Genomic DNA, 57,671 nt, shown 5'->3' with positions numbered 1-57,671 from the left:
CGGGAGCCCTGTTCCGAAGAAAAAGCTGAGATGAGCTTTAAAATCAGGATTATTGGGCAAGTGATCCTGGATAAACATGGAGAAATTTAATCTCTGATCCGATGGACGGGGAATATAACCGGGTTCACCGGGAGTGGCAGGATCAATCCATCTGTCGTTGAGTAAATCTTCTTCAGTTTTCATGAGTGAAAGAGTCGCCCAGGATTCTTCACCCGGCACCAACTCACCATTTATTTTGAAGTCGATTCCAACGGCATACCCTTTGGCTTCATTTTCTCCACTATAGATAATCCTTACATTGTCAACCTGGTAAGGAATCAGGTTTTTCATATGTTTGTAGTATAGTTCTGTGGTGAATTTAAATGGTCTTTCCATTTTATGGAAATAGTAATCAAAGCCCGAGACGACATGAATTGATTTTTGAGCTTTGATGTCTTTATTTAGTGTTCCGTCAGGCCGTCGCATCTCCTTAAAAAACGGCGGCTGGTAATAGTATCCACCGGACAAACGGTATCGGTGATTCGAGTTTCGGCTTGGAAGGTAATTAAGTAAAATTCGGGGGCTGATAATGTACTCATCATTAAACGAGTAGTAACTTGCTCTTATTCCTGCATCTATCATGAGAAATCCGGATCCAATTGCCAGGGAAGATTGATTTTTCAGGAATCCGGAAACTCTGTTTGCCACTATGTCGTGGTGTGCATTTTTTGTATAGGCCAGTTCCAGCAAATCACCACGATAAGGGATGGAATACCCGGCAGAATCAATCATCTCCCATTCGTTTACTCTGTCGCGAAAGGATTCCTGTCGCACTTGAATACCCCAACTTGTAATTCCTCCCGACGAATTGTGTTTACCCTCAAGGTTTGCCGATATAACATTGGCATAAAGGTCATTTCTGGCATGCTGAAGATATTGGCCAACTCCGATTTGCGTTCCTTCATCATCTGCATCAAATGGGTTATCAATTTCCTGAAGCCAATATGCCCCGGCAATATCGTAGGTTTCTTCTTCAAAAGTTCTGAAACCTGTAAATGTGAGTTTGTATTGTTGTCTGTCTGATACATTAAATATGGTGCTTAATGCACCATATCCTGTTTCAAAACGGTTTTCTTCCTTCCCTGCAAAGTAAATTCTTAAGCGTTTTACATCAGAAATGGTTCCAAATGTGGTTTCCCTGGTTTGAGGTATAAATTCATACGTGTTGAGCGAATAGTAACCCAAAATTTCAAAAGATAGCCTGGGAGTTGCTTCATAGGTTAGAAAGGCCTGTGCATCGGTAAAATTTGGCCTGTAATCGCCTTTTTCATCCAGTGTGCCTAAAAGATAGCGGTTGGTTTTGTATCTCACACCGGTTATCCATGATACTTTTTGATTAAAAGCGGCACCCTCCAGATGCGCGTTTGCTCCAAGCATTCCGGCTGACACACTTCCGGCTGTTTCTGTTGGCCTTTTATACCTGATGTCGAGTACCGAACTCATTTTATCGCCATAAGATGCGCTAAAGCCACCTGCCGAAAATTCAACCGATTCAACCAAATCCGGATTCACAAAACTCAACCCTTCCTGCTGACCGCTGTGAATTAAGAAAGGTCGGTGAACTTCCTGCCCATTAACGTAAACCAAATTCTCATCAAAGTTTCCACCACGGACGCGGTATTGACTGCTTAACTCGTTGTTGGAAGCGACACCCATTTGAGAACGAACCAAACCTTCGATAGATGCACCGGCAGCTGATGGGAGCATCCTGACATGAATGGGCTCGATGCGCTGACTGTGAAAACCTGAAAGCCTGTTGGCAGTCACCTCAATCTGTTGAAGCATTTGGCGATCCTCTTCCAGAATTATTCTGAGAGGTTCAGGCGGGAGCGACGCTATATTGATGGTTTTACTTTGAAAACCAATGGCCGAAACGGATAATTCTAACGGAAAAGAAGGAGCAGTAGAAATAGTAAAATTGCCATTGACATCGGTAACAGCTCCGACATTGGTTGATACAATGCGTAAGTGTGCATTGATAACAGGTTCTCTGGTCTGATCGGTTATAAAGCCCGATATTTCAACCGGTGAAGCCGTTTGTGCAGAAATTTGGTTTGCCAGGGTTATCAACAAACAGATAATTGAAGTAACAAAAAGGCCGTATACTTTGCGTCTCATTCTTGGCATTAGCATTTATAGTATCCACAAATTTAAACGAAAAAAGTGGTTTTTTGTTATTCACGACAAGGTATAAGATTATTTGTGGAAATTTGTATATTTGATGATTAACTGTTAATTCCAAGCCTAAAGTTATGAAACACATTGTTTTGATGCCCATTAAGTTGCCGTTAAACGGATTTAATGACCTACCATCTGATTTTGAACTTCTTGTGCCCGACTCCTCCAACTCGTTTAGTGACGAACTGGACAGTTACCTTCCCATCGCTGATGCGATGGTATCTGTGTTTGGAAATAAAGTCACTGAGGAGATGATAAGTAAAGCTTCTAAGTTAAAATTGATAGCCAATTATGGTGTGGGCTATGACAATGTAGATGTTGAATATGCAACCTCCCAAGGCATTGTAGTTACCAATACTCCAAGTCCTGTAACTGAACCAACCGCTGAACTGACCATGACGCTGATGTTAGCTCTGGCAAGAAATATTGTAAAACTCCATAACGGAATATTGGAAAATTCTTTGCCGGAATGGAACGTTAGAAACAATTTGAGCACCACATTGCATAAAAAGACGCTGGGAATCATTGGGATGGGAGCCATTGGTCAGGCTTTAGCCCGTAGGGCTAAAGCTTTCGGAATGAGAGTGATTTACCATAACCGAACCCAATTGGAGAGCCATGTCGAAGCAAAATATGAAGCGACCTATGTCACTAAAGAAGAACTTTTACGAAAATCAGACTATGTATCCATTCATGTTCCATTTTCGCAGGAAACATATCATCTTATTGGAAAGGAGGAGTTTAAGCTGATGAAAAATTCTGCATATATCATAAATACTTCCAGAGGTAAAGTGATTCATGAAAAGGTGTTGATTAAAGCTTTGAAAAACAAAGAAATTGCCGGTGCCGGTTTGGATGTGTTCAGTAATGAGCCGGTTATTCCTGATGAACTGAAAAACTCGCCTTATGTCGTTCTCACGCCACATGTTGGAAGCGGAACCCATGAAGCTCGCGCTGAAATGAGTCAGTATGTAGCTGATGTGATTTCTAATTTTTTCAATGGCCATCAAAACGACCTGCCAATTGTAAATCCCAAAGTTTTAAAAAGCGATGCTTTTTTAAAACGGATGAAGGAATAAGTTTGCTATTATACCAGAAAGAGCTGCCCGAATAGGCAGCTCTTTCTGGTATCATCTGTTTGATTTATATTTATGATAAAATCAACCTTTCCATGTCTTCTTCCACAGTTGTAATTGCTCCAATACCAAATTGCTCAACCAAAACATTGGTCACATTTGGCGACAAGAAAGCAGGTAGAGTGGGTCCAAGGTTGATGTTTTTCACACCAAGTGAGAGAAGTGCCAATAATACAATCACCGCCTTTTGCTCATACCAGGCAATGTTATAAACAATTGGTAGCTCGTTGATATCATCTAACCCGAAAGCTTCTTTTAGTTTCAAAGCGGTCACTGCCAGAGAGTAGGAGTCGTTGCATTGTCCGGCATCCAATACCCGTGGAATTCCGCCGATATCGCCTAAGGGCAATTTGTTGTAACGATATTTAGCACATCCTGCGGTTAAAATGACCGAATCCTGTGGCAAAGCCTCTGCAAAATCGCTGTAATAGTTACGGGAATTCATCCGACCATCGCAACCGGCCATGACCACAAACTTTTTAATGGCGCCTGATTTTACAGCATCCACTACTTTATCAGCCAATTCGGCCACCTGGTTATGGGCAAAACCACCTGTTAAAGTTCCGGTTTCGATTTCGGTGGGAGCAGGGCATTTTTTTGCATGCTCAATGATGTCTGAGAAATCTTTTGGCTTGCCGTTTTCTCTTTCCGCAATGTGTGGGCATTCGTCAAATCCCGCTGCTCCGGTTGTATATACGCGGTTTTTGTAGCTTTCTTTAGGCGGAACAAGGCAGTTGGTGGTTAATAACACCGGTCCGTTGAAACTCTCAAATTCAGAAGTCTGTTCCCACCATGCATTGCCATAGTTACCTACAAAGTGCTTATATTTCTTGAAAGCAGGATAATAGTTGGCCGGAAGCATTTCGCTGTGGGTGTAAATATCCACTCCGGTTCCTTCTGTTTGTTTGAGCAACTCTTCAAAATCTTTCAGGTCGTGACCGCTGACCAAAATTCCCGGGTTCTTGCCAACGCCAAGGTTTACGGTCGATATTTCGGGATGACCATAGCTTTCGGTATTGGCTTTATCCAACAGAGCCATTACGTCCACACCATTTTTTCCGGTTTCCAAAACAATAGGCAGTAGCTCGTTAACGCCATGTGAATTGTCGAGGGTGGCCAATAAACCTTTTTTCATAAAAAGGTTTACTTCTTGATTGCTGTAACCAAGATTGGCTGCATGTTCAGCATAAGCAGCGACTCCTTTCAATCCATAAATAATCAGTTCTTTTAATGAACGGATATCTTCGTTTGTTTCGTTGAGAATGCTGACAGTTTCGCTCTTAGCATTAATCTCGTCACGATTGGTGGTTTGCCATGTGGCACATTCCGGCAGTTCGGCTTCGGGAGTTCCTGTTTTTGCTTTTAAGTTATTTTGTATGGCAAATCCTTTTTCTATTTGTTCGGTGATTTTATTGGCATCAAAGTTCGCATTGGTAATGGTTATAAACATGGAATCGATGATGTACTTTTCGGCTTCAGGATTACTGATTGCTTTTAGATCGGCCTGATGGCTCCAAAAGGCCACGCCTTTTGTAACAAAGAGCAACAAATCCTGCAGGTTCGATACTTCTGGTGATTTTCCACACACACCTTTAATGGCACATCCAACTCCTTTGGAGGCTTCCTGACATTGAAAACAAAACATTGACATAGTTTCTATTTTTTTTAAAATTGTTAATATTGTTTTTGGAGACCGGAGACTGGAATCTCGCTTAATTGATTTTTCTAATTTGAGATTTCCATAACTAAATTCCAATCATTACATTCACTCCCTATTACGTTCTCCGATTTCCCTTCTCCTGTCTCCCTTCTTATACCCATTCTTCCATTAATACTTCCCCTGCAATTGAAATTTTCATCATTTTGAGGGGAATTTTTCGTGAAGCTTGCGAAACAGCCATTTTGGCCATTTGAAGGAGTCCCGAGCAGCATGGCACTTCCATAATGACCACCGATAAGGTGTTTATCTTGGCTTCGTCAATCAGGCGAATCAGTTTTTGCATGTAGGATTCTGTTCCCTGGTCGAGTTTAGGACAAGCGATGCCTACGGTTTTACCCTTCAACACCCTGTTGTGAAAATCTCCCATGGCAAAGGCAGCGCAATCGGCAGCCAACACCATGTCGCTTCCGGCAAACATAGGCGATGCCGGGTTGATGAGGTGCATCTGCACCGGCCATTGACGCAGTTCTGAAGCTCCGGAAATGGCGGCTGAAGGAGCATCTGGTGTCGGCTTTTGAATGGCCCTCTCAGCAGAGCCTGGACAACCGCCCCCCTGGTGTCCGTGCATCACGCCAACTTTGGGCTTGTGCATTTCTCGAACAATTTCATCCAGATTAAATGGTAAAGAGTTACGATTGGCCTGCATGTATTGCATGGCTTGCTTCATAAAATCGAACTCCTGATGGTCTCTTAAATGCTTGAGATGAGCCAGTACGGTGTTTTTTCCTTTCGGGATGATGAGTTGTATCACTTTCACTTCATCGTAAGGTTCTGCCTCGCGTTTTTCAATTGTGATGGCTTCCTGGGGGCAATGTCCGAGGCAAGCACCTAGACCATCGCATAAAAGGTCGCTGATTAAGCGGGCTTTTCCATCTATAATTTGCAATGCTCCTTCATGACAGGCGGGAACGCAATCGCCACATCCGTCGCACAGCTCTTCGTTTATATTTACAACTTCTCTCAGCATGGTGATATGTTTTATTGTACATGTTTAAATTTACAATACAAAAATAGGGTACTTCAATGCCTGAAATTTGTAACATAGGTTACAAAAGGAGATTTTTTTTCGAAAAATCGGCTTTTATGGTTTTTGCCTGTCAGCTTAATGGTTGTTACCTTTGCTTATTAATATTTATCGCATAGACACATAGAACTTAAGCACATGATATATATATCCGCATTAATGCAATCTCCCTTGTTTTCGGGAATCGAAAGTGAGGAGGAATTAAAGAATCTGTTGGGTACTGTTCATTATCAGGTTAAGAAATATGATGAAGGAGAGGTGATTGCCTTTAGTGGTGATGAATGTAAATCGCTGCAAGTTTTAATTGAAGGCAGTGTACGTGGAGAAATGATGGATTTGAACGGGAAAGTCCTTAAAATAGAGGATATTGTTCCTCCACGGCCTCTTGCCATTGCATTTCTTTTTGGAAACAATAACCGTTACCCGGTGACTGTAACTGCCAACGAACCTACGGTTAATTTGTTGTTTCCCAAGCAGTCGGTGATTGATTTAATGCAGAAGAATGCGAGTTTTCTTACCAGTTTTATGAATGCTGTTTCAAACAGGGCTCAATTTATATCAGGAAAGCTTAAATTCTTGTCATTTCAAAGTTTACGAGGTAAAATAGCGCATTTTCTCCTGGAGCTCGACCGCCATGAGAAAGGGGTTGTAACACTTACTAAAACGCAGGAAGAGTTGGCGGAGTTGTTTGGAGTGGCAAGGCCTTCATTGAGTCGCGCATTACGCGAACTGCATAATGAAGGAACCATTAAAGCAGAAGGGAAAAGTATTCAAATAATTAAGAGAGTAGTATTGAAGGAGTATTTAGGAAAGTAACAAAAGAACTTATCATGACAAAGAAAGTTTTTCTGATTACCGGAGGAAGTTCAGGAATTGGGCTTGCGGCGGGAGAGGTGCTTGCCAACGAGGGAAACCATGTTATTTCAATGAGTCGGAGTATGGACAAAGTTGAACGAGCCATTAACGAACAACCCAATTTAAAAGGCAAACTTGATTTTATTACGGCCGATGTTGCCAATAGGGAGGATGTTGAAAAAGTTTATCACTACATAAATGAGAAATTTGGTTTATTACATGGCATAGTCAACAGTGCGGGAGTGATTGCTGTTGGTTCACTGGAGACTGTGAGCATTGAGGATTGGCAAAAAATGATGGATGTAAATCTTACAGGGCCTTTTATGCTTGTAAAAACCATGCTTCCTTTGTTGCGAAAGGCAAACGGAGCATCTGTTGTCAACATTTCATCCATTGCCGGGTTAAGACCCGGAACCAGCATTGCCTACTCGGTTTCAAAGGCAGGTTTGGATATGCTTACTCGGTTTTTAGCCGGAGATTTGGGTCCTTATAACATCAGAGTTAATTCAGTGAACCCGGGGCTGGTCAAAACCAATATTCACTTTGATAACAATATTGTTCAAACAAAAGAGCAGTACGAAGAGATGGTGGAAAAAGCCAGATTACGACATCCCCTGCGGCGGGTTGGCCGTAAAGATGATATCGCGTCCATCATTCGTTTTTTGATGTCGGATGAATCCTCATGGATTTCAGGTGCCATTATTCCGGTGGATGGAGGCGTAACACAGGAGAATAATTTTATTCCAAGAAAGGATTAATTTTTATTGCCTGAGCATTTTTGCAGATAATTCCTTTGCATTGCAAAGAAATTTTGGAAACAGCTCTTCACTATTTGCCCTAACGGGGCAAATATCAATTCCGCCACGGCGAGTGTAAATACATGCCACCATTAACTCTTCGGGTGAGAATTTGTCCCATAAGCGCTTGTAAATCATTTCACATATCTCTTCGTGAAAATGATTTTCGTTTCTAATTGAAACCAGGTATTGAAGCAGTCCTTTTAGTTCCGGTAGTTGTTCAGCTTTCAATAAAATGAATGCAGAACCCCAGTCGGGCTGATTGGTGATTTTGCAATTACTGCGTAACAAATGAGTGGCGACAGTTATTTTACCAGTGAGTTTATCGGTTGGTATTAAAAGTTCCGGAGTTTCGTTGAATGTGTTAAAATCAACGTTTTTTATTTCATCCAGCGTTTCAAGTAGCTGGTAGCCATGAAAATCAAAATGAGTGATTACCTCATCTGAATCACTAAAGAAGGTCACTTCAACTGCTGTTTTTAATATATCGGAAAGGTCTTTTTTTATGATTTCCACGACCTCTTTCACCCCGGTTTCAGCATCACTACCAAACCGCTCCATGTTAAAGCTGTTGAGATATAGCTTCAGCGATTTACTCTCCACAAGAAAAGTGCTGTCGGAAGAATATCTCAGTTTTAGCATGCCTGCCACCGGTAATCCTCTCAAAGTAAGGAAGCTTAATTCATACGTGTGCCAAATGTCACATCCTATAAAGGGAAGCTGTTTGTCGTCGATTTTGTAAATCTCCCTGTTGAGAGAACGAGGAACAGCCACCAGAATTTCCGGTGTATATTTCTGAGGATAAGCTATCTGTTGACCCAGTAGTTTGGCTTCAATTGGCTGCATGTAATTACAAAATTATTAAAAGTTAAACACCCGGTTTACATCCAAATATATCAATATGAACACGAGGAGTGAATCGCCATCCGTTTCGGATAGCCATTTCAAGCGTTAGCGGAGTGGTTTGTTTGAGTTCCTCTTCGTTGGCACCCAAAGGCATCAGCATGATGTCAGATGGTTTCCAACCGTTAAGTTGGTTCAGAAAATCATTGATGATTTCCTGTTCATCCTCTGGTTTACCTACCACAAATTTCAGCTGCATCTCTTTATCGCTCTCATTGCAAAGATTGATGTACGATTGTAAAGCTTTACTGTTATACCGGCGCTGTGCATGGTAGGAGAGAGGCCCCGATGGATTCAACCCCAATGCTTTCAGTTTTTCAGGATTGGGTTCTGAATTAGCCAGTTTAGGCGAAATGCTGAACAAATCGATGTTTTCAGCTACATCTTTATTGAACATGCTGCCATTGGTTTCTATGGTTAAATGAACGTTCAATTCATTTTTTAATCCACAGGCCAGTTCAGCTAAAGCATCTTTTTGCATGAGGGGTTCACCACCGGTAATCACCACGTGGCGAATCGAACCCAGGTTTTTCTTAACCAATTGGATGACCTCTTTTACGGTTGTATGAACCACTTGTTGTGTATCAAAAGAGGCGTATGGTGTATCGCACCGGCTGTAGCTGCCATCAGGTAACTGCCAGATGCATCGCAGATTGCACGACGAAAATCTGATAAACAGAGAGGGTACACCCGCCAGTTTTCCTTCACCCTGAATGGTTCCGGCAACAGGTATGGCGGTAGCAGGCAGCTGCGATAAAGCAGCGCCGTTAATATCTTTTGTGATGGGAAATACCCCCTCGTTGGCTAATACTATTTTTGTTGACATTGCTTTTAACTTTTCGGAAACCGGAGTCCGAAGACCGGAAACCGAAAATTTATGTTTTATAACTGTTTGTTGAATCATAATTTGCCCCTCTTTTCTCCTTTTTCAAACGGTCTCCAGTTTCCGTTCTCCTATTTCCGGTTTCCGTTCTCCGGTTTCCTATTTCCGGTTTCCTATTTCCGTTCCTCCTTCATCCACTACTCCTGCTTCCTGAAAAGCTTTTGCCCGTAGAAGGCAACTGTCGCATGTACCGCATGGTTTTTCTCCTCCACGATAACAACTCCAGGTTAACCCGAAAGGAACGCCAAGTTTTGCTCCAATTTGAATCTCTTCGGTTTTGGTTTTATAAATGAACGGAGCATGTATGGTAATTGGTCGGTTCTTTTCTGCAGCCATAACAGTTCCTTGGTTAATGGCATTCTCCATGGCTTTAATAAACGATTCCCTACAATCAACATATCCCGAGTAGTCCACCTGACTTACGCCAATAAAAATGTTTTGCGCATCAATGGCTTCTGCGTACGATGCTGCAATGGATAAAAAGACCATATTTCTTGCAGGAACATAAGTCACCGGAATATCTGTTCGGTTTACATCTCCATCTTCAACTTCCATGTTTTTATCGGTAAGCGATGAGCCTCCCCATTGATCCATATTAATGGTAACCAGCCGATGTTCTTTAACTCCGGCCACTTCGGCAATTTTGGCTGCTGCTTCTAACTCCCTTTTATGCCTTTGTCCATAATCAAAACTTAAGGTGTGCAATTCATACCCCTCGCTTTTGGCAAGCCATAGAGTAACTGCGGAATCTAGTCCCCCTGATAATAGTATTACTGCTCGTTTCATCAAATAGAAAAAATATAGTTTATGCAAATGATGTTTAAAACATCATGGAAGCAACAAAAACCATGTCTGTAACAATCCTGAAATGAAAAACTATAGGAAGACGAAGGAAAGATAATCATCGGTGATGCCAAACATCACCGGCACAATTGGAAAGTAATTTACAATGCACCACATGCATTGTAAAACACATTTTTGCGCATGTATCTTATTCATGGCCCATAGTTTTGTTTATAGACAGGATGGTTTCGAACTGTCTTATTGCTGCTGCAAAGATAGAAATATATTTTTGGTTCAACATCTAAATGATGGCGTTTTCGTTGATTTATATAATGGCAGTTGTTTTGCATGTAATGAAAGGACATCGCACTATATATACGTAAGTTTTAGCCTGCGGAAGGATACATATAAATACCTCAACTCCGATTCGGAGTTGAACTTTTACATTTTTAAGTAATTACTCAAGTTTTGCATTTATAGCTAATTTGCTATAATTTAAACAAATTTAATCCTTTCAGGATTCTCAGAGCGTTGACTATCTGTTAACCGCAAATTCTATTAGCGGTTACTCAGATTAAACCACCTTCGTGGTTATAAAGCCTGAAAGGCTTTATAGCCCCAACGGGGCGCCATCAGTAACATAGGGCAACGCCATATTAATATGGAATAATATTATACCAAAAGTTGCCCTGTAAGGGCAAAAGTATCAACTTTATAATTTGAATTCAAAACAAATTTGAACCAAATATTCACATCTTTGTTTATCTTAGTAATAATAAAAATTAAACAAAAATCATAAAACTGATAGTTATGGATATTCTAAAGCAACTAAATTGGCGTTATGCCATCAAAAAATTCGACAAGAGTAAGAAACTCAGTAAAGAGCAATTGGATTTACTCATCGAGGCCGTTCGCATGGCACCTACATCCTATGGTGTGCAGCCATTTGAACTTTACGTGATTGAAGATTCCTCGGTTCGCGAAAAACTTAGTAAATCTGCTTACGGCCAGCCACAAGTTACAGAGGCTTCACAGGTTTTTGTGTTTGCGGTTAAAAAAGACGTAACCGTTGCCGATATTGAAGAGTACGTGGCTCGCACTGCGAAAGTTCAGGGGGTTTCTGTGGGAGATTTAAAAGGATTTCGTGACATGATGGTGGGTTCTCTAGATGGAAAATCACCTGAAGAAAGATTTAACTGGGCAGCCCGTCAGGCATATATCACCTTGGGATTCCTGCTCACCACTGCTGCCATTGAAGGCATTGATGCCTGTCCCATGGAGGGTTTTGATAACAGTGGGTTTGATGAAATTTTAGGACTGAAAGATAAGGGACTGCATGCTGTGGTAATGGCAACTGTAGGTTTCCGTTCCGATGAAGATGATTACAGCAAAAGACCAAAAGTAAGGAAAGAATTAAAGGATTTTGTAACAAAAGTTTGAAATTAAAAAAACTCAAAGTTGAGGTTTTTATCTTATTTCATGGATCTATAATTTGATTTTAAGTAACAATAAAACGAGTCCCGAAACCTCGGGACTCGTTTTATGTGTCTATAATTTGTATCTTAAGGTCACATGGAACTCGCCAATCCAGTCATTCCCCTGTGTGAGAAAAGCTTTCTCATGGCTCGTTTCATATGGTTATAATTTGTTTTTTAGTTGTTCCCAAAGCCTTGGGAGAGCATAATTCCGAGAATCGGAAACTCGCCAATCCAGTCATTCCTAATTCGGTCAGACTCAGTACATCCCCTGTATTATAAAATCTATGACTTCGTCGAACTGACCATTTTTATGGCCGCTTTCATCCACACAATTTATTCGTTTACAAATGTTTTCTCATCGTGCAGTTTAATCTCCACGGTGATATCAGAAGCTGAATAGTCAGTGCTTACATAATGGGCGCTTGACGTGGACAACACATCTCCATCAGAATTATAGTCTGTTTTTGTAAAGGAGTGATATACATTGTTTAAAGCTTCTAAAGTTTCAGTTGTATTGCTGGTTTTGAATTCCAAAACATTTCCATAGTACCCCGGATATTGTCCTTCAGTAAACGAGTTTACATTTTTAACTTTAAGTCGCTTAACCTCATTTACAATCGAATGATCATATGGAGGTACATATATATCACTATTGGGTTGAGGCAAATAGTATCCTCCCCATCTGTATGTGGTAATGATGGATTGTTCAATTTCAATAGTTCCTTTAACAAAATTATATGTAATTTCCTGTTCCTTGTTCCATGTGGTTATGGATGCTGGGTTGTTTGCCCCGTTGTCTACTTCAATCCTCTCGATAAAAGATGCATAAACCACATAGGCAGAATCACTCTTCATCTCCTTTCTGGAATCGTAATTGGTTGTAGTATGCTTTATTTTTGGGGTGTTGGGGATATTTATGTTACCATCGATTATAAATGATCGGCTTTGTCCATCGCTGTATAGGTGTATTGATCTGTCAGATATGCGCGCATCGGCAAGATTATAAATATTTATTACCGGCATGGCTTCCAATTCAAAAGAGGTGTTGAAATTATTCATTATTCCAATAACACTCGGACATCTACGATTAACAAAAAGCAGAAAACCTATGTTTTGGTAACGATCTGCCGATAACCCTGAATTTGGCTCTAGCAGCATGGAATACTTTGTGGAATCTGAAATTTCTTTTAAAATCATTTGTTCGCTCTCAAAATCATATCTTCCATAATAGACAAAACCATCGGGGTTTAGATCGTGTTTTCTGGTATAGTTGACCACCACCGCACGTTTTTTACTGTTGTTATTCATCATCACCATTTTCGATGCCAGATAAGGTACGGCAAACGAAATGTCATCGACTTGCGGATCGTTTTCATCGTTTTGAAAATCATAGACCATGTTGCGGGCAAAAGTTCCCATATCGCCCTCTTTGGCATTGTTGATGACATGGCTTAGTGGATTGCCTTTGGATTTATTTAGGATGGTTAACTTTGGATTGCTGCCTTCAAGCATATATCGTACATAGTCATCGTATTCCTGTCCAATTGTCGATTGCATTTGAGCTACAATCTGGTCGTTCAGGTAATTCCGCCAGGTGATGGATGCCCTGCCTCCTAAAGTATGCAAATCGGTCATCATTTTAACCGGATCAAGTTTTGTCCCATCACGTAATTGATGCATGTAGTGCAGGAATGTGCTGGATAGATTGGCATCGGCCGTGTTGGCGGTAAATTTTTCCAATACTGGTAAAAAGGTTGCCGCATCCCATGACTCGCCTAGCAAATCAAAAATACTTTTGTCACCTTCCACCGGGCGGTAAGATTGTAGCAGATTCACTTCCGGTTCAGCACTACTCATCTCAGCCTCATTCCACACCAAACGGCCGGCCAATGGAGCATTGGCTTCGGCCCAAAATGTGTTGGCAGTCATTACAAACATATAAAACTGCTGCATGTAATGCATGTACTCGTGGGCAATGGTTCTTCGCAAATCGTCTGTTTCTATTAACAGTTGTGAGTTAAGAACAAAGTACCCCCTTGCGTATCCGGCGGCTGATATGTGTCCGTATGCACCGCCACCGGTGTTTGAAACATAAACCAGAAATCTTGATCTAGTCAGATTTAAGCCTTTCTCATCAAAAGCATCAATTACTTGGTTCAGATATTCTGCAACGTCCTGAATCATGTAAGGTGTACCGCCATTATCCGGGTCAGTATTTGTGTTGTGCCATGGTTTTGGATCATAATTTCTGAGATAATATTCATACCCTAAATAACTATTGTCTTCGCCTGTTCCTGTTCCCCATTTATAGATTACTTCAGCCCTGTTTTTTGTGAATCTATGGGTGTAGGATCCATGTTGCACTTCATACCAGCCAAGCTTGGTCAGGTGTGGTGTGTAGAATACAATTGCATCGTCTTCCAAGCTGATTCCTCCTTCCCGGTATTCAACCCATCGTTGTGTTTGGTCATCGTAGAATACGGGACGAAAGTTGGGTATGTCCATGGCATCAATTTCTGACAAATCGATGTTTTTTAGCTTGATTTCCAGCGGAATATCAAACACTGTTCCAAAACTCACGGTGACATCATATACTGAACTGAGGCGATAAATTTCATCTGCAGGTGGAGGATTCTCTAACTTGGTAATGGTAAGTCTAAAATCCTCAGAAGTTAATCCTATCGGCAGGGTGACTGAAATGCTGTCAACGCTTACTGTAAATGACTCTTCGGCAACATTCACCATGTCGTCAAAAAGAATTTCGCCAAGTGGTTTTATTCTGATGGAATCAGAGTAGATCGGGTCGCAACTCTTTTCGGTGATGACACTGCGAAACCATGCCGGAGATTGTGCTGAAAGAATCAGTTCTTTCTCATTAAAATCAACCACGTTGATTTTAACATTTTGTTGCTCCATGTCATTAGTCACCTTATGCCAGGTATATCCATCCAATGATCCTTCCCATGAAACATTTCCACGCATACCCATAGGAGCGACCAGAGTTACATGATTATCGTAAACAACGTAGTTGTGCAGACTTGTTGACTCGGTAACATAGCTCTCGGGGTATGCCTTCTCAACCAATTCCTGTTCGGTATAGAGAACTATGCTGATGGTATCGGTATTGACCAACCGAAGAGCTGGTATGGTATTAACGGTTCCCATGTGTGTCACATCGTGAACAGGTACGTTGTCGTTGAGAATTTTACAGTAAAACTGTTTCGATAGGGTTTCTTCATTTACAATGAGCTTTAATATTGGGTCGGACTCAGGGTTGCCCATTTCGCTCAAGAATCTTGATCTGATTTGATCGGGGTATGTGAACCAGTAGTATTGGTTATCGGGATGATGAAAATTGCCCAAATCCCTGATGTCGATAAAAATTGTATCACCGTATACGGCTTTAACTTGGTTGGTTGAAAGCAAGGCTGTTTTCTGGTCGCCAATTCCGTGCCTTAATTTTTCAGGAGCCGGAAGATCTTCAAATGTGAACCTGTTTTGACTTATAACAATATAGCTAGCGGGTGCATTTAAAAATGATTTTGGCAGTTGACCCGATAATTCATTGTGCTCCAATCTCAACAACCCTTTAGGAGCAAACATGGCAATGGCCGGCGGTAATTGTTTAATCTGATTATAACTCAGGTTTATGGTGTTCAGATTGGGTAAAAAACAGATCTCATCGGGAAAAATCGTGAGTTGATTGTGTGACAAATCCAGTTCGGTTAAACCGGGCCATGCGCCAAAATTGTAAGGAATAGTACTAATTTGATTATTAGCTGCGATAAAACGAGTTATACCCGGTATGTTTAAGATTGTTTCAGGAATAGTTGTTAATTTGTTTTTGCTCAGATCTATTTGAGTAATGGCATTGAGTGCTCCTATCTCTTTGGGGAGTTCTGTAAATTGATTGGAATTTAGAAATAGTCCCTGAAGTTTTTTTGCACTGCTTATAGAAGATGGTATATTTCCTTCAATATGGTTTTCTGACAATTGTAGGCTAATAAGTTCAGGCCAGTTCAACTGCTCAGGTAAAGAGCCTGATAATTGGTTGTTTGCTAATCTGATGGTTCTAAGTTTTGACAACTGACCTAAACCAACAGGAATTGAACCTGTGAGTTGATTGTTAGACAAGTTTAATTCTCTGAGATTGGAAAGTTCTTCTATTGATGATGGAATTGTTCCGGTAATTTGATGACCATCTAAGTTTAGAATCTCTAAATTTTCTAACTCTCCAATGGAAGAAGGCAAGGAGCCTGTAATCTTTCCATTGTGTAAATTGAGTGATTTTAATTGCCTTAATTGACCCAATGATTGTGGCAGCTCTCCTTCGACGATATTTGTCAGGTTAACTTCTTGGAGGTTTTTCATCTTGTGTATATCATTGGGAATGTGCCAGGATAGATCGCCAACTCCCTTATGGATTGCGATATACTCAAGGTTGCTTAAATTGGTTATAGAATTGGGAATAATGCCGTTGATGTTTCCATTGAGACGAAGAAAAACTAGGTTCGTTAAGTTTCCAAACTCTACGGGTATTTCTTCAATGTCAGCGTTGAGAATAAATCTTTTCAGCTTGGTAAGTTCACCAATCTCTGGCGGAATGGACCCTGAAATATTTGATGAAAAGCTTCCCAGTTGTATTTGAACAACTCTCTCGTTGATAACAAACACCCCGGGCCATTTAACCACAGGTGTGGTTATGTCCCATCCTGTTTGACCGTTTAGGCTGTTGTGCAGAGCTATTAGAGCCAATGAATCTTGTTTGTTGGTGGTATAGGGGGTAGGGGATACAAAAGCATTGACAAGAAATCCTGAATTGTACCTATTTCCTCCTGCCTCAATTTTGTGGACACCATTTATTTGATAAAATCCATTTCCCAAACCACCCCATCCAAAATGGATATGCAAAAAGCCATTACTGTCGTATCCGTCAACTACCACAGCATGGTTAGCCCATTCCCCCATTATTGTGGCGTAAAATGGACGACCATGGTTAAGTTCATTAAGTAAATACTCCCTTCCTAGCCCTTGGGTATGAACATAAAATCCAAAATAATCCTCGGGAACATTATAAAAATCGGTTCGCATGGGAAAACTGCCAAAGGCACTGCCACAAAAGTTCATCTCCATGCCAATACCAACGTAATGTTGAAGATTGGTCAGGTTTATATTGTCCCAATCAAAAGGAAACTCAGTAAAGTCGGCACATTTTTCGCCTTGGGTTGGGTGTTGGTAACAATGAGAACCAGTTCCCTGTTGAGGGTGACGATGATAAGCTATGATTTGAGTCATGGCTGTGGCGGCACATCCAGACGGACACCCACCGGCATCGGTATGGTAGGTTTGGTTTAGGTTAACTCCGCGTGAAGCGAGTAAGGGAGCTACGCCAGTAGTTCCGCCTTTTAATGAATAGTCAGGTTTTGCAATGGGTTCATCCATATTTTCAAAAAGATGGAGCAGCGCTATAAAGCCATCAGGTAAGTTCTCTGAATCTAGATTTCCCGATTCTGAATATCCGACTATCACGAACTCATCTCCTGATTTTACCACTACAGCATGTCCTTTGGAAGCTCGTTGGAATGCATAAACAGGGGTGGTAACACCTGTGGGGGAGTTGTATACAAGTTGAAGGTTTTCTTGGTGTGTTGACTTTAAATGACCTGAAAAAAAAGCCGCAGCTTCTTTTCTTGCTTTCTGTATTTCAGTTATTTCTGCGTTGGAGTGAGAAACACACAAGAGGCCTGTAAGAAGGCAAACTAATAATTGTTTTATTTCAAATGATTTCATGTTTAGGTCTTTTTGCTTTTGGTCTTAATTGTGAGGTTTAGAAAATGATCTATTGTTGCATTTTAATTTCTATTCTACAATAGCCTTTTCTACCCTATTTACATCTCCCAGTTTTGAGTATATAAGATATACTCCAGGGGAGAGATTTACCGGGATGGTGGTTTCTGCATGTATCAATTGATGATGAATTAACCGTCCATTGATATCGTATAACCTGATGTTAACAGATTGTTCTGTTGACAGATTGCCATTTAGATAAAGATAATTTCTGGTCAACTTCCAATTATAAGTTTCAGAATGAGCCATGCTGCTTTTTTCTCCCGGCATTGAAGGAGAGATGCTGATGGGAATGAGTACTTCACAGCTGTTACTGTCTCGAATTCTTAAGTAATAAGAATGATTAATTGAAGGAACGATTAAGGCAAGCTCTCCCTCCGCTATTACTGTTTCATTTTCCAGCCATTGGTAGGAGTATGGGAAACTACCCCCATTAATATAGTAGCCCATTGTTCCTATGGCATTTGGTATATCTGCCGGCAAGGATTCGTCAAAGAGAGTATATGCCTCTATAGGCTCCGTGGCTTGTTGTGGTTTAGCAAGTCGAACAACTGTTTGGCCTAACATTGATGACCATGCCATCAATAGAATCAATGAAATAAAAACGAGTCTGGTCATGTTGATGTTTTTTATCAGAAAGACATTACGAATCTAAATCCTACACGGTGACATCTGAAACAGATGGGTTCATCAGGATGTCCGGTATCGCCCCAGCATTTACTGAAGCACCCGGGAGTTGCATACCACCTTGCTTTAACATAAAAAGCACCATGGCCAAACATAACCATATCAGAGTAGTCACCGCCTCGGATTACCTTTTCGGTACCGGTTTCGGGACCAGTAGGATTGTTATTATCACTGCTGTTATACCCAGATTTATACCAGTCGCTGCACCACTCACTTACATTTCCACTCATATCATACAATCCCAACTCGTTGGGTAAAAGCTGAGCTACTGGTTGCTTGCTGTTTGCGCTGTTGTAAGTGTTCCAGGCTACATCATTTAACGTATTGCTGCCAGCATAGGCATAGCCTTTGCTTAAATTGCCCCCCATGGCCGCAAACTCCCATTCAGCTTCGGTTGGTAGGCGCATTTCAAATCCCGTGAGGTCACTAATGGCAGGCAAGAAGTGGTCATTAATCTCGTTCCAGGATACAGCACTGACCGGATGATTTGGTCTGTTATATTCATTATGATCATCATATCCTTCAAGGTCATCATAGGGCAGAGAACCCATAATTTGGCTCCACAGCCCATTGGTGACTTCTGTTTCGCACATGTAAAAACTGTTCACAGATACACTATGAGCCCACCGGCTTTCAGGAATATCAGAATCCCCCATCATAAAACTGCCTCCTTCCACAAGAACCATTCTAAACTCGATGTCTCCTGCTGAAAATCTAATAACCGGAGCTCCTTGTTGGTTTACATGAATGGTGTGTTGATTACTTCCTGCCTGAATGGAGATTTGAGAGTTCCTGGGAATAGATTCATTTTTTGATACTCCAACAACAATGCCTTTTGCCCCAGCCTCACCTGAATAGTCAGCCAGTGATAGCCATTCACTATTATTGGTTATGGTATATGGTACGTCTGATTTAATTATAATAAGACATGCGTCTTTTTTATATGTCATTTGAATTTCTGAAGCATCAATATTATCACTTCCATAGATGTTTACAACTATTGATGAGGTGTGATCCGGGTCTCCAGTATCATCCCCATCCTTGTCTTTATCTTTGGAGTCTTCTTTTTCGTCAGGAATCATCTCTTTTTCCGACTTGCTACAGGAATAGTAACTTAATGATACAGTAATTAACCATATCAAAAAGTAAAATGCTTTTGGTTTCATTTAACTTCGTATTATTAATGAATAGGCGCTTAGGTTAATTTATTTAATGTGTGTTTAATGAATTTGAATCACTATCCTAAATATACGCTTTTATAATCTTTGTTATTCAAAAATTACAGGCTTTAGTGTTTTTTTAAATTAATGATTTTTACTGTTATTGATATATGTATGGCTAGTCATTTTCTAACCCGTTACCCTCTGGGATTGCTTCAATAGTTTCATTGTCTATGAGTTCGTTAACATTAATATCATTCTCTACGGAACTCCCATCTCCTTCATCATCTTCTTCAAAGGTTCTCAAGTGCCTTCGCATCCTGCTTTCCGGAGCTAGAATGAAAGAATACCCCGCATCACCTAGTCGTCCACGAATTCTTCTTGCATCTGCATCAAGCGTTTGAACGTTGGTGTTGTATGCAGCCATGGATGAGCGTGTCTGCATTTGATTATTTCTATAGCTGAAGAAGAAATATGTGGTATCACAAGCCTGAATGTGCATATCAAGAGAGTTTCCTCCGCGGCTAAATGCTATTACTGCCTTGACATGAACCTTCTTGTTAACCGGTTGGTTTTTAATATACTTAAGGAGCACTTCAGAGTCGGCAATGTAGCTTCTTGAAGGAGGATCCCACCGCCATTGAAGGCTGTCCATCACCAACAAGTGCTGGTGTTCTTCCGGTAATGATTCAAGTTCCTCTTTTTTTGATATCTCTTCGCTTACTTTTACAGCTGTTTCAGATCCCATCCACTCTGCAAGTCGGTTAATTGAAATCGAACTTGCAGGATTTGGATCGTTGCCGGCTGTATTGTTAAACTCTGAAGTCATCAGCTCAATGGACTCTTTGTCCAGCATAAAATCAAGGCCAAACAAGGTGTTCAGTGTGGCGAGACTATCACTTCGGGTGTGAGAAATATCTCCCGAGGTAAAGGTTCTTACCCTCCCTAAATCAAGTCCCATATTGATGTTTCCTCGTCCCGTTACCAAACAGCCATCGTTATGAAACCTCATGATGTTGCCTGTTGTGTCAGGGTTTTGTATCAACTGGCTCTGTGCAATGGTAAAGCTGTTGTGTGCCGGGTCAAAATAGAGATATCCGTTGGCCGAAAGAATAGGTGCGTCACTGTGAAATTTTCGCTCCTCTAGAAATGCTGCATAAACTATATTTGAGTCCCTGTTCAGGAAGAAGTTGTTATAAATATTCTCAAATTCATAGTTTCTGACATTTTCCGGTATTGGGATGTAAACACTATCGGGATTTATCTCAGAATCAAACCTCACATAATTCTGCGGACCACGTGTTGAACATTCATGCAGCATTTGAGCTCCTCCATCAAATCTTAACAAAGGATTTCCTGCAGTCAAAGTCGTTTTGCCTTTAAAGGCAAAATGACGGTTAAACGTGAATAATTCTCTTTCCTGAATTTCCGCTTCGGCTGTTGTTGTTCTATTGCGGTTAACGCCAATCTGGCTGAAATTAACTGTTTTAATCTCCTTATTTCCATTTACGAAATCATACTTTCCTGTAGCATGGTAGTTAAATTTCCCTTCAATGGTGACAATTGCATCATAAAACCGATGTATTGAGTCATTCAGAACAATATTCACCGACTCAAGAGGATCAATGACAGCATTTCTGTTTATGGTTACAAATCCGTCATGAAGTATCATTTCTGTATCTGCTACATTAATACTTCGAACTTCTTGCGCATGAATTCTCCTGCTGTGAATATCGTATTGTGCCATCGGCACAATAAAATCAAGTGAATCCTGACGACGGTGTGTTGAGACAAATCTGTTTCCGGCTGATCCTCTGGCTCCAAGTAGAATTTCGTTGCGATCAATTTCCCATGAAAATTCACTGATGTATGCTATAAAACGGTTTTCGGTAAACTCAACTTTACTACCTACGTCACGTGAGGTAAATGTTCCTTGACGTTCTTTAAAATTAATGGTTGAAAGCAGGTTGCTGGTCTTAAAACTTACATCAAATTCCTCATCGTCTGATACCAGATTAAAGTCTGAGGAGTCAGCAACTACCACATGATGTGTGAAATCCATGTGCTTTGCAACCAAATTGGCGTTTGGCATGTGCAAAATACCGTTACCTGATAATCCGTTGGGTGTTATGTTCAATGTTCCTTCCAGATTTGTTTCCTGACTGAATAGAGTAAATGGTTCATCTTGTATTTCAGCCAACAATTTATCCTCAAACGGCAAATAGTCAATGTTAACAAAACGTGCCTGTACATCTGGAAATTCTACCCCACTGTCTCTTGGTTCGATATTGAATTGATGTGCCAATCCGTGAGTTTGTTCAGGTAAGAATGTAAATTGCTCAGAAGATGCTGTTGTTGTAATGTAACTAATGGTTCCATTTCCAAGTAGCCCTTGGTTGCTCAGATCGATTATGTTGTTGTATTTTGCCCTGTTGTCGTAAATAGGATATCCTTCATCCGTTGTAGATCTTCGGAAACCCAACGAATAATCAGGACGTACTACCAGTTTCTCCTCTATATCAGGAAACACAGTACTGGAAAAAACGCCGGTAAACTCTACATTTCTTCGAGTTAGCCGATTGATGCTGGATATTTCGAATGGATTCAATTCAAAATAAAATCTTTCTCTGTCGTATGCCCCGTTCTGAATGAAAGGCCTGTCATAGTAAACAAATGAGTTTGTATTACTTGTGAGTCTGGGATACTCGGGGTAGATTTCTTTTCCAGATTTATTATCCGGTCTGTCAATTTCTAAAAACCCTGACAATTGTGCAATGGTGCTGTTGATGCGTCTTTGCGCTCTTCTGCCAATATAGTCCTGCCCATCGGTTTCTATTCGCATGGCCATTGAATCAATCGTATGTAAATCGATTCTGAAATTTTGGTAATTGAAGGTAAAACCATCTCCAAAAAGATCAATCATCCCCGCAGTAAGGGAACCATCAAAACTAAAATTCCGATCTTTTTTCATTACCAATCTTTCATTTTCCGGGAAGAAAACGACATTCTGCCGGTCGCTTATAGTAACCACAGAGACTCCATTCATTTCCAGATCATAATTCAATAAATCAAACCTTGCATTTGGTGTTGATCCGGGTGTGGTGGAGCGAAACCTGATGACATCATAGTCTTTAAAACCTGCCCTGAACTGGAGATAATCTTTTAATCTGTCTCTTATTTCGATGGTATCAGTGTCCACATTGTATCCAATAAAACCATGAAAGGAGAGTCCAATGATTTGTTGCCTGATTTGATTTTCAGGTATGCGCATAAAGCGGGCGTAATCTCTTGCGGTAAATGGTTGTTCTTTGTTATGTCTGTAACAGTTTAATAAACCTTGTAGGGGGTGGATGGCATCCATTCCCTGAAGTTGATGGAAGAACTCCTCTCTAAAGTAGCTGATGGACTCAAAAAATGCATGGTTTTCAGCTGCGCCGACAACCATTCTCAACTCCATAAAGTCCCGGTTCATTTGCCATTTAATCAACTCCGTATCCATACTGATGTTATGGTATGTATTGAAAAATGGACTTCGGGAAATGCCATTGCCATCTCTAATTAAATGGATCTCTTTTACAGGATCCATGTACTTAAACAGCAAGCCTGGATGATAAATGTAGCCGGTATCAAGCTGAATGGTAATTTCGGTGGTATTACTTACTATTTGGTCTTGACGAAGCGCAAAGTATCGTGATTTTGCAATAATAAATGGCTTGTCGTTTCTGAAAATGGTAATAATTGCAGGATTGTGCGCCGTTCCCGAACCTAAAAATTTTGAACCATGCTGAGAAAAGCCGCCTTCATAATTGAAATTATTATGAATGTTATCTATCTGGTAACGTTGTTCGTATGATTCAAATCGGGGGAATGTGGTGTTTTCCGGATTTCGTATGTTCATTAAACGGTGATGTACCCTTCCTTTTAAAGAATGGTTAAAGTAATGACGATTATAAAATTCAACATCTTCTACTTCAAATTGATTACGAGACATATCAACCTGGTAATTTCCAAAAGTGCCGTAAACCATATTGCTTTCGAAACCACTTTGTTCCCAGGTAATTCGTCCACTTTCTCCTTGCCAGATACCACTCATCAGGTTTACCCGACCGGTTGTGTTATAAACCATAATGCTGTCTTCGCGAGCCTGACAAACTATGGTGGTTGGTCTTGTTATGACGATATACATCGAATCGGAAAAGTGAAAGTGATAGGTGGGGTTGTGTGCTTTCCAATTCAATGCAGCAGTGGAAAAAACCACTTTATCGTTCAGCATGTTGGTGGTGTGTTCAAACAATCGAATGGCATGTCGAAGCGGATATCTGGGGTTTTGGAGCAACTCCAGCAATCCTTTGTGCCAGGTTTCAAAACTTCTTTCCGGATGATGCGATTCTACAAAGAGCATAATGGTGGTCAGGTAGCTATGAAAATCAGGGTAGGGACGACCCCTTTTTTCATGGATTTTATCTGATACCAGCATCATGAGTTCCTTCAGATGCTCAGGCGTTTCGGGAGAAACCCAGAACTCTTCTACTTCACTCACAAAAGCACGTGCAGCTCTACGGTCGGCAGATACACTAAATATCTCACTCAACTGGTTGATGTATTCTGATTCTCCCTGTTTACTAAAATGGCCATTGCCATATGCCCCGCTGTAGGAATATTGAAAAAGGATGAATGATATAAATAAAATTCGTAAAACTGCAACCATATATGATGCTCTAACTGTTTGTTATATTGATGTATGATAATTAAGCCAAATATAATTTGGCTTATTTCTCATACGCAACAGAAGCCCAATTGTTATTCTCTTTTGAGGATTTTATTTTCAATTGATGTTTTTTAGCAATTGCATCGATGGATGCAATGTCTTCCGTATAAAATCCGCTTAATAAAAGTAGTCCGCCTTTTTTCAGGCATTGGCTGTATGCCGGAATATCGCTGAGAAGAATATTTCGGTTGATGTTGGCCAGAATCACATCAAACACCTCCGATTTTGGCAGTTGTGATGCATCACCTGTCAACACATCCATGTTATGGATGTTGTTGATTTGGTTGTTTTCGGTGCAGTTTTCGGTGCACCAGTCGTCAATATCGATGGCTGTTACCTTTTTTGCTCCTTTTATCGATGCCAGAATGCCTAAAATACCTGTTCCGCAACCCATATCCAGAACAATCTTGTCGTTCATGTCATGCTCCAGAATGTATTCCATCATCATGCACGTAGTGGCATGATGTCCTGTGCCGAAGGACATTTTAGGCTCTATTACGATTTCAATTAGAACTTTCGGGTACTCGTGATGAAACGGACTGCGCACCACGCACTGGTCGGCTACAACAATGGGTTGAAAGTAGTGTTTTTCCCACTCTTCATTCCAATTCTTTTTTTCTATTACTTCAACGGTGTGATGAATGGAAATGCCGGAAATCGGCGTTTCCAGATTGTCAGGAATTGCTTCTGAATATTGGGTCTCTTCTATGTAAGCTTCAAATCCATGTTCATTTTCCATGAAGCTTTCAAATCCTTGTTCACCCAGATTTGCCATCAGCAAATCTGAGGCATCCTGATTAAACGGATGGAGCGTAACCGTTAACTTGATGTAGTTCATTGAGATATTCTTCTAAAAAATCTACCCATATCATATCAAAACAGATAAAATATGGGTAGAAAAGTTGAGTCCACGAAAATTTTCGTGAATGATTAATTAAAATGCAGTAATGATGGCCAAAAAGTCTTCTGCTTTAAGCGAAGCACCACCAATCAAGCCACCGTCCACATCGGCATTGGCAAATAGTTCCTGAGCATTTTTTGGGTTACAGCTTCCACCGTAAAGAATTGAAGTGTTGTCTGCAATTTCTTTACCATATTTTTCGGCAACCAAACTTCGAATAAAGGCGTGCATTTCCTGAGCTTGCTCGGGGCTCGCAGTTTTTCCTGTTCCAATGGCCCATACCGGTTCGTATGCAAGTACAATTTTTCCAAATGCATCGGCGGAAAGATGGAAAAGAGCCTCTTCAACCTGACTTTTTACCACATCAAAATGGGTGTTGGCTTCTCTTTCTGCCAATACTTCACCAATGCAGAAGATTGGAAGAAGATTGTTTGCCAAAGCCAAATCGGTTTTCTCTTTCAGAATGGCATTGGTCTCACCATAATACGCACGACGCTCGGAGTGTCCCAAAATGACATAGGCAGCTCCTGTTGATTGTATCATTTCAGCTGATACCTCACCTGTATAAGCACCTGATACTTTGTCGGCACAATTTTGAGCAGCTACAGCCACTTTATCACCGTCAACAGTTTTTACAACTTCGGTAATATGTATAAATGGAGTTCCCAAAACCACTTTGCATTTTGGTGTGATGGCATTTACACGTTGGTTTACATCTTTTGCCAGTTCAATTCCCTCCTGCAGGGTTTTGTTCATTTTCCAGTTTCCTGCTACAATGTTCTGTCTCATTTTCTGTTATTTATGGTTTTACTTGTTAAAAATACTGTTGGTATTAAAATCAGGATGAAAATATGCATCCATAGTATTAAATTGTCTTTTTTGCGGTTTTTTTCCGTCAGTGCGTATGATAAGGGATTTTTCATGATTTCAGCATTGGGCAGGTTGTTGTAATGCCATTTGGCAATTACAACACCATCGTATATCATGATTAATCCGGGGTTGGAGCGAATGATGGTTTTCAGGGTAACGGCATCTGTAAAAAGATAATGAAAACCGGTGTGATGTTCCCGCTCAAAGCGGGCAGAGGCTTGCGAATCGGACGCTGTTACACAATAGAAAGGCACAAAATGCTCTTCGGCTGCTCTCGCAAGATTTGAGAGGGGTTCAATGGATTTTGAAGCCATTTTGTTTAAATCCGGAGACATCAACAGAAACACAGCCTCGGGGTGATAAATAATGTCGTGCGTAATATCACCCATTTCATCGTCGATAAAGGCGAGGGCTTCCAAAGGTGGCACGTAGCCTTCTTTTATAATCCGTGTTTCACTGTCGATAAACACCCATGTGGTATCATCATAAGGATAATTCTCAACGGTGAAGGTTTCCCGATGGCCATCCTTCTCAAGAATGAAGATGGTTTCAAATTCAGGCATTTCGGCACCTTCGGGAATGGTTATCAGGGATTCAACATGGGCACCGGGCTTAAATGGCCTGAAATCAAAAATTGGTAAATTGGCAAGACTATACCAAATTACAGCAGATATATAAATTACTAAAGATAATGATGTTGCCATCCTGCGTAAAGTAGAGGCAGGAGCTCTGTATTCTTTTCTAAAATACCATGCACCAAGTGTAAATATAAGTACGACTACGTTTTTCCAGAAAGTTTGCCAATTGGAGATTTTCAATGCGTCACCAAAACAACCGCAATCAGTTACCGGGTTGTAAATGGCTATATAAAGGGTTAATACGGTGAAAAAACTCATAAAACCCAAAACTGTCGGTATGACTTTTCGAAGCGAAAGACCCAGCAGAAGATAGGCTCCAAGCAGAAACTCTACAATGGCCAGTAAAATTGCCAGTGGCATGGCAATTGGAATCAGCCAGTCCATGTTAAACGCCACGAAGTAGTCGTGAAATTTCACTGAACCGCCGGTGGGGTCAACGGCTTTAACAAAGCCGGAGAAAATAAAGGTGACGGCTGGTATTAGTCTGCATAAAAACTTAATGATAGCTGTCATAATTTATCGTTGCTATAATTGGATTGGTATGTTGTTATATCTTAGATTGAGAGTTGAGTAAAGTGATTGCCTCTAGTCTATCTGTCTAAAAATCTCAAATTTAAAAATCTTCAATAATCTCTTTTCTAATTCTCAGGAAACTCCAGTTTGATAAGGGCGAACACAGCATAATTTATCATGTCCATGTAATTTGCATCAATTCCTTCCGAAACCAGTGTTTTTCCCTTGTTGTCCTCAATTTGTTTGGTGCGGTAGAGTTTCATCAGAATCAGGTCGCACAGCGAACTGATTCGCATGCTTCGCCACGCTTCATCGTAATCGTGATTTTTATTCTCCATCAAACTTTTTGCACTGTATAAATGCCTGGTGTAGAGTTTAAGGGTTTCATCCTGGTTCATGTCGGGATTATCGGAAACGCCTTTTTCCAGCTGAATTAATGCCATCACAGCATAATTAACAATGCCAATGAATTCGGGTCTGATGCCTTCGTCCACCTTTGAAACTCCCTTTACCTGCAAACTCCGAATGCGCTGTGCTTTAATAAAAATCTGGTCGGTAACCGATTCGGGGCGTAACACCCGCCATGCTGTACCGTAATCGGTCATTTTTTTTTCAAAAACTTCACGGCATATTTTTATAACATGCTCAAATTGCTGGTCTGTTGCTTGCGACATGGAATTTTATTGTAACCGTTTGGGAAAAAATATCTTTTCAACGGGTAAAAATACAAAAAATGGCCGATTGGAAGTGAACGAATCCTCTTCTTTGTTTGAAATTATTGCTATTTTGTTTTCTTTTGTAAGAGATAACAACGATAAATGGATACCATATCAAAAAATATAACTGCACAGCTTGAAACGGAATCATTTCTAAAAAGCAAAAGGTACATCAATTGTCGTGGACAATTGATGGATTTATCTACCCCGGTGGTGATGGGCATTTTGAATGCCACCCCCGACTCCTTTTATTCCGGTAGTCGTTTCACCGGCGAAAAGGAGGTGTTACAAAGAGTAGAAGAGATTCTGTTGCAGGGAGGAGAATTGGTTGATGTGGGTGCATACTCCTCCAGGCCTGGAGCAGAGCACATTTCTGAACAAGAGGAGATAAACAGGCTGATGCCTGTATTAAACATTATTCGTAAAAAATTCCCTGACATTATCATCTCTGTAGATACTTTTCGCTCAGGAGTAGCGAGCAAGGCAGTACTGGAAGGCGAAGCTGATATCATTAATGACATTGCAGGAGGGGAAATGGATGACAAAATGTTTGAGACCATTGCTTCTGTGAAAGTGCCTTATATTTTGATGCACATGCAGGGAACTCCGCAAAACATGCAAAAATCACCGGTATATAAAGATGTATTGGCCGATGTTTCGTTGTGGCTTGCAAAAAGAGTGGATGCATTAAGAACCATTGGAGTGGCCGATGTTATTATCGACCCCGGATTTGGATTTGGGAAAACACTGGACCAGAATTATATTCTATTAAATCGTTTGGAAGAACTGGCGCTTTTTGAATTACCTCTTTTAGTCGGTTTGTCGCGAAAATCGATGATTTATCGTTACCTTGAAACCGATGTTGAAAGTGCCTTGAATGGAACATCGGTGCTTAACACCATAGCGTTGGACAAGGGAGCTTCCATTCTGAGGGTTCACGATGTAAAAGAGGCCGTGGAATGTGTTAAATTGTTTACAAAACTGAAGCAATAGTTATGACCTTTCTGGATATTAGACTCATTGATATAATTGATATTGTACTGGTGGCTTACCTTATGTACCGCCTTTACAAGTTGATAAAAGGGACTGTTGCACTCAATATTTTCATTGGAATTTTTGCTTTTATCGTATTTTGGCTAATGATAAAGGCCTTGAATATGCAGTTATCATCTACCATCCTCGATAACTTTGTAAATGTGGGTGTTCTTGCCATCATCATTGTGTTTCAGCAGGAAATCAGGCGCTTTTTATTGCTTCTTGGCAGCCGGTATAATTTGGCAGGTTTCTCTTTCGATAACCTTTTTGCCACCAAAACACCAGGTATGATGAGCATTTACATAAAGCCGGTGGTTCGTTCGTGCGAAGAGTTTGCCAAAACAAAAACAGGTGCGTTAATAGTAATAACCAGGAAATCGGAGCTGATTGATTTTGTGCAAACAGGGGAGTTGATAAACGCTGTTATTTCCCGTCAGTTGCTAAAGTCCATCTTTTTTAAAAATGCTCCTATGCACGATGGTGCAGTCATCATCAGCCAGAGTAAAATTAAAGCAGCCGGATGTATATTGCCGGTTTCCCAAAATATGGATGTTCCCAAGCATATAGGATTGCGACACCGTGCAGCTATGGGAATAACGGAGTCAACTGATGCCAGTGCCATTGTGGTATCGGAAGAGACCGGAAGAATTTCATTTTTTACCGAGGGAAAGGGGAAATACAACATCTCGGTGGAGGAGTTGGAGAAATTATTAGAGGAAACGGTTTAAGCTTATAACTTGCAATTAATATGATTGAATCGGTTTTACAAAACGAAGGCTGGTTGTTTCAATTAGACAAAATCCAGTATCTTCAAATGGCAGGTGTAGCTGTTTTAACCATTGTGTTATGGCTGCTTTCGGGTCGTTTTTTTGGAAATGACGACGACGAGGGGACTTCTGTTGTTCTCTGGATTCTTCGCTTAGTTGTTTTGCTGTTGGCATTCATCTCGGTTTTGTTCATTGCAGGTTTATCTGTTGTCGAATTTTTCTCCATGCCGGTTGTGGTCATTTTTGATGAAATTCCGATATCACCACTTTTAGTGGTAACGGTGATTGTTGGCATTTATTTTTTAATCTTCACCAATACATTTCTTAAAACTTCTATCAATCGATTTACCAAAAAAATCAATATTGAATCAAAGGCCGGCAAACAGGTTCATCGTTTTTTTATGTTTTTCCTGTTTCTGATTGTGGCCGGAATTTGGCTAAAATTTGCAGGTGAGTTTTTAATTGACTTCTTCGGAGAGAAGCTCTTTTCATTTGGTGATATCAGGATTACCCCGGGCGTATTGTTTTACGTGGTATTGGTGTTGTATGGTATTGCTGTCGCCTTAAGAATTATTGAGGTCATTTATACACGCCAGGCTCAACGAAAGGGGTTGAGTTCAGGCCAATCTAAAAGTTTGTTTCAGATATTAAAATATCTGATTTGGCTGGTGGCTGTATTGCTGTTACTCGACTCCATCGGAGTCAGCATCAACATGCTCATTGCCGGGTCTGCTGCCTTGTTGGTTGGTTTAGGATTTGGTATTCAGGGTTTGTTCAATGACTTTGTATCGGGTTTGGTCATCCTTTTTGAAGGAATAATTAAGGTTGATGATGTTGTGGAGTTGGAATCGGGTGTTGTTGGAAGGGTTTTAGAAGTTGGTTTGCGAACCTCAAAAATAAGAACTCGCGACAACATCATCATGATTGTTCCCAACAACAAATTTGTAAGCGATAAGGTCATCAACTGGAGCTATAATGAATCTCGAACGCGGTTTTCGGTGGATGTAGGAGTGGCTTACGGTTCTGATGTGAGACTGGTTGAGCGACTTCTGCTTGAAGCAGCCATGGAGTGTGAAGATGTGATTCGTGATGATGAAACCATTGTTCTGTTCACCGATTTTGGGGATTCATCGCTCGATTTCAGATTATTATTCTGGATAGAAGATGTCATTTTTGTTGAACGTGTTCGTAGCAAATTAAGGTTTGCAATTGATGCAAAATTCAGAGAGCATCATGTTACAATTCCTTTCCCGCAGAGGGATTTGCATTTAAAATCAGGTTTTGAAAAAGATGTTTAAATTATGAAGATAGCAATATGTGGTATAAGCGGACTAATTGGCAACGCCGTTGCCAATGAATTTCGTTCTGCGAACGATGAAGTCATTTCCATTACAAGGAGCGATTTGTCCAAAGGAACCGAGCATCTGAAGAAACTACTCGAAGGCACTTCGGCAGTAGTTAATCTTGCCGGTGCACCCATTGCAAAGAGATGGACTAAGAAATGGAAAGAGGAGATTTATAGCAGTCGGGTAAATACCACACGTACCATTGTTCAGGCAGTTAATCAAATGGAGAATCCTCCAAAGGAGTTTGTTTCTGCATCGGCAGTTGGCATATATGATGCCGTCTCGGTTCATGATGAGTTTTCATTGAATTATGCCGAAGATTTTTTATCCAAGGTATGTCAGGACTGGGAAGGTGAAGCTTTAAAGTTGGATTCAAAACGGGTTCGTTTGACCATTTTCAGATTGGGTGTGGTGCTTTCTAAAAAAGGCGGAGCTTTAAAACAAATGTTGTTACCGTTTAAAATTGGTCTTGGCGGCCGCATTGGCTCCGGGGAACAATTTTTCCCATGGATTCATTTGACTGATGTTGTGAGAGCAATTTCCGGAGCGGTTAAAATCCCCAAAGCTACCGGTATTTACAATCTGGTAGCACCTGAAATACTTAATAATCGTCAGTTTACAGTCACTTTGGCAAAAACTATGAAAAAGCCTGCCATTTTCCCTGTTCCGGTTTGGGGGTTAAAGCTTCTGTTTGGTGAAGGAGCTTCAGCACTAATCGAAGGACAGCAGGTGATTCCCCAACGGTTGCTTGCTGATGGTTTTGATTTTTCGTTTCCAACGTTGGAGCGTGCTTTAAGTAAAGAGTTGAACAAGTAGAGTGTGATGAAACGAGTATAATACACTTATGCGAAGTAACGGTGCTTGTGCTTATAATGTCGTTATTCGCTTTGTTTGGGAGTATTTCGGCCAAATTATTAGAGTAAACTTTGTTAATAAAACTCAAAATATGGTTATTATAAAAAAGGTTCCCTAATGGGGAACCTTTTTTAACATCTTCTTTCCACGAAAATTCTCTTCAATTTATCAAATTAAATATCCCGAAAATTTATCTGCGTTACATTATCTATGGAAATCCTATTCGATATAATATATAATGCTCTAAGTTCTTGGATGATATTGTATAATCGTATTTTTTAAATACTCTTTGTCCAAATGGGTATAGATTTCGGTTGTTATAATTGACTCATGACCAAGCATCTCCTGCACCGCACGCAAGTTTGCACCGCCATCAATCAAGTGTGTAGCAAATGAGTGACGGAAAGTATGCGGACTGATGTTTTTCTCAAGATTCAATTTCCGGGTAATGTTTTTAATGATGGTGAATATCATTACTCTCGATAGTCTTTTCCCTCTGCGATTCAGAAAGAGGATATCTTCGTGTTCGGGATGGATTTTCAGGTTGCGACGATATTCACTGAGGTAAAGGTTTATTTCTTTAATGGCTTTGGTGCTGATTGGCACCAAACGTTCTTTACTGCCTTTTCCTTCAATTTTGATGAATCCTGATTCGAAGAACAAGTTGGAAATCCTCAAATCAATCAATTCAGAAACTCTTAAACCACAGCTGTATAGCGTTTCAAGGATTGCTTTATTTCGCTGTCCTTCGGGTTTTTTGGTGTCAACCGTGTTAATGATGGTGTCAATTTCTTCAACAGAAAGAATTTCAGGCAGTTTTCTTCCTACTTTTGGAGCTTCGAGAAGTGCTGTGGGATCTTTTTCAACTTTTTCCTCGATGAGTAAAAACTTATAAAAAGATTTTATTCCACTGATGATTCTTGCCTGTGTACGAGGACTAATACCCCTGCTGTTGATCCATTCCATCATCTCTTTAAGATGGCTCAGTGTGACTTTCTCCGGTTCTAATGAATAACCCTTGTCCTTTAAAAATTGAACCAACTTATATAGATCTGTGATGTACGCATGAATAGAATTATCTGATAACCCCTTTTCTAATTTCAGATAATTTCTAAATGCACTAATTTCTGATTCCCAATTCATAATACATTTAAAATTTAATGAATATTTCCCGTTTGTTCGTAATATAGTGAATATAAAATTTGCACTGATTAATATTTTGCTAAAATTGCGAATTTTTTTTATGTAATTCCAAATAAAATTATTAAAAGTTTCATAATCACGAAGTTTTTTATTTGAAACAGTTATCTTAATTTTGCATTGTGAAACTATTTAAAATGTGTAATTTATCATTATTGAATTTTATATCTACTTCAAATAAAGTATTGTGATCCATTATTTATTGTGGATACTAATTCGGAATAATACAATAACATAATATGAGTCCATGTGTTCCGGGAACAATGTAAAAACAAAATATAAATAGATGAAACAAGTCCCGAGGCTTCGGGATGAGTTCCATGTGATTTTGAAAAACAAATTATAGAAACATGAAAATCCTGATAATTAATGGCCCCAATTTAAACCTATTGGGAAAAAGAGAACCCGGTATTTATGGTACCATGTCTTTTGATCAATACTTTGATTCTCTTAAGACTTTATACCCCATTGTTGATTTATCTTATTTTCAATCCAACAATGAGGGCGATTTATTAGATTGTTTGCACAAAGAAGGGTTTAATCAGGATGGAATTATTTTAAATGCGGGTGCTTATACCCATACATCTGTCGCTATTGCTGATGCAATAGCTGCTATAAATTCACCTGTAATTGAAGTCCATATCTCAAATGTGTATAAAAGGGAAACCTTTAGGCACCATTCTTTTTTATCGCCTGTAGTAAAGGGCGTTATAGCAGGATTCGGAATGGAATCCTATCGTTTGGCTTTGGAAGCATTCATTAACCAGGATTAGATTATGCCACAAGTCTAATTTACAATTATTTAATTATTTTTATTTGTTTCAGAGGAACATACAGACAGAATAATCCTTAAAATTGAACTTTCAAAACTCTGACATCAAAACCTCAGATTTGTTGGAGTTGTTATGTTGGGAATCAGATCTTCATCTTTCGATGATGATGTCATTTTCAATTAGTTAAATTTAATTACAGAGTCGCATAACAGAACAATAATAAGATACGATGAATTTACAAATGACCAAACACACAAAGATTGTTGCCACAATATCTGATCAACGATGTGAAGTGGATTTTATCAAACAGCTGTATAAAGCCGGAATGAATGTTGTCCGGATGAATACAGCTCATTTAGACTATGAAGGGCTGACCCGGATCATATCAAACGTTCGTCAGGTTTCAGAGAAAATAGCCATTTTAATTGACACCAAAGGACCTGAGATCAGAACGACAAAAAGTCAGGCTCCAATTGAACTGCAAACCGGCGATACCATTTTGATTAACGGTAACCCCGATAAGGAGACTACGGCTGAATGCATCAATGTTTCATATAAAAATATTGTTGAAGATGTTGCGATTGGTAGTCATATTTTGATCGATGATGGTGAAATTGATTTGATTGTTGTAGACTCCTCCGATAAAGGTTTAGTGTGTGAAGTTTTAAATAATGGGACTCTAGGTAGTCGTAAAAGTATAAACGTTCCAGGTGTTAGAATCAGTTTACCATCATTAACAGAAAGAGACCTTGATTTCATCAATTACGCCATTGAGAACGAGATTGATTTTATTGCTCACTCATTTGTTCGCAATGCCGAGGATGTAAAAGAAATTCAGAAAATATTGGATGCGCAGGATAGCCCGGTGAAAATCATTGCTAAAATTGAAAATCAGGAAGGTGTTGAAAACATCGATGAGATTTTGGAAAATGTTTACGGTGTTATGGTGGCCAGGGGCGACCTTGGTATTGAGATTCCTCAGGAAAAAATTCCATTGGTACAGCGCCAGTTAATTCGTAAGTGTGTAGAAGCCAAAAAGCCTGTAATTGTGGCAACTCAGATGCTTCATAGCATGATATCAAATCCCCGTCCAACGCGTGCCGAGGTTACCGATGTGGCAAATGCCATATATTATCGAACCGATGCAATTATGCTCAGCGGTGAAACTGCATACGGAAAATACCCGGTTGAAGCAGTTCGGACCATGTCTAAAATTGCAGCAGAAGTAGAGGCTGCAAAAGACTCAAGAAACGATATCCCGGTTGACTTGGTAAAACACGACATCACAGCTTACTTATGTGATACCGCAGTTAAAGCAGCCAAAGAATTGCCCATTAAGGCGGTAATGAATGATAGCTTGACCGGCAAAACAGCACGATATCTTGCTGCTTTTAGAGGCAATATGCCTGTTGTAGCATTATGTTATAATAAGAGAGTAGGGAGGGAGTTGGCTTTATCATACGGTGTATTTCCTCGTTTAACTGAGGCTGGTAGTTCCAAAACGGAGATTATGCATAACACGCTTTTAAAACTTCAAAAGAAAGGTATTCTCGATAACGATGATCTGATTGCTTATCTGGGTGGAAGCTTTGGAATAGGTGGAGGTACTACATACCTTGAGATCATTACCGTTGATGGATTACTGAATAAAATTGACAGGTACATAGACTAATTGACAGACATATTTTTTTTGAAAAGCGACAAAGGCAATGCCTATGTCGCTTTTTAATTTACAACCATAGGCATCCGGGAAAAAAGAATTAATCGAAAGCAAAAAAGCCACGAATGCCTTGTCATATCGACCAAAGGGAGAAATCTCGGAAGTTTTACCGAACATTAATGATTTTCAATATGAAATTTTATCACTGATTTCCATATAACTGCATGTTTTAAGGTGAAAAAATAACATAAAACAGAGTCCTGATTATTGCATAAATAAAAAGAACCATTATCTTTGCAACGCCTTTAAAAGAAAGGGCAACAACAAATCTTTCTGGTCTGGTAGTTCAGTTGGTTAGAATATCGGCCTGTCACGCCGAGGGTCGCGGGTTCGAGTCCCGTCCAGACCGCTTTAAATGATTACAGAATGGATTTGTTGGTCTGGTAGTTCAGTTGGTTAGAATATCGGCCTGTCACGCCGAGGGTCGCGGGTTCGAGTCCCGTCCAGACCGCATTTAATGAATTTTTAAGGAATTACCATTGGTCTGGTAGTTCAGTTGGTTAGAATATCGGCCTGTCACGCCGAGGGTCGCGGGTTCGAGTCCCGTCCAGACCGCAAAAAAAGGATAATCATTTTATGATTATCCTTTTTTTTGTACCTTATATTGGTTGATTCAATAAAACTATTCTTCAGGCTTCTTACCAAAAAAAGAAAAACAAACTTTTCCGTATTTTCTCTGCTGATTAAAATTTGCAAAACCAGAAAAATTCTTGTCGGGACCATGTTCAAGAATAAATATTCCGTCAGTTTTTAACAAATTACTATCCAATAAGGCTGGAACGATTTTCTCGAATTCCTTAAGATCAAATGGGGGATCCGCAAAAATAATGTCATACTGTTGATCTGACACGTGATCCAGATAAGTGAAAACATCAGTTTTTACTGGTTTAATGACCTCATTTAATTCCAGCTCATCAATACATTTCCGTATAAAACTGTAATGGTGGTAATTCTTTTCAACAAGCGTAACTGAATTTGCTCCTCTGGAAGCAAATTCAAATGAGATGGCACCAGTTCCGGAAAAGAGATCCAGAACATCAACAGATTCAAAATCTATGATGTTGGCCAAAATGTTGAATAAACTTTCCCGCGCTGTATCGGTTGTCGGACGTGCCCGAAAATTTTTGGGTGGAGAAAACCGCCTACCTTTTAGGTAACCACTGACTATACGCATACCGGCAAACTTAGCAGGTTGTAAAATGGTTGATTGTTTATTTCGCGGAACATATGGCTGTATTGAAAATGATGCGGAATAGATACCTGCTTTACTTTTCTGATGTATTTTCTCAAATGTCTTATCATTTCATCTCCATTGGTATGGTAGCCGCTTATGAGGATTTCTGTATCAGCAGGCTGAAGTTTCAGTTGTTCAAAAACAAACAGCGTGAAATAGATGAAATCATTTTCTGTTTTTATGCTGTATGAGTTACAGAGTTTCAGGTTATTGTTTTTAAAGGCGAACAAATCAAAGTAGTTATTAGCCAGATTAATAAACAGTAAGGTTTTTTCTCTTCCACTGATGTTTATTGCCAGATTACTCTCAATGACAGGCGTGTATTGATGAAAAAACAAGGGGTCTGGAAACTGACGAAACAATAAATCATGAATAGGCTTAGGAACGGCAAAAACATTGTACGCATCTGCCATCTTAATTTTATTGTAAAAAACCAGATGATCTTCAGGCATTTGATGGCAAAACTTGAGCCATTGTTCTCTTTTTGATTGCTCGAAAAGTGCTGAGGGTACCAGTGTCGACTTGTTCGTTGGCATCAAGACCAGAGTCTTTTTATAAGGTAGATTCAGCTTCTCATTTTTAAGGAAACTCTCTTCTACTTGTTGATTTAATGGTAGGGATTTGTCAAATTGAATGTGTTGAAACTGAATATATTTATTTCGCACCGGATCAAGGGTGCAAAAAGAAAATCCATCCAGAGAAATCTGGATGGATAAAAAATATGATGACGTAACACCAGGGTCAAACGTATCGTCAACAACTGAAAAGTTTGTCATGATACATGTAGTTTATTCCCAGTTACCGGCACTGTTGTTTGCTTCTTCCAAAGAACCAACTCGAAGTCCTGGATAGCGTTCAAGCTCCCTTAGTCTGTGGTTAATATTTATTACTTCCTGTCTGTTCAATCCTTTTGTGAATACGTTGTTGTGAACCTTTGCTTCAAATACAGGAACATCAACACCCGAGGCTGTTTCCAGAATAGTAGCTCCCAATTCAAACTCTGTACCCGGGGCATAAGGAACAAAACGAATAGAGTCAACGATCCAGGGCTTTCTTCTGAAAAGTGAATCTCTCACGCTTATTCTTACTGTATCACGCGTAATAAGTCCCATCTCTAGAGCAATTCTATCTGTAATTCCTGCTTCAAGCATACTGTCGGTTATCATTCCCTCCATTCTTACAAGTGCAAGAGAATCGTTTGCAATGAAGTTAATAAGCGTATCAAAACTACCAGTGAATTCTCTGTGTATTGATCTGTATGCAAGTTGTGCGGATCTGATATCTCTTAGACGGTCAATCACTTTGTCACGTCTTTCGTTAAACTCTCTGTCAAAGCGCACTGGTCGTTGAATGCTTTCATAGCACATGTAGCCTAAAACGATTATGGCAATACTTAATACAATTTGAAAAGCTGTTTTCATTATCTTTATGGTTTTCGTTTTTGAAAGTTTCCACAAATTTATAAAAAAAAATCAATCCTGATTTTTATAAATGAATAATTCCGATAAAAATGGTTAAAGAACATATTTTAAACAGAATATCCGCTACTTTTAAACATAATCCTACACCATCCCAACATAATGCAATTGATGCGTTGGCATCATTTATGGTTTCAGCAAAAAGCATGCCTTTACAACTAATAAAAGGCTATGCCGGAACAGGAAAAACCTCACTGATAAGTGCTTTTGTAAATGTTCTTGGTGAAATGGGGATAAAATGTGTTCTTTTGGCGCCTACAGGGCGCGCTGCAAAAGTTTTATCCAACAGTGCCGGACAGCCGGCTTTCACCATTCATAAACAAATATACAGACAAAAATCTTCGAAAGATGGCTTTGGAGGATTTTTGCTTGGTAAAAATCTTCATAAAGATACTGTTTTTATTGTAGATGAGGCATCAATGATTGCCAATAATTCCTCAAGCGGAGCAGTTTTTGGAAGTGGCCGCTTGCTTGATGATCTCATTCAGTATGTTTATGAGGCTGAGAAGTGCCGTATGGTTCTGATAGGTGATTCGGCGCAATTGCCTCCGGTTGGCCTGGATGTAAGTCCGGCTTTGGATACCGGCGAATTGGAAACTTATGGTTTAGATCTGAATGAGGTGGAACTTACAGATGTGGTTAGGCAAACTGAATTGAGCAGCATTTTGCAAAATGCTACTTACTTGCGTGAATTGTTGATGAATAATTTGTGCGATGATTACCCAAAGCTTGAGATTGTAAATGGCGGTGATGTGAAAAATATAACCGGAGCCGAGCTTCAGGGAGAAATTAATCATTGCTATGAGCAATATGGTGAAGAAGAAACATTGATTGTTTGTCGTACAAATAAAAGAGCTAATCAATACAACATTGGTATCCGAAACAGCATATTGTTTCGGGAGGATGAGTTATCAACGGGAGACAATATCCTCGTAATGAAGAATAATTATCATTGGGTTAAAGAAGATGATAAGGCTGGTTTTATAGCCAACGGAGACATTGCTCGTGTGGTTCGGATTAAAAAGCATTATGAATTGTATGGTTACCGCTTTGCCGATGTTGTTTGTGAATTGGTTGATTACAGAGCTGTTGAAATTGATGTTCGTGTAATACTTGACAGCATATCTTCTGATGGAGCCGGATTTTCGTATGAGCAGCAGGAAAAGTTTCTTTCTACCGTAATGGAAGACTATGCCGATGTTTCAACCAGACGTAAGCAGTTTGAGTTGGCACGTGAAAATGATTTTTACAATGCACTCCAAATAAAGTTTGCCTATGCCATGACATGTCACAAGGCGCAGGGTGGTCAATGGAAAGCTGTTTTTATTGATCTCGGATATTTCACGGAAGAGTACCTGGGACGAGAACTTATCAGGTGGTTATACACGGCTGTTACAAGAGCAACAGAGCGGTTATATCTTGTTAATTTCCCAAAAGAGTTTTTGAGATAACTCCATTTGGATGAGATTATAGGCATGAATTGAAAAAAGCACACAAGTCATTATTTTTCCATATTGACTTTGTGTGCTTTAATGAAAGCTGTATGGTATCTGTTTATGGATTTTTTGTCAAAGACTAATTTTAGTTAAGCTTTAAATCTTTAATAATAAGATCTATCTTCTTGTTTGCTTCAGCAGTGGCCATTTCAAACTGATCGCGACTTTTCATAGCTCCCAGTACCTCAAAATAGAACTTGATCTTTGGCTCGGTTCCCGACGGGCGTACAGAGATTTTAGATCCGTCTTCGGTGAAAAACTGAAGAACGTCTGAATTGGCAGGCATTTCAAGAGAGTGTGTTTCACCGGTGTTGGGGTTTTTGGATGTCAGTGTCAGGTAATCTTTTACCAGGTTCACTTTTGATCCTCCCAATGTTTTAGGTGGATTATTGCGGAATCCTTCCATCATGGCTTTAATTTCATCAGCTCCCGACTTTCCTTTTCTAACAATGGACAAAAGTCTTTCATAAGAGAATCCATGATCGATATAAATATCCTTGAGCAATTCAAATAGGGTTTTGCCATTTTCCTTAGCCCAGGCAGCCACTTCAGCAATCATACATATGGCACCAACCGAATCTTTATCACGAACATAATCGCCCGGCAAAAATCCGTAACTCTCTTCTCCTCCGCAGATATATTTTTTCTTGCCTTCCAGATCCCGAATAATGGCAGCAATCCATTTGAAACCGGTAAATGCATCAAAACACTCCACATTAAAATCGTCTGCAATTTTTTTGATTAGCTCCGAGGTTACAATGGTTTTTACGGTAAACTCCTTTCCTGTTAACAGACCACGTTCTTTCCACTGACTGATCATATACCAGGTAAGCAATAACGCTGTCTGATTTCCATTCACCAGAATGAACTCATTTTTATCATTCCTGATGGCAATTCCCAAACGATCACCGTCCGGATCGGAGGCTGCAACCAATTCCGCATCTGTTTCAATGGCCTTTTCAATGGCCATTTTCAATGCTTCAGGTTCTTCTGGGTTTGGTGAGATGACCGTTGGGAAATCTCCACTCACCACATCTTGTTCCGGAACATTGATGATGTTTTCAAATCCAAACTTCCTGAGCGCTTGAGGAACAATTTTTACTGTTGTTCCGTGAATGGGGGAGTAGACGATTTTTAAATCTTTTTGTTTTTGAATGATTTCAGGATTCAAAGATATTTTACTCACCTCTTCAATGAAAAGATTGTCCATCTCTTCGCCAAGAATTCTAATTTTGTCGGCATTGCCTTCAAATTTAATGTCCTCAACTGAGGTAATTTTGTTTACTTCATCAATGATATTTTTATCGTGCGGAGCAATGATTTGAGCTCCATCATTCCAATAAGCTTTGTATCCGTTATATTCCTTGGGATTATGAGATGCGGTCAAAATGACTCCACTCTGACAGTTTAACTTTCGGATGGTGTAGGAAATCTCAGGTGTAGGTCTTAGATCCTCAAAAAGGTATGCTATGATGTTGTTGGCAGCAAACACCCCGGCCACAATCTCTGCAAAATATCTGCTGTTATTTCGGCAGTCATGGCCAATGGCCACTTTCAGTTCCGGCAGGTGTGCAAATTCCCGGTTCAGATAGTTGGCCAACCCTTGCGTAGCAGCTCCAATGGTGTATTTGTTTACCCTATTAGATCCGGCACCCATAATTCCACGTAATCCACCGGTTCCAAATTCAAGATTCTTATAAAAGGAATCAATTAATTCTGTGTTATCCGGGTTGGATAACATTCTTTTCACTTCTTTTTTTGTCTCTTCATCGTATGCACCATCAAGCCATTTTTGAGCTTCGGCTGTTACTGTATCTAACAAGTTATTGTTTCCCATTTTTTCATAATTTAGTTTCACTTCAAATTTAACAATTAAATGGTAAATTGAAATGTTTGTCTGAGGATGGTACGTTAATCTTTCTTAATTATTCACTGAACAAATTGATTTTCTGTCAAATTCCAGTTTGTAGAAGACCAATGGTAAAATCATTTTGTAAAGAGCTTTAAAACAGATGTTAGGCCTGATTTATGAATGAATGATGTTATTCAGACAAGTCTTCAAACTATCTGTCCAATACGGGATTTCAATATCAAAATCCTTTCGGATTTTTGATTTATCCATAACAGAGAAAGCAGGACGCTTTGCTGTTGTCGGAAATTCTTCTGAACGAACAGGTAACATCTTGCAATCAATTCCCGTAATTGAGAAAATCATTTTTGCAAAATCATACCAACTACAAACCCCTTCATTGGAGTAGTGATATATCCCCGATTTAAATCTATTTGGATCACTAGATGTCAGATGAAGCATTTTTATGATGGTGTCAGCCAGATCTCCGGCATAGGTTGGGGTACCAACCTGATCGAACACAACACGGAGTTCATCACGTTCCCGTCCCAGTTTCAGCATGGTTTTCACGAAATTATGACCAAATTCTGAATACAACCAGGAGGTGCGTATGACCAAACTTTTAGAATTTTCAGAGAGAACATTTCTTTCACCTTGCAGTTTGGTTTTTCCGTAAACAGATGTGGGGTTCACATCCATTTCCGGTGTTAAAGGCAGATTGGATGTACCATCAAAAACATAATCGGTTGATATGTGAATGATGCCGGCATTTTTTTCGGCAGCACATGAAGCCATCCATCCCGGTGCCAATGCGTTGATTGTATGAGCTGTCTCCATATCAGTTTCAGCCTTATCAACAGCTGTATAGGCAGTGCAATTAATCAGGAAATCAAAATTATGTGTTTTGAAAAAATCCTTTATGCTCTCCTCGCTGCTGATGTCTAATTGTCCTTGCCTGGTAATGGTGACGGATTTAAATCCGGAACCGGAAACTCTTTGCTCAAGAGAGCTTCCCAATTGTCCCTCGCCGCCAACTATAAGTATTTGCATTTTAATTTGTATACAGAAATTAGAGTAGAAAAACCTGTCAGGTTTTAGGTTAATCCTCTTTAAAAAAGAAATTTTTCTCTGCCTCTTTAAAAGAAGGCAGTACTTCATCTTTCGGGGAAACAATTGCCTGATCCACCGGAATTTTCCAGTCAATTCCAAGTTCAGGATCGTTAAAGTTTATTCCCCTTTCGGCTTCGTTATTGTAAAAATTGTCACATTTATAATAGAAAACACAATGATCACTTAAAACGCTCAATCCATGAGCAAAACCACGGGGAATATAGAACTGAAGGTTGTTTTCTGCAGATAATTCAATAGCGTAATGCTGTCCGTACGTGGGTGAATTTTCTCGCAAGTCAACCGCCACATCCAAAACTTTTCCATGCAAAACTTGTACAAGCTTTGCCTGTGCAAATGGTGACAGCTGATAATGCAACCCTCTAACAGCATTTTTCGATGAATAGGAGACATTATCCTGGATATAATTGGTTTTAAGGTCATTTTCCTGATAGCTTTTTTGATTGAACAACTCAAAAAAACAACCTCTGCTGTCCCCAAATATCTTGGGTTCAATGATTAATAATCCCGGAATTTCAGTTTTTGTTATTTTCATATTATTCTACCCACTTATATGTTTAAAAGGTAATACTAAGTAGCTGTTTAAATTTAATTTATAAAATATGTTATAGAATTGAAGACTGTCATCCCGAGTGAATCGGGACTAAAAATCTTCAATGCAAATTTATTTTAAATTTAAACAGTCTCTAAAGTTCATCTTTTATTTCCTGAATGTCTTCTGCTGCAATCTTTTTCAAATACTGACCATATTCATTTTTCTCCAACGGTTTGGCCAATTCCAGAAGGCATTTTTTGTCAATCCACCCTTTTTTATAGGCAATTTCTTCTATACAGGCAATTTTTAATCCCTGACGCTTCTCAATGGTGGAAATAAAGTTTGATGCCTGCAATAAACTGTCATGCGTTCCTGTATCCAACCAGGCCATTCCTCGTCCCAATAGTTTTACGTGCAGTTTTTCCTCATTAAGGTATAACCTGTTTAAGTCTGTTATTTCCAGTTCGCCACGTTTGCTAGGTTTTAGGGTCTTAGCTTTCGAAACTACATCCGACCCATAAAAATAGAGTCCGGTAACAGCAAAGTTTGATTTTGGCTTTTCCGGTTTTTCCTCAATGCTCAGAACTTTCCCTGTTTTGTCAAATTCTGCAACACCATACCTCTCCGGATCATTTACATAGTAACCAAATACCAATGCGCCTTCTTTAAGTTTATTGGCTTCCCTTAAAATCTTCCCAAATTCAAAACCGTAAAAAATATTATCTCCCAGAATCAGACAGACTGGATCATTTCCTATAAACTCTTCTCCAATTAGGAAAGCCTGTGCCAAACCATCAGGTGATGGCTGTTCAGCATAGGAAAGTGATAATCCCATATTGGCGCCATCGCCAAAAAGACGCTTGTAAAGTGGCAAATCTTCCGGAGTGGATATAATCAGCACTTCTCTAATGCCTGAAAGCATTAGAACCGAAAGGGGATAATATATCATCGGTTTATCGTAAACCGGGATAATTTGTTTTGAAATACTTCTTGTTGCAGGATACAGCCTGGTTCCTGATCCGCCTGCCAGAATAATTCCCTTCATCATAATTCTTTGGTTTTGGTTAAATTGTTAATTGATACAAATTTAAATAGAGTTTTAGATGTTAGATATATAGACCCATAGACAAGATGGTAATCTAAACCATCGGGCTCTATTTCTCAAATTACCTTTACTATCTATTCTATCTGTATATCCCAAATCCCTCGGGATATGTCATCGCAATTATAAAATTCTTTAGAAACAAAATTTTACTAGTTTCTAAATCTTACTCAAAACTGACTTCACAATTCCTTTGTTAAGAGTTTATCAAAATATGTAACCGTTTTTTCCAATCCTTTGCGTAATTGAATAACCGGTTGCCAATTGTTTAGTTCCTTTTCTGCAAGAGAAATGTCCGGTTGCCTTTGGGAAGGGTCATCTTCAGGAAGAGGCAAATATTTAATGGTTGATTTTGATCCGGTGATGTCAATGATCTCGTTAGCCAGCTGAATCATTGAGAATTCATTTGGGTTTCCAAGGTTCACAGGCCCTGTAAAGGATTTCTTACTCTTCATCATGCGAATCATTCCTTCCAAGAGATCATCTACATATTGGAAACTTCGGGTTTGTGATCCATCTCCAAAAATGGTGATGGATTCACCCTTTAAAGCTTGCACAATAAAATTGGAGACGACCCTTCCGTCGTTGGGATGCATGCGGGGGCCGTAGGTATTAAATATCCTAACAATTTTAATATCTACATTGTTTTGCCGGTGATAATTCAGAAACAGACTCTCAGCGCATCTCTTTCCTTCATCATAACAAGATCGAACGCCAATTGGATTTACATTGCCCCAGTATGATTCTGGTTGGGGATGTTCCAGTGGGTCTCCATAAACCTCACTGGTTGAGGCCTGAAGAATTCTTGCTTTAATGCGTTTGGCAAGTCCCAGCATATTAATGGCACCCATCACCGATGTTTTTATGGTTTTGATGGAATTGTATTGGTAATGAACCGGAGAGGCAGGACATGCCAGGTTATAAATTTCATCCACTTCTACAAAATAGGGATGAGTTACATCATGTCTGATCAGTTCAAAATAGGGATTTTCCAGAAGATGAACAATGTTGGATTTGCTACCTGTGAAATAATTGTCCAGACAAATCACTTCATTACCTTCTTTCAAAAGTCGTTCACACAAATGAGAGCCGATAAACCCGGCTCCTCCGGTTATTAATATTCTTTTCACCAGGAAATTGTTTAAATTTATTCTCTGATTGACTTTCGGCCAATCCCGTAATAGTCAAAACCGTTCTCGTTTATTTCCATCGGGTCATATATATTGCGGCCGTCAAATATTACTTTGCTCTTCATTAGTTTCTCCATCACTTTAAAATTCGGCATTCTGAACTCAGGCCATTCGGTCACCAGTAAAAGAGCATCTGCTTCAATGAGAACGTCGTATGGATCTTTTCCATAAGTGATTTCATCACCAAAAATGGTTTGAGCTTCATGGGTTGCCACTGGATCGTATGCATTTACCTTAGCACCTGCATCCAACAGATGACGAATGATAACACGCGAAGGAGCCTCGCGCATGTCGTCGGTATTGGGCTTAAATGCCAACCCCCAAATGGCAAAGGTTTTACCTTTTAAATCATCTTTGAAGTGATTTTTAACCTTATTTACCAAAACTTTCTTCTGATCATCGTTGATGGCTTCAACTGCCTGGAGAAGCCGCAACGGGTAGTTGTTCTTTTCTGCAGTTTTTATGATGGCTTTCACATCTTTCGGGAAGCAGCTACCACCATAACCAGCCCCGGCATAAATAAACTTATTGCCAATTCTTGAATCGGTTCCAATACCTTTTCGAACCATGTTGATATCAGCACCAACCAATTCACATAAATTGGCTATGTCGTTGATGAAACTGATTTTTGTTGCCAGCATGGCATTTGCTGCATATTTGGTAAGCTCAGCCGATGGAATATCCATAAACAAAATCGGATGGTTGTTTAGCACAAAAGGCTTATATAACTTGCTCATTATAGATTGAGCCTTTTCATTTTCAACCCCTACGACTATACGGTCTGGTTTCAGAAAATCCTCAATGGCGTTTCCCTCTTTTAAAAATTCAGGATTGGATGCCACATCAAAAGGAATTTGAGCACCGCGTTTTTCCAGTTCATCTCTGATGGCGGCTTTAACTTTTACTGAAGTCCCTATGGGTACTGTGCTTTTTGTTACCACAACCAGGTGGTGGGTCATGTTTTTCCCGATTTCTCTCGCAACGTTCAGCACATGGCTCAGGTCTGCACTACCGTCTTCCCCGGGAGGAGTTCCTACTGCGATGAATACAACATCTGTTTGGTCAATGCTATCTTTTAAGCTGGTGGTGAATGAAAGTCTTTGTTTTTCCAGGTTCTTTTTTACCAATGTTTCCAGACCCGGTTCATATATAGGAATAATTGCCTGTTTCAGGTTTTTGATTTTATTCTCATCAATATCAACACATGTTACGTTGATACCTGTTTCTGCGAAACAGGTTCCGGTTACTAAGCCAACGTAACCTGTTCCTACAATGGAAATCTTCATTTGATCTTATTTTTAATTAGTTATTGGGGGTTAATTAGTGTCTATTTCTTTTTAATCATTATTGAAATTTTCCCAAAAATAGCCATTTTTCAAAGAGCATGAAATTAAAATTTAGAATTTTATCTTTTATTATTTGTTAAGTAGGTGTAAAACCATCAGGTTTTACACAATTTAATGAATTTAACAGCATATTTTTATGAAATCTAATATATATATCAAAGGAAAAGTGGTACTTTTGCAGCAATTTTGATAAATAACATATTGTCTAACCAATTAGTTTTGTAATTAAATTTTAATGGCAGAATTAGAAGAAAACGGCCAGAACCAAGAGGTTCAGTCCGAAATTAAAGAAGAGCAGAAGGTGCAGCCTGCTGCTGAAAAAGTTGCAACTGAAAGTGCAGATGACAACTTTGACTGGGATAGTTTTGAAGCCGACGACATGTCGTTGGAAGGTGCCAAAAAGGAAGACCTGGAAAAACTTTACGACGAAACCCTTTCCACCATTTCTGAAAAAGAAGTGATTGATGGTACAGTTATCGCTATGAACAAGCGTGAGGTAGTCATCAACATCGGCTTCAAGTCTGACGGTATTGTAAGTCGCAACGAATTTCGTTACAACCCCGATCTGAAAGTTGGAGATCAGGTTGAGGTTTATGTAGAAAGTCAGGAAGACAAAAAAGGCCAGCTGGTTCTTTCGCACAAAAAAGCAAGAGCATTACGCTCATGGGATCGCGTGAATGAAGCTCTGGAAAAAGACGAAGTAATTAAAGGATACATCAAGTGCCGCACCAAAGGTGGTATGATTGTAGATGTATTTGGAATTGAAGCTTTCCTTCCGGGTTCGCAAATCGATGTGAAACCTATTCGTGACTACGACGTATTTGTAGGAAAAACCATGGAGTTCAAGGTTGTGAAAATCAATCCTGAGTTCAAAAACGTGGTTGTATCGCACAAGGCTCTGATTGAAGCTGAATTAGAGCAACAGAAGAAAGAGATTATCTCTAAACTGGAAAAAGGGCAGGTTCTTGAAGGAACAGTTAAGAACATCACCTCTTATGGAGTATTCATTGACCTTGGTGGTGTTGATGGACTTATCCACATCACTGACCTGTCATGGGGACGTGTTTCTCATCCTGAAGAGATTGTACAGTTGGATCAAAAACTTAATGTGGTTATTCTCGACTTTGATGATGAGAAAAAACGCATCGCACTTGGTCTTAAGCAGCTAACTTCTCATCCTTGGGATTCATTGAACCAGGAACTTAAAGTTGGTGACATCGTAAAAGGTAAAGTGGTAGTAATGGCAGATTATGGTGCTTTCGTTGAGATTGCTCCAGGTGTTGAAGGTCTTATCCACGTTTCTGAAATGTCATGGTCACAGCATCTTCGCAGTGCTCAGGACTTCCTGAAAGTGGGTGACGAGGTTGAAGCTACTGTTTTAACCCTGGATCGCGACGAGCGCAAAATGTCGCTTGGTATTAAGCAACTTAAGCCAGATCCATGGGATAACATTGAAGAAAAATACCCAATGGGTAGCAAACATTCAGCAAAAGTTCGTAACTTCACTAACTTCGGAGTTTTCGTAGAAATTGAAGAAGGAATTGACGGGTTGATTCATATTTCTGACCTTTCATGGACGAAGAAAGTGAAGCATCCGGCTGAGTTCACTGCCATTGGCGAAGAAATTGAAGTAGTTGTACTTGAAATTGATAAGGAAAACAGACGTTTGAGCTTAGGCCACAAGCAGTTGGAAGAGAATCCATGGGATGTGTTCGAAACTATTTTCACTGTTGATTCAATTCATGAGGGTACAATAGTTGACATTTTCGATAAAGGTGCCGTTATTGCATTACCATACGGAGTGGAAGGATTTGCTACTCCTCGTCACCTTGTTAAAGAAGATGGATCGCAGGCCAAAGCCGAAGAAAAACTTCAATTTAAGGTAATTGAATTTAATAAGGGAGCAAAACGCATCATTCTATCTCACTCTCGTATTTTCGAAGATGAGAAGAGATCTGAAGAGCAAACAGCTAAGAAAGAGCAGGTAAAAGCTGCTGAAACCACCAAGAAAAACGTGAAGAAACTTAAGGACAACCTTGAAAAAACCACGCTTGGTGATATTTCCGAACTGGCTGCTTTAAAGGATCAGATGGAAGCTGATGAAAAAAAGCCCCGGGAATAGAATTATTTAATTAACTGTTAAATCAACATGGATTTTAAGATCGACAAACTGGATGACTTCATCCTGGTGAAGGTTCAAAAGGAGAAGCTTGACACAACTGTTGCCCCCGGCCTGAAGTCAGAACTTGTTCTGCTGGCTGGAAACAATGAAAAGAATATTCTTTTGGATTTAAGTAAATGTACTTATTGTGACTCATCCGGTTTGAGTGCCATATTGGTTGCCAACAGATTATGCAAAAATAGTGATGGGGTATTTGTGTTGGCTGGTTTGCAGCCTGCCGTTGAAAGATTGATTTCCGTTTCACAATTAAACACGGTCATCAATATTGCTCCCACTGCTGAAGATGGCATTGAAGTAATGCGTAAATCTTTGCAGTCAAAATAGTTAAGGAGATTCTTTGATGCAATTTTCTGTAACAATTTTAGGAAGCAATTCAGCATTACCCACATCAGAAAGATTCCCAACCGCTCAGGTGCTCAATGCATCTGAGCGGTTTTTTTTAATCGATTGTGGCGAAGGCACACAACTTCAACTGCGACGAAACAAGATTCGGTTTAACCGAATCAATCACATTTTTATTTCTCATCTGCATGGGGATCATTGCTTTGGTTTGATTGGATTAATTTCCACATTCAGCCTTCTTGGACGTAAACCTGATTTGCATATTTATGGTCACGCTGATCTTCATAAGGTATTTAAGCCACAAATTGACTATTTCTGTAGAGACATCTCTTTCAAGGTGGTATTTCATGCCATTGATCCCCATCAACAGGAAATTATTTACGATGATGACAAGATTAGTGTGGAAACCATTCCCATGAAACACCGCATTCCTACATGTGGCTTTCTTTTCAGGGAAAAGCCGCGCGACAAACATGTGATCCGTGATATGCTTGATTTTTATCAAGTACCTTTAAAATCAATAGCGCTCATTAAAAAAGGTGAAGACTTTACTACCATTGAGGGTGAAGTGGTTCCGAATGAAAAGCTCACCAAACCTGCTGCTCCACCCAGAAGCTATGCTTTTTGCTCCGATACTGCCTATAATGAAAAGATTATTGACCAGATAAGGGGAGTTGATTTAATGTATCATGAAGCTACTTTTCTTGATGACAAGGAATCTCTTGCTAAATCTACTTTTCACAGCACAGCCAAACAGGCTGCACTGCTTGCCCTTAAAGCGGAAGTTAAAAAATTAATAATAGGTCATTTCAGTACCCGGTATTTCGATTTGGATCCCTTTCAGCAACAAGCACAATCAGTTTTTCCAAATACTCAACTTGCAAAAGAGGGTAGGGTTTTTGAAATTCCGTACATTCCAAACCTATAGAATCATATAATTTGATTGATTCTCATTATATTTGCGACACCATTCAGAAAATAAAAATCAATATTAAGATATACACAAATGCAGAACAAAATCATCATTCTTGATTTCGGATCACAATACACACAGTTGATTGCCCGACGCGTAAGAGAACATAACGTATATTGTGAAATCCATCCTTATCATCATGTACCTGAGTTGGATGAAACGGTAAAGGGGGTCATATTATCCGGAAGTCCATCCAGTGTTCGCGATGAAAATGCCCCAATTCCCCAGTTAAACCATATCATTGGAAAACTGCCCGTTTTAGGTGTTTGTTACGGTGCACAATACCTTGCCCAATCATACGGCGGAGTGGTTGAAGCCTCTGATTCACGGGAGTATGGACGTGCCAATCTTGAATTTGTAGATAATAAGAGTAAACTTTTTCTAGAAGTTGAAGACAGTAGTCAGGTTTGGATGTCACATGGTGATACCATCATGCAGTTGCCCGATGGATTTGAAATCATTGCAAGTACAAAGGATGTTAAAGTTGCGGGATATCATGTTGCTGAAAAAAATATTTACGGCATACAATTTCATCCTGAGGTTTATCATACCATCCAGGGGACTCAGATTTTGTATAATTTTTTAATTGATATCTGCGGGTGTATCCAGGATTGGAGTCCTGCTTCTTTTGTAGAAAGCACCATAGATTCGCTGAAAAGTCAACTTGGAAACGATAAAGTAGTTTTAGGACTTTCCGGTGGGGTTGACAGTTCGGTGGCAGCCATTCTGTTACATAGAGCCATAGGCAACAATTTGACTTGTATTTTTGTGGATCAGGGATTGCTGCGCAAAAATGAGTACGAAAATGTGCTTGAATCCTATAAACATATGGGATTGAATGTGATTGGTGTAAATGCAAAAGACCTTTTCCTTGGAGAGTTAAAGGGTGTGAGTGATCCGGAGACCAAAAGAAAGATCATCGGACGTCTTTTTATCGAGGTGTTTGATGGTGAGGCAAAAAAGATTAAAGATGTTAAGTGGCTCGCTCAGGGGACTATTTACCCTGATGTCATTGAGTCTGTTTCAGTCAATGGTCCTTCGGTCACCATAAAGTCTCACCATAATGTTGGAGGTTTGCCCGAGAAAATGAATCTGAAAGTAGTTGAGCCGTTAAGACTATTATTTAAAGACGAAGTTCGCAGGGTTGGCCACGAAATGAAGATTTCCCCTACCATACTTGGACGTCATCCATTCCCGGGTCCCGGCTTGGCCATACGTATTTTAGGTGATATCACACCTGAAAAGGTTACGCTTCTTCAGGAGGTGGATCATATATTCATTGAAGGATTAAAGTCTAATGGATTGTACGATAAAGTGTGGCAAGCCGGAGCCATGTTGTTGCCTGTTCAATCGGTTGGTGTTATGGGTGATGAGCGAACGTACGAGAGTGTGGTAGCACTCAGAGCTGTGCAGTCCACAGATGGAATGACTGCTGACTGGGTTCATTTGCCATATGAGTTTTTAAGTCGCATATCCAACGAAATCATCAACAAAGTAAGAGGGGTTAACAGGGTCGTGTATGATATCAGTTCAAAACCACCGGCTACCATCGAATGGGAATAATCTTAGTATGATATTTTATTGAAAACCGGAATTTAAGATTCCGGTTTTTTGTTAAAAAAAAATAAACTTTTTTCATCCGGATAAAAATGAACGATCTATTTGGAAGTATGTAACTTTCATTGTATTAGATTTGTATAAAATTTTTCCATCGCGATAAGCGAAGAAACCATAAAAGCATCTTAATATTTGACATAACCGAAAGAGGTAATGCAACGTAAACACATATGGTGTATAATCTGTTCTTATTTAAAACCATAATAAAATTCCTTATCTGATGGAACTCTCTTTTATTTCTAAAGGGTTAAATGAATTAATGATTATGGTTTAATTTTTGCTTGACTATATGCAGAGAGAACGATTTGTGAATTGGATAATATAATAAATCAGGTATGATGAAGTTTCGTTTATTGTTTATTTTCTTATTACCGTTAACGCTGTTAACGGCACAACGCAACGACCCGGCTTTTAACAATATTCAAATTGCATGGCAATTGATTACCAATTTCTATGTAGATACAGTTGATAGTGACGCGCTTGCTCGTGAAGCAATTGAATCCATGCTTCGTAAACTGGATCCTCATTCGGTTTTGATTCCAGCCGACGAAGTAAAGGCTATGAATGAGCCTTTAGATGGTAATTTTGAAGGAGTTGGTATTGAGTTTTCCATTATGAACGATACACTTGTGGTGATCACACCCATTGTAGGGGGGCCATCTGAAGAGGTTGGAATAAGAAGCGGTGACCGTATTGTGGCCATTGATGGTAAAAATGTGGCTTCCATTGGATTACAAAATTCTGATGTTTTCTCCATGTTGAGAGGACAAAAAGGTACGCGGGTTACCGTCTCAATATACAGAAAAGGCACACCCGGCATACTCGAATTTACTGTTACGCGCGACAGAATTCCTATATATAGCCTGGATGCATCTTATATGGCTACCCCGGAAACAGGTTACATCAAACTCAGCAGGTTTGCAGCCACAACTCACGAAGAATTTACTAAAGCTTTGCGGGAATTAAAGCAACAGGGAATGCAGAACCTGATACTTGATTTGCGTGGAAATGGAGGAGGATACCTCAAAGCTGCACTGGATATAGCCGATGAGTTCCTGGATGCAAATAAAATGCTGCTATACACTGAAGGAAATTCAGTGCCTCGAAGAGAACACAATTCCAGCCGTGGTGGACTTTGGAGAAAAGGTGAATTATTGATCATGATTGATGAAGGTTCTGCCTCTGCAAGTGAAATTGTCGCCGGCGCCGTGCAGGACTGGGACAGGGGAGTGGTTATTGGTCGTCGCAGTTTCGGCAAGGGTTTGGTTCAGCGTCCCTTTAGTCTGCCCGATGGCTCTGAGATTCGTTTAACCATTGCCAACTATTATACCCCTTCTGGTAGAAGCATTCAAAAGCCATTCAATAATGGCGTAAAGGAGTACCGTTCCGAAATTGGTCTTCGTCATTTAAACGGGGAACTGACCAATGGTGATTCCATTCAGTTTGAAGGTGAAGAGGTTTACAGAACGCTTGTTAGCGGTCGTGTAGTGTATGGAGGTGGTGGAATCATTCCCGACCTGTTTGTCCCATTGGATACCACTATGTATTCTGATTACTACAGACGTATTGTTGCCAGTGGCACGCTCAACAGAGTTACAATGGAATACATGGATAATAACCGCCGGAGATTCAATGATAAATTTCCCGATTTTCATAAGTTTAATGAAACATTTGTAATTCCCGATGAATTAATTAGCAAATTAATTGAAGAGGGTGAAAATGCAGGAATATCTCATGATAGCGAAGGAATGGATGTATCAGGTCAATTAATCAGGACTCAGATTAAAGCATTAATTGCAAGGGATTTATGGGGAACAAGTGAATATTACAGGGTGTTAAATCCGCTTATTTCTGTGTATCATAAGGCCATTAAGTTAATTGAAAACCGCGATTTATTTGTTGAATTATTGAATTGATATCATTGGAATTATCAGCTAATTATAAAACAGTGAAAAGGTTGCTCCCACGAGCAACCTTTTTGTATTTATAATCATATGCAATTGATCGTTATTATTCCTGTTTGAAAGAAAGATAATAAGAACTGTTTTACTAATTTTAGCGCAAACATCAAACAAACTCTTGTTTGCGCTGCAAAAAATGAATTAAAAAAATAAACCCTACCGGGTATTTGAAACACCTAAACTGATTAAATGGTTAACTGGATCGTAACTCATTGGATGGAACTTGCAGGCACGCTCTTTGCTCTGATATACCTCTATCTGTCAATTCGGGAGAATATTTGGCTATGGCTATTTGGGTTTCTGACCTCATTTTTATATCTGATAATTTTTTTCCAATCTCGCTTATATGCCGATATGGGTTTGCAATTTTACTATTTAATTATCAGTGTTTATGGCTGGTTTCACTGGATGGGGAGTAGAAATGGCAACAAGCCTATTGAAACAAACCTGGCAACAACCTCGATAGGAGAAAAACAGGCTGTATTACTTTTTATAGCTACTGCTGTAATAATGCTGATTATATATGTCGCATTGAAAACATTACCTCAAATGTTGGCAATTCCCGAATCGGAATTGCCGGTTGCAGATGCTTTTACAACTGCTGCGGGAATTGTTGCAACATGGATGCTTGCCCGTAAAATTCTTGAGAACTGGTTGATTTGGATTGTTGCCAATACGGTATCCTTTGGAATGTATATTTATAAGGATCTGTATGTTACTTCGTTCCTTTTTCTGGTTTATACCATTATGGCAGTGGTTGGATATTATCAATGGAAACGTAATATGTGAATTCAATAAAACCCAACAATAAGATGTTATCAATTGTTATTTCCGGTCCGGAAGCGTCCGGCAAGTCAACACTCTCTAATCAATTGGCTGATGCATTTAATGGATTGGCAATTCCCGAGTATGCAAGAGATTATGTCAGTCGTCTAAATCGGAAGTATACATTTAGTGATGTTGAAACAATTGCGCGCAGACAAATTTTTATCTATAAAAAATTACAAAACAGGTATAGAGAGAATAATCTTCCGGTTTTTTTTGATACCTTTCTGATTATAACAAAGATTTGGTTTCAAGATGTATTTGGCTGCTGTCCCGTTTGGCTTCATGAAGAAATTTTGCAAACGAAACCTGATCTTGTTCTATTATGTTCTCCCGATCTCGAGTGGAACGATGATGGAGTCAGGGAGAATGGAACCCGAAGAGATTATTTTTATAACTGTTATGCCGAATCGTTGGAATACTATAAAATTCCATGGTTTAAAGTATATGGACAGGGTAATGATCGAAAAGATCTCGCAATTAAGATAGTAAACAGTTTTTTAACAAAACCTCAAATAAAATGAGCACAAACACTTATCCCGAAGCACTGAGGACAACCATAAAAGCTTTATCAAACGAGAACTCATATAAATCGGTATGTCACCATCACTATCCCGATCAGCCAATGCCATCCATGCAGGTAATGGAAGAAATTGTAGATTTGGTTAGGGAGATTATTTTTCCCGGTTATTTTGGCGGTTCTCCGGCGCGTCCCGCAAGCATCGAATACTACATTGGCGTAAACGTTGAGTTACTGTATGAGAAACTGCGTCAGCAGATATTTGCCGGCCTCTGTTTTGGATGTGATGATGCGGACAGGTTTGAAATTGCTGCTGGTAAAAAGCAAGCTGCTGAAATGGCCATTCAGTTTATCTCTCAATTGCCTGAGATCAGATATTTAATGTCTACTGATGTAGAAGCTGCCTATCTGGGTGATCCGGCGGCCAAAAGCAGAGCTGAGGTGATATTTTGCTACCCGGCCATCAGAGCTGTTACTAATTACCGAATTGCACATGCTTTACTTGAACTTGGGGTGCCGTTAATTCCCCGTGCAATATCCGAAATGGCACATTCTGAAACCGGTATAGATATTCATCCACGAGCAAAAATTGGTCATAGTTTTACAATTGATCACGGTACCGGGGTTGTTATTGGCGCTACTTCTATAATTGGGAATCACGTGAAAATATACCAAGGGGTTACATTGGGTGCTAAAAGTTTTCCTTTGGATGAAAATGGAAATCCCATTAAAGGCATTCCACGTCACCCAATTGTTGAAGATAACGTCGTAATATACTCTCAGGCAACAATTCTTGGAAGAATCACAATTGGTGCCAACTCCGTTATTGGAGGAAACGTATGGATAACTTCAAATGTTCCTCCAAATAGCAAAGTTATTCAGGAAAAATGGCGTTCGACAGGCTTTGTTGGAGGTGATGGAATTTAGTACCAATTGACTCTATACGACGATTTTTTGTTAACATAAATTCACTTTTTATCAAAGAAAACTGTTTTTTCATCTGTTATATTTTTGGTTTTGCCAAAAAAATGGTGATTTTTGATTAAAAATTCCTAGTGAAATAGTAATATTACGTGGGAATTAAGGCACGGAAGTACATAAAATTTTTATCTTTGTTAATAGATTAACGGATACCAAACTAGTGATGGGGTTTGATTTAGATAAATGGATAGCACAAAAAATGCAAGGTGAAGTCATCCTTAAATATGTAGGGGATGTCTCTTCCGACAAAATAACGGATGCATTGGATAGCATTGAATCCTACTTGAATTTGAAGAATGAAAAGAATAAAACAAGGAAAAAAGTTTACAATGTTTTTGTTGAGTGCATTCAGAATTTATTTCACCATGTAGATGTACCTCCCGTCACTGCAAAAGTTGATTCGGTTCCGAAGTTTGGTGTGATAATACTCGCAAGAGATAATTCCTTTTATCGCATTTCAACCGGAAATTTTGTGCTTATAGATAAAATAAGTATTATTAAAGACAGAATTGACCAGGTGAATTCCCTGTCAGACGAAGAAGTCAGATCAATTTACAGAGATATATTAGGAAATGAAGAGATTACATTGAAAGGAGGAGGAGGGTTAGGCATGTTGGATATAGTTAGAAAAACCGGAAACAAATTGGAATATATGCTTTATCCACATGACGATGAATACCTGTTTTTTTCCTTAGATGTTTATATTAGCTAAATAACACGGTTGAACAATATGGAAACAATTATTCGCGAAGGGAGTCCTAAGACTCCTTATGTTCGATTAGATGGAGAAAAAGGATTAATCGAAATCAAAGGTCGATCCATTCCCGAGAATTCAGTTGAGTTTTATAAGCCTCTTATTGATTGGCTTGATTCATATGGAAATCAACCTTTTGATTCTACAAGCGTGAATGTTCAACTTGAATATTTTAATACAAGTTCTTCAAAGTGTATTCTTGATATTTTTAAGAAACTTGAACTGATTTACAAAAAAGGAAGTAAAGTACACATAAATTGGTATTACGAGGAGGATGATGAGGACATGTTTGAGGCTGGCGAGGATTACCAGTCGATTATAAACATTCCTTTTACCATGATTGAGATGGAAGAGTAACGGGCTATTTCTGTTTCTGGGGAATTCTGAAAAAGGAATAACTAATTGATATTTATATAAAACCATGCAACGTATGTTGCATGGTTTTCTTTTAACCCTTAAAGTCAGATTTTTCCTGAGTTCCTCACTGGGACACCCAAATTAAAATTCAAATAATTTTGCGAGTTGATTTTGTTCTTCACTTAGTAGTAAAGTTTCTTTGTAGGTGT

At 39.6% G+C, this 57,671-nt stretch carries 45 protein-coding genes and 3 tRNA genes (1 of these 48 running past the window's edge); 24 read left to right on the top strand and 24 right to left on the bottom strand.

Annotated elements, in window-relative coordinates; all coding sequences use genetic code 11:
• Positions 1–2,157: the 5' portion of a TonB-dependent receptor gene (locus tag EV194_RS14845; RefSeq protein WP_132434975.1), read on the bottom strand. Its footprint begins 282 nt before the window's first position; the window shows 2,157 of its 2,439 coding nt (coding positions 1–2,157); it begins with the start codon at positions 2,155–2,157; its stop codon lies off the left edge, out of view.
• A 134-nt stretch (positions 2,158–2,291) separates the two neighbouring features.
• On the opposite strand from EV194_RS14845, the gene EV194_RS14840 reads away from it, so the two are divergent.
• Positions 2,292–3,296, top strand: coding sequence for an NAD(P)-dependent oxidoreductase (locus EV194_RS14840; RefSeq protein ID WP_132434973.1), 1,005 nt, complete (start codon positions 2,292–2,294; stop codon positions 3,294–3,296).
• 70 nt (positions 3,297–3,366) lie between these two features.
• On the opposite strand, the gene hcp is transcribed toward EV194_RS14840, so the two are convergent.
• Entirely contained in the window at positions 3,367–5,004 is a 1,638-nt protein-coding gene (gene hcp / locus EV194_RS14835; RefSeq protein WP_132434971.1) for a hydroxylamine reductase, read from the bottom strand.
• 160 nt (positions 5,005–5,164) lie between these two features.
• Positions 5,165–6,040 carry an ATP-binding protein gene (locus EV194_RS14830; RefSeq protein ID WP_132434969.1) on the bottom strand — a complete coding sequence of 292 codons (876 nt, stop codon included), beginning with the start codon at positions 6,038–6,040 and terminating at the stop codon, positions 5,165–5,167.
• A gap of 195 nt (positions 6,041–6,235) precedes the next feature.
• On the opposite strand from EV194_RS14830, the gene EV194_RS14825 reads away from it, so the two are divergent.
• Both EV194_RS14825 and EV194_RS14820 read left to right on the top strand, forming a co-directional pair.
• A complete protein-coding gene (locus EV194_RS14825) occupies positions 6,236–6,913 on the top strand; it encodes a Crp/Fnr family transcriptional regulator (RefSeq protein WP_132434967.1) in 678 nt (225 codons plus the stop codon).
• Between the two features lie 14 nt (positions 6,914–6,927).
• On the top strand, positions 6,928–7,710 hold the full coding sequence (locus EV194_RS14820) for an SDR family NAD(P)-dependent oxidoreductase (RefSeq protein ID WP_132434965.1): 783 nt from the start codon (positions 6,928–6,930) through the stop codon (positions 7,708–7,710).
• Between the two features lie 3 nt (positions 7,711–7,713).
• Here the strand turns inward: EV194_RS14820 and EV194_RS14815 are convergent, their stop codons facing one another.
• The 3 genes from EV194_RS14815 to queC all read right to left on the bottom strand — a co-directional run bounded on the left by EV194_RS14815 (position 7,714) and on the right by queC (position 10,321).
• Positions 7,714–8,595, bottom strand: a complete 882-nt coding sequence (locus tag EV194_RS14815; RefSeq protein ID WP_132434963.1) for an NADPH-dependent 7-cyano-7-deazaguanine reductase QueF — start codon at positions 8,593–8,595, stop codon at positions 7,714–7,716.
• A gap of 22 nt (positions 8,596–8,617) precedes the next feature.
• Positions 8,618–9,478, bottom strand: coding sequence for a 7-carboxy-7-deazaguanine synthase QueE (locus tag EV194_RS14810; protein ID WP_132434961.1), 861 nt, complete (start codon positions 9,476–9,478; stop codon positions 8,618–8,620).
• A 156-nt stretch (positions 9,479–9,634) separates the two neighbouring features.
• Complete coding sequence (gene queC / locus EV194_RS14805) at positions 9,635–10,321, bottom strand: 7-cyano-7-deazaguanine synthase QueC (RefSeq protein WP_132434959.1); 687 nt, start codon at positions 10,319–10,321, stop codon at positions 9,635–9,637.
• Between the two features lie 807 nt (positions 10,322–11,128).
• Here queC and EV194_RS14800 point away from each other — a divergent pair.
• Entirely contained in the window at positions 11,129–11,758 is a 630-nt protein-coding gene (locus EV194_RS14800) for an NAD(P)H-dependent oxidoreductase (RefSeq protein WP_132434957.1), read from the top strand.
• 371 nt (positions 11,759–12,129) lie between these two features.
• Here the strand turns inward: EV194_RS14800 and EV194_RS14795 are convergent, their stop codons facing one another.
• The 8 genes from EV194_RS14795 to EV194_RS14760 all read right to left on the bottom strand — a co-directional run bounded on the left by EV194_RS14795 (position 12,130) and on the right by EV194_RS14760 (position 27,854).
• Entirely contained in the window at positions 12,130–17,586 is a 5,457-nt protein-coding gene (locus tag EV194_RS14795) for a leucine-rich repeat domain-containing protein (protein WP_132434955.1), read from the bottom strand.
• A gap of 69 nt (positions 17,587–17,655) precedes the next feature.
• Positions 17,656–18,261 carry a T9SS type A sorting domain-containing protein gene (locus EV194_RS14790; protein ID WP_132434953.1) on the bottom strand — a complete coding sequence of 202 codons (606 nt, stop codon included), beginning with the start codon at positions 18,259–18,261 and terminating at the stop codon, positions 17,656–17,658.
• 14 nt (positions 18,262–18,275) lie between these two features.
• Positions 18,276–19,496, bottom strand: a complete 1,221-nt coding sequence (locus EV194_RS14785) for an SUMF1/EgtB/PvdO family nonheme iron enzyme (protein WP_132434951.1) — start codon at positions 19,494–19,496, stop codon at positions 18,276–18,278.
• Positions 19,497–19,668: 172 nt separating this feature from the next.
• The gene (locus tag EV194_RS14780; RefSeq protein ID WP_132434948.1) at positions 19,669–24,198 is read right to left on the bottom strand and encodes a hypothetical protein; all 4,530 of its coding nucleotides are present in this window, start codon (positions 24,196–24,198) and stop codon (positions 19,669–19,671) included.
• A gap of 61 nt (positions 24,199–24,259) precedes the next feature.
• Positions 24,260–25,096, bottom strand: a complete 837-nt coding sequence (prmA, locus tag EV194_RS14775; protein ID WP_132434946.1) for a 50S ribosomal protein L11 methyltransferase — start codon at positions 25,094–25,096, stop codon at positions 24,260–24,262.
• A gap of 96 nt (positions 25,097–25,192) precedes the next feature.
• The gene (gene tpiA, locus EV194_RS14770) at positions 25,193–25,948 is read right to left on the bottom strand and encodes a triose-phosphate isomerase (protein ID WP_132434944.1); all 756 of its coding nucleotides are present in this window, start codon (positions 25,946–25,948) and stop codon (positions 25,193–25,195) included.
• Complete coding sequence (locus EV194_RS14765) at positions 25,945–27,180, bottom strand: BT_3928 family protein (protein WP_132434942.1); 1,236 nt, start codon at positions 27,178–27,180, stop codon at positions 25,945–25,947. The genes tpiA and EV194_RS14765 overlap by 4 nt, the downstream gene beginning before the upstream one ends.
• Before the next feature lie 125 nt (positions 27,181–27,305).
• A complete protein-coding gene (locus EV194_RS14760) occupies positions 27,306–27,854 on the bottom strand; it encodes a DUF1599 domain-containing protein (protein WP_132434940.1) in 549 nt (182 codons plus the stop codon).
• A gap of 144 nt (positions 27,855–27,998) precedes the next feature.
• Here EV194_RS14760 and folP point away from each other — a divergent pair, with 144 nt between their 5' ends.
• The 4 genes from folP to EV194_RS14740 are packed head-to-tail and all read left to right on the top strand — an operon-like array spanning position 27,999 to position 31,860.
• A complete protein-coding gene (folP, locus tag EV194_RS14755; protein WP_132434938.1) occupies positions 27,999–28,889 on the top strand; it encodes a dihydropteroate synthase in 891 nt (296 codons plus the stop codon).
• Between the two features lie 2 nt (positions 28,890–28,891).
• Positions 28,892–29,659 (top strand): diadenylate cyclase CdaA, encoded by a 768-nt coding sequence (gene cdaA, locus EV194_RS14750; RefSeq protein ID WP_132434936.1) that lies wholly within the window; start codon positions 28,892–28,894, stop codon positions 29,657–29,659.
• A 20-nt stretch (positions 29,660–29,679) separates the two neighbouring features.
• On the top strand, positions 29,680–30,996 hold the full coding sequence (locus tag EV194_RS14745; protein WP_132434934.1) for a mechanosensitive ion channel family protein: 1,317 nt from the start codon (positions 29,680–29,682) through the stop codon (positions 30,994–30,996).
• 3 nt (positions 30,997–30,999) lie between these two features.
• The gene (locus EV194_RS14740; RefSeq protein ID WP_132434933.1) at positions 31,000–31,860 is read left to right on the top strand and encodes a TIGR01777 family oxidoreductase; all 861 of its coding nucleotides are present in this window, start codon (positions 31,000–31,002) and stop codon (positions 31,858–31,860) included.
• A 282-nt stretch (positions 31,861–32,142) separates the two neighbouring features.
• Here EV194_RS14740 and xerD read toward each other — a convergent pair whose 3' ends face one another.
• The gene (gene xerD / locus EV194_RS14735; RefSeq protein WP_132434931.1) at positions 32,143–33,042 is read right to left on the bottom strand and encodes a site-specific tyrosine recombinase XerD; all 900 of its coding nucleotides are present in this window, start codon (positions 33,040–33,042) and stop codon (positions 32,143–32,145) included.
• Between the two features lie 407 nt (positions 33,043–33,449).
• Between xerD and aroQ the strand changes: the two genes are divergently transcribed.
• From aroQ to EV194_RS14710, 5 genes are all read left to right on the top strand, one after another.
• Complete coding sequence (aroQ, locus tag EV194_RS14730) at positions 33,450–33,872, top strand: type II 3-dehydroquinate dehydratase (RefSeq protein ID WP_132434929.1); 423 nt, start codon at positions 33,450–33,452, stop codon at positions 33,870–33,872.
• Between the two features lie 241 nt (positions 33,873–34,113).
• Positions 34,114–35,544 carry a pyruvate kinase gene (gene pyk, locus EV194_RS14725; protein ID WP_132434927.1) on the top strand — a complete coding sequence of 477 codons (1,431 nt, stop codon included), beginning with the start codon at positions 34,114–34,116 and terminating at the stop codon, positions 35,542–35,544.
• A 323-nt stretch (positions 35,545–35,867) separates the two neighbouring features.
• A tRNA-Asp gene (locus tag EV194_RS14720) sits at positions 35,868–35,941 on the top strand.
• Between the two features lie 28 nt (positions 35,942–35,969).
• Positions 35,970–36,043: transfer RNA gene (locus tag EV194_RS14715), tRNA-Asp, on the top strand.
• A 30-nt stretch (positions 36,044–36,073) separates the two neighbouring features.
• A tRNA-Asp gene (locus EV194_RS14710) sits at positions 36,074–36,147 on the top strand.
• Positions 36,148–36,214: 67 nt separating this feature from the next.
• On the opposite strand, the gene EV194_RS14705 is transcribed toward EV194_RS14710, so the two are convergent.
• The 3 genes from EV194_RS14705 to EV194_RS14695 are packed head-to-tail and all read right to left on the bottom strand — an operon-like array spanning position 36,215 to position 38,247.
• Positions 36,215–36,766 (bottom strand): RsmD family RNA methyltransferase, encoded by a 552-nt coding sequence (locus tag EV194_RS14705; protein WP_132434925.1) that lies wholly within the window; start codon positions 36,764–36,766, stop codon positions 36,215–36,217.
• Entirely contained in the window at positions 36,757–37,602 is an 846-nt protein-coding gene (locus EV194_RS14700) for a DUF3822 family protein (RefSeq protein ID WP_243699425.1), read from the bottom strand. The genes EV194_RS14705 and EV194_RS14700 overlap by 10 nt, the downstream gene beginning before the upstream one ends.
• A 12-nt stretch (positions 37,603–37,614) precedes the next feature.
• Complete coding sequence (locus tag EV194_RS14695; RefSeq protein WP_132434921.1) at positions 37,615–38,247, bottom strand: hypothetical protein; 633 nt, start codon at positions 38,245–38,247, stop codon at positions 37,615–37,617.
• 89 nt (positions 38,248–38,336) lie between these two features.
• Between EV194_RS14695 and EV194_RS14690 the strand changes: the two genes are divergently transcribed.
• Complete coding sequence (locus EV194_RS14690; RefSeq protein ID WP_132434919.1) at positions 38,337–39,755, top strand: ATP-dependent DNA helicase; 1,419 nt, start codon at positions 38,337–38,339, stop codon at positions 39,753–39,755.
• Positions 39,756–39,885: 130 nt separating this feature from the next.
• Here EV194_RS14690 and EV194_RS14685 read toward each other — a convergent pair whose 3' ends face one another.
• From EV194_RS14685 to EV194_RS14660, 6 genes are all read right to left on the bottom strand, one after another.
• On the bottom strand, positions 39,886–41,637 hold the full coding sequence (locus EV194_RS14685) for a phospho-sugar mutase (protein ID WP_132434917.1): 1,752 nt from the start codon (positions 41,635–41,637) through the stop codon (positions 39,886–39,888).
• 189 nt (positions 41,638–41,826) lie between these two features.
• Positions 41,827–42,699 carry a dTDP-4-dehydrorhamnose reductase gene (gene rfbD / locus EV194_RS14680; protein ID WP_132434915.1) on the bottom strand — a complete coding sequence of 291 codons (873 nt, stop codon included), beginning with the start codon at positions 42,697–42,699 and terminating at the stop codon, positions 41,827–41,829.
• Between the two features lie 49 nt (positions 42,700–42,748).
• Complete coding sequence (rfbC, locus tag EV194_RS14675; protein WP_132434913.1) at positions 42,749–43,312, bottom strand: dTDP-4-dehydrorhamnose 3,5-epimerase; 564 nt, start codon at positions 43,310–43,312, stop codon at positions 42,749–42,751.
• 151 nt (positions 43,313–43,463) lie between these two features.
• A complete protein-coding gene (gene rfbA, locus EV194_RS14670) occupies positions 43,464–44,357 on the bottom strand; it encodes a glucose-1-phosphate thymidylyltransferase RfbA (RefSeq protein WP_132435013.1) in 894 nt (297 codons plus the stop codon).
• Between the two features lie 239 nt (positions 44,358–44,596).
• Positions 44,597–45,544, bottom strand: coding sequence for a UDP-glucuronic acid decarboxylase family protein (locus EV194_RS14665; RefSeq protein WP_132434911.1), 948 nt, complete (start codon positions 45,542–45,544; stop codon positions 44,597–44,599).
• Positions 45,545–45,561: 17 nt separating this feature from the next.
• Positions 45,562–46,890: a UDP-glucose dehydrogenase family protein gene (locus EV194_RS14660; protein ID WP_132434909.1), complete on the bottom strand. Its 1,329-nt coding sequence runs from the start codon at positions 46,888–46,890 to the stop codon at positions 45,562–45,564.
• Between the two features lie 295 nt (positions 46,891–47,185).
• Between EV194_RS14660 and rpsA the strand changes: the two genes are divergently transcribed.
• The 10 genes from rpsA to EV194_RS14610 all read left to right on the top strand — a co-directional run bounded on the left by rpsA (position 47,186) and on the right by EV194_RS14610 (position 57,462).
• Entirely contained in the window at positions 47,186–49,072 is a 1,887-nt protein-coding gene (gene rpsA / locus EV194_RS14655) for a 30S ribosomal protein S1 (RefSeq protein WP_132434907.1), read from the top strand.
• Positions 49,073–49,099: 27 nt separating this feature from the next.
• Positions 49,100–49,456, top strand: a complete 357-nt coding sequence (locus EV194_RS14650; protein ID WP_079557891.1) for an STAS domain-containing protein — start codon at positions 49,100–49,102, stop codon at positions 49,454–49,456.
• Between the two features lie 16 nt (positions 49,457–49,472).
• Positions 49,473–50,402, top strand: coding sequence for a ribonuclease Z (locus tag EV194_RS14645; RefSeq protein WP_132434905.1), 930 nt, complete (start codon positions 49,473–49,475; stop codon positions 50,400–50,402).
• Between the two features lie 78 nt (positions 50,403–50,480).
• A complete protein-coding gene (gene guaA, locus EV194_RS14640) occupies positions 50,481–52,010 on the top strand; it encodes a glutamine-hydrolyzing GMP synthase (RefSeq protein WP_132434903.1) in 1,530 nt (509 codons plus the stop codon).
• A gap of 392 nt (positions 52,011–52,402) precedes the next feature.
• A complete protein-coding gene (locus EV194_RS14635) occupies positions 52,403–53,980 on the top strand; it encodes a S41 family peptidase (protein ID WP_243699424.1) in 1,578 nt (525 codons plus the stop codon).
• Positions 53,981–54,214: 234 nt separating this feature from the next.
• On the top strand, positions 54,215–54,814 hold the full coding sequence (pnuC, locus tag EV194_RS14630; protein ID WP_132434899.1) for a nicotinamide riboside transporter PnuC: 600 nt from the start codon (positions 54,215–54,217) through the stop codon (positions 54,812–54,814).
• A 23-nt stretch (positions 54,815–54,837) separates the two neighbouring features.
• Entirely contained in the window at positions 54,838–55,374 is a 537-nt protein-coding gene (locus EV194_RS14625; protein ID WP_132434897.1) for an AAA family ATPase, read from the top strand.
• Positions 55,371–56,297, top strand: coding sequence for a serine O-acetyltransferase EpsC (gene epsC / locus EV194_RS14620; RefSeq protein WP_132434895.1), 927 nt, complete (start codon positions 55,371–55,373; stop codon positions 56,295–56,297). Before EV194_RS14625 ends, epsC begins: the two co-directional genes overlap by 4 nt.
• A gap of 217 nt (positions 56,298–56,514) precedes the next feature.
• On the top strand, positions 56,515–57,063 hold the full coding sequence (locus EV194_RS14615; protein ID WP_132434893.1) for a SiaB family protein kinase: 549 nt from the start codon (positions 56,515–56,517) through the stop codon (positions 57,061–57,063).
• 18 nt (positions 57,064–57,081) lie between these two features.
• Positions 57,082–57,462: a DUF1987 domain-containing protein gene (locus EV194_RS14610; RefSeq protein ID WP_132434891.1), complete on the top strand. Its 381-nt coding sequence runs from the start codon at positions 57,082–57,084 to the stop codon at positions 57,460–57,462.
• Positions 57,463–57,671: the final 209 nt, after the last annotated feature.

It is taken from the genome of Natronoflexus pectinivorans, from assembly GCF_004345615.1.
In the GTDB taxonomy this organism is placed as follows: domain Bacteria; phylum Bacteroidota; class Bacteroidia; order Bacteroidales; family Marinilabiliaceae; genus Natronoflexus; species Natronoflexus pectinivorans.
This window is presented reverse-complemented; position numbering and strand designations above follow the sequence as displayed.

Excerpts from the sequence above, each read along its gene's own strand:
- EV194_RS14815 (WP_132434963.1), bottom strand. The coding sequence starts at position 8,595 with ATGCAGCCAATTGAAGCCAAACTACTGGGTCAACAGATAGCTTATCCT.
- aroQ (WP_132434929.1), top strand. The coding sequence starts at position 33,450 with ATGAAAATCCTGATAATTAATGGCCCCAATTTAAACCTATTGGGAAAA.
- EV194_RS14780 (WP_132434948.1), bottom strand. The coding sequence starts at position 24,198 with ATGGTTGCAGTTTTACGAATTTTATTTATATCATTCATCCTTTTTCAA.
- EV194_RS14760 (WP_132434940.1), bottom strand. The coding sequence starts at position 27,854 with ATGTCGCAAGCAACAGACCAGCAATTTGAGCATGTTATAAAAATATGC.
- EV194_RS14625 (WP_132434897.1), top strand. The coding sequence starts at position 54,838 with ATGTTATCAATTGTTATTTCCGGTCCGGAAGCGTCCGGCAAGTCAACA.
- xerD (WP_132434931.1), bottom strand. The coding sequence starts at position 33,042 with ATGAATTGGGAATCAGAAATTAGTGCATTTAGAAATTATCTGAAATTA.
- EV194_RS14825 (WP_132434967.1), top strand. The coding sequence starts at position 6,236 with ATGATATATATATCCGCATTAATGCAATCTCCCTTGTTTTCGGGAATC.
- EV194_RS14685 (WP_132434917.1), bottom strand. The coding sequence starts at position 41,637 with ATGGGAAACAATAACTTGTTAGATACAGTAACAGCCGAAGCTCAAAAA.
- EV194_RS14790 (WP_132434953.1), bottom strand. The coding sequence starts at position 18,261 with ATGACCAGACTCGTTTTTATTTCATTGATTCTATTGATGGCATGGTCA.
- epsC (WP_132434895.1), top strand. The coding sequence starts at position 55,371 with ATGAGCACAAACACTTATCCCGAAGCACTGAGGACAACCATAAAAGCT.
- EV194_RS14695 (WP_132434921.1), bottom strand. The coding sequence starts at position 38,247 with ATGAAAACAGCTTTTCAAATTGTATTAAGTATTGCCATAATCGTTTTA.
- guaA (WP_132434903.1), top strand. The coding sequence starts at position 50,481 with ATGCAGAACAAAATCATCATTCTTGATTTCGGATCACAATACACACAG.
- EV194_RS14810 (WP_132434961.1), bottom strand. The coding sequence starts at position 9,478 with ATGTCAACAAAAATAGTATTAGCCAACGAGGGGGTATTTCCCATCACA.
- EV194_RS14745 (WP_132434934.1), top strand. The coding sequence starts at position 29,680 with ATGATTGAATCGGTTTTACAAAACGAAGGCTGGTTGTTTCAATTAGAC.
- EV194_RS14690 (WP_132434919.1), top strand. The coding sequence starts at position 38,337 with ATGGTTAAAGAACATATTTTAAACAGAATATCCGCTACTTTTAAACAT.
- EV194_RS14645 (WP_132434905.1), top strand. The coding sequence starts at position 49,473 with ATGCAATTTTCTGTAACAATTTTAGGAAGCAATTCAGCATTACCCACA.
- EV194_RS14610 (WP_132434891.1), top strand. The coding sequence starts at position 57,082 with ATGGAAACAATTATTCGCGAAGGGAGTCCTAAGACTCCTTATGTTCGA.
- folP (WP_132434938.1), top strand. The coding sequence starts at position 27,999 with ATGGATACCATATCAAAAAATATAACTGCACAGCTTGAAACGGAATCA.
- rfbA (WP_132435013.1), bottom strand. The coding sequence starts at position 44,357 with ATGAAGGGAATTATTCTGGCAGGCGGATCAGGAACCAGGCTGTATCCT.
- EV194_RS14650 (WP_079557891.1), top strand. The coding sequence starts at position 49,100 with ATGGATTTTAAGATCGACAAACTGGATGACTTCATCCTGGTGAAGGTT.
- EV194_RS14840 (WP_132434973.1), top strand. The coding sequence starts at position 2,292 with ATGAAACACATTGTTTTGATGCCCATTAAGTTGCCGTTAAACGGATTT.
- rfbD (WP_132434915.1), bottom strand. The coding sequence starts at position 42,699 with ATGCAAATACTTATAGTTGGCGGCGAGGGACAATTGGGAAGCTCTCTT.
- tpiA (WP_132434944.1), bottom strand. The coding sequence starts at position 25,948 with ATGAGACAGAACATTGTAGCAGGAAACTGGAAAATGAACAAAACCCTG.
- EV194_RS14660 (WP_132434909.1), bottom strand. The coding sequence starts at position 46,890 with ATGAAGATTTCCATTGTAGGAACAGGTTACGTTGGCTTAGTAACCGGA.
- EV194_RS14800 (WP_132434957.1), top strand. The coding sequence starts at position 11,129 with ATGGATATTCTAAAGCAACTAAATTGGCGTTATGCCATCAAAAAATTC.
- pyk (WP_132434927.1), top strand. The coding sequence starts at position 34,114 with ATGACCAAACACACAAAGATTGTTGCCACAATATCTGATCAACGATGT.
- queC (WP_132434959.1), bottom strand. The coding sequence starts at position 10,321 with ATGAAACGAGCAGTAATACTATTATCAGGGGGACTAGATTCCGCAGTT.
- EV194_RS14705 (WP_132434925.1), bottom strand. The coding sequence starts at position 36,766 with ATGCGTATAGTCAGTGGTTACCTAAAAGGTAGGCGGTTTTCTCCACCC.
- EV194_RS14700 (WP_243699425.1), bottom strand. The coding sequence starts at position 37,602 with ATGACAAACTTTTCAGTTGTTGACGATACGTTTGACCCTGGTGTTACG.
- EV194_RS14635 (WP_243699424.1), top strand. The coding sequence starts at position 52,403 with ATGAAGTTTCGTTTATTGTTTATTTTCTTATTACCGTTAACGCTGTTA.
- EV194_RS14765 (WP_132434942.1), bottom strand. The coding sequence starts at position 27,180 with ATGACAGCTATCATTAAGTTTTTATGCAGACTAATACCAGCCGTCACC.
- rfbC (WP_132434913.1), bottom strand. The coding sequence starts at position 43,312 with ATGAAAATAACAAAAACTGAAATTCCGGGATTATTAATCATTGAACCC.
- EV194_RS14795 (WP_132434955.1), bottom strand. The coding sequence starts at position 17,586 with ATGAAATCATTTGAAATAAAACAATTATTAGTTTGCCTTCTTACAGGC.
- EV194_RS14740 (WP_132434933.1), top strand. The coding sequence starts at position 31,000 with ATGAAGATAGCAATATGTGGTATAAGCGGACTAATTGGCAACGCCGTT.
- cdaA (WP_132434936.1), top strand. The coding sequence starts at position 28,892 with ATGACCTTTCTGGATATTAGACTCATTGATATAATTGATATTGTACTG.
- EV194_RS14615 (WP_132434893.1), top strand. The coding sequence starts at position 56,515 with ATGGGGTTTGATTTAGATAAATGGATAGCACAAAAAATGCAAGGTGAA.
- rpsA (WP_132434907.1), top strand. The coding sequence starts at position 47,186 with ATGGCAGAATTAGAAGAAAACGGCCAGAACCAAGAGGTTCAGTCCGAA.
- hcp (WP_132434971.1), bottom strand. The coding sequence starts at position 5,004 with ATGTCAATGTTTTGTTTTCAATGTCAGGAAGCCTCCAAAGGAGTTGGA.
- EV194_RS14785 (WP_132434951.1), bottom strand. The coding sequence starts at position 19,496 with ATGAAACCAAAAGCATTTTACTTTTTGATATGGTTAATTACTGTATCA.
- EV194_RS14830 (WP_132434969.1), bottom strand. The coding sequence starts at position 6,040 with ATGCTGAGAGAAGTTGTAAATATAAACGAAGAGCTGTGCGACGGATGT.
- pnuC (WP_132434899.1), top strand. The coding sequence starts at position 54,215 with ATGGTTAACTGGATCGTAACTCATTGGATGGAACTTGCAGGCACGCTC.
- prmA (WP_132434946.1), bottom strand. The coding sequence starts at position 25,096 with ATGAACTACATCAAGTTAACGGTTACGCTCCATCCGTTTAATCAGGAT.
- EV194_RS14820 (WP_132434965.1), top strand. The coding sequence starts at position 6,928 with ATGACAAAGAAAGTTTTTCTGATTACCGGAGGAAGTTCAGGAATTGGG.